The 56,557-nt window shown below is 62.9% G+C and carries 54 protein-coding genes, 1 tRNA gene and 1 pseudogene (1 of these 56 cut by a window edge); 41 read left to right on the forward strand and 15 right to left on the reverse strand.

Annotated elements, in window-relative coordinates:
• The 5 genes and pseudogenes from AC07N6_RS16550 to pssA all read left to right on the forward strand — a co-directional run.
• Positions 1-120 (forward strand): annotated as a pseudogene (locus AC07N6_RS16550) (ketol-acid reductoisomerase); the annotation flags it as partial.
• A gap of 340 nt (positions 121-460) precedes the next feature.
• A complete protein-coding gene (locus AC07N6_RS16555; protein WP_494782721.1) occupies positions 461-1,231 on the forward strand; it encodes an SIMPL domain-containing protein in 771 nt (256 codons plus the stop codon).
• Positions 1,232-1,348: 117 nt separating this feature from the next.
• A complete protein-coding gene (locus AC07N6_RS16560) occupies positions 1,349-1,885 on the forward strand; it encodes a vesicle formation protein (RefSeq protein WP_494782720.1) in 537 nt (178 codons plus the stop codon).
• A gap of 248 nt (positions 1,886-2,133) precedes the next feature.
• Positions 2,134-2,778, forward strand: a complete 645-nt coding sequence (locus tag AC07N6_RS16565) for a phosphatidylserine decarboxylase (RefSeq protein ID WP_494782719.1) — start codon at positions 2,134-2,136, stop codon at positions 2,776-2,778.
• 74 nt (positions 2,779-2,852) lie between these two features.
• Positions 2,853-3,719, forward strand: a complete 867-nt coding sequence (gene pssA / locus AC07N6_RS16570) for a CDP-diacylglycerol--serine O-phosphatidyltransferase (RefSeq protein WP_494782718.1) — start codon at positions 2,853-2,855, stop codon at positions 3,717-3,719.
• A gap of 71 nt (positions 3,720-3,790) precedes the next feature.
• On the opposite strand, the gene AC07N6_RS16575 is transcribed toward pssA, so the two are convergent.
• From AC07N6_RS16575 to AC07N6_RS16585, 3 genes are all read right to left on the reverse strand, one after another.
• The gene (locus AC07N6_RS16575) at positions 3,791-4,516 is read right to left on the reverse strand and encodes an alpha/beta fold hydrolase (RefSeq protein ID WP_494782717.1); all 726 of its coding nucleotides are present in this window, start codon (positions 4,514-4,516) and stop codon (positions 3,791-3,793) included.
• 3 nt (positions 4,517-4,519) lie between these two features.
• Positions 4,520-6,025, reverse strand: a complete 1,506-nt coding sequence (locus AC07N6_RS16580; protein WP_494782716.1) for a sensor domain-containing diguanylate cyclase — start codon at positions 6,023-6,025, stop codon at positions 4,520-4,522.
• Between the two features lie 158 nt (positions 6,026-6,183).
• A complete protein-coding gene (locus AC07N6_RS16585; RefSeq protein WP_494782715.1) occupies positions 6,184-6,552 on the reverse strand; it encodes a hypothetical protein in 369 nt (122 codons plus the stop codon).
• Positions 6,553-6,724: 172 nt separating this feature from the next.
• On the opposite strand from AC07N6_RS16585, the gene AC07N6_RS16590 reads away from it, so the two are divergent.
• The gene (locus AC07N6_RS16590) at positions 6,725-8,251 is read left to right on the forward strand and encodes an aminotransferase-like domain-containing protein (protein WP_494782714.1); all 1,527 of its coding nucleotides are present in this window, start codon (positions 6,725-6,727) and stop codon (positions 8,249-8,251) included.
• A gap of 5 nt (positions 8,252-8,256) precedes the next feature.
• On the opposite strand, the gene AC07N6_RS16595 is transcribed toward AC07N6_RS16590, so the two are convergent.
• On the reverse strand, positions 8,257-8,430 hold the full coding sequence (locus AC07N6_RS16595) for a hypothetical protein (protein ID WP_494782713.1): 174 nt from the start codon (positions 8,428-8,430) through the stop codon (positions 8,257-8,259).
• On the opposite strand from AC07N6_RS16595, the gene AC07N6_RS16600 reads away from it, so the two are divergent.
• Positions 8,424-9,761 (forward strand): tetratricopeptide repeat protein, encoded by a 1,338-nt coding sequence (locus tag AC07N6_RS16600; RefSeq protein ID WP_494782712.1) that lies wholly within the window; start codon positions 8,424-8,426, stop codon positions 9,759-9,761. The two genes, AC07N6_RS16595 and AC07N6_RS16600, sit on opposite strands and share 7 nt — an antisense overlap.
• 310 nt (positions 9,762-10,071) lie before the next feature.
• Here the strand turns inward: AC07N6_RS16600 and AC07N6_RS16605 are convergent, their stop codons facing one another.
• Positions 10,072-10,998, reverse strand: a complete 927-nt coding sequence (locus AC07N6_RS16605) for a sugar kinase (RefSeq protein WP_494782711.1) — start codon at positions 10,996-10,998, stop codon at positions 10,072-10,074.
• A gap of 28 nt (positions 10,999-11,026) precedes the next feature.
• On the reverse strand, positions 11,027-12,319 hold the full coding sequence (locus AC07N6_RS16610; protein ID WP_494782710.1) for an amino acid deaminase: 1,293 nt from the start codon (positions 12,317-12,319) through the stop codon (positions 11,027-11,029).
• 193 nt (positions 12,320-12,512) lie between these two features.
• Here AC07N6_RS16610 and AC07N6_RS16615 point away from each other — a divergent pair, with 193 nt between their 5' ends.
• The 4 genes from AC07N6_RS16615 to AC07N6_RS16630 all read left to right on the forward strand — a co-directional run bounded on the left by AC07N6_RS16615 (position 12,513) and on the right by AC07N6_RS16630 (position 16,863).
• Positions 12,513-13,397 carry a MurR/RpiR family transcriptional regulator gene (locus AC07N6_RS16615; protein WP_494782709.1) on the forward strand — a complete coding sequence of 295 codons (885 nt, stop codon included), beginning with the start codon at positions 12,513-12,515 and terminating at the stop codon, positions 13,395-13,397.
• 1 nt (position 13,398) lies between these two features.
• Positions 13,399-14,922: an N-acyl-D-amino-acid deacylase family protein gene (locus tag AC07N6_RS16620; protein ID WP_494782708.1), complete on the forward strand. Its 1,524-nt coding sequence runs from the start codon at positions 13,399-13,401 to the stop codon at positions 14,920-14,922.
• A gap of 96 nt (positions 14,923-15,018) precedes the next feature.
• A complete protein-coding gene (locus tag AC07N6_RS16625; RefSeq protein WP_050468372.1) occupies positions 15,019-15,402 on the forward strand; it encodes a RidA family protein in 384 nt (127 codons plus the stop codon).
• A gap of 108 nt (positions 15,403-15,510) precedes the next feature.
• Positions 15,511-16,863, forward strand: a complete 1,353-nt coding sequence (locus AC07N6_RS16630) for a GntP family permease (protein WP_494782707.1) — start codon at positions 15,511-15,513, stop codon at positions 16,861-16,863.
• Positions 16,864-16,978: 115 nt separating this feature from the next.
• On the opposite strand, the gene AC07N6_RS16635 is transcribed toward AC07N6_RS16630, so the two are convergent.
• Complete coding sequence (locus AC07N6_RS16635; protein WP_494782706.1) at positions 16,979-17,503, reverse strand: hypothetical protein; 525 nt, start codon at positions 17,501-17,503, stop codon at positions 16,979-16,981.
• A 258-nt stretch (positions 17,504-17,761) separates the two neighbouring features.
• On the opposite strand from AC07N6_RS16635, the gene rpsO reads away from it, so the two are divergent.
• The 3 genes from rpsO to AC07N6_RS16650 all read left to right on the forward strand — a co-directional run bounded on the left by rpsO (position 17,762) and on the right by AC07N6_RS16650 (position 22,137).
• On the forward strand, positions 17,762-18,031 hold the full coding sequence (gene rpsO, locus AC07N6_RS16640; RefSeq protein ID WP_050468369.1) for a 30S ribosomal protein S15: 270 nt from the start codon (positions 17,762-17,764) through the stop codon (positions 18,029-18,031).
• A 335-nt stretch (positions 18,032-18,366) separates the two neighbouring features.
• Positions 18,367-20,505, forward strand: coding sequence for a polyribonucleotide nucleotidyltransferase (gene pnp / locus AC07N6_RS16645; protein ID WP_494782705.1), 2,139 nt, complete (start codon positions 18,367-18,369; stop codon positions 20,503-20,505).
• A 342-nt stretch (positions 20,506-20,847) separates the two neighbouring features.
• Entirely contained in the window at positions 20,848-22,137 is a 1,290-nt protein-coding gene (locus AC07N6_RS16650; RefSeq protein ID WP_494782704.1) for an NAD(P)/FAD-dependent oxidoreductase, read from the forward strand.
• Positions 22,138-22,270: 133 nt separating this feature from the next.
• Here AC07N6_RS16650 and AC07N6_RS16655 read toward each other — a convergent pair whose 3' ends face one another.
• The 7 genes from AC07N6_RS16655 to pxpB all read right to left on the reverse strand — a co-directional run bounded on the left by AC07N6_RS16655 (position 22,271) and on the right by pxpB (position 29,023).
• Positions 22,271-23,218: an EAL domain-containing protein gene (locus tag AC07N6_RS16655; RefSeq protein ID WP_494782703.1), complete on the reverse strand. Its 948-nt coding sequence runs from the start codon at positions 23,216-23,218 to the stop codon at positions 22,271-22,273.
• Positions 23,219-23,536: 318 nt separating this feature from the next.
• A complete protein-coding gene (locus tag AC07N6_RS16660) occupies positions 23,537-24,541 on the reverse strand; it encodes a DUF2891 domain-containing protein (protein ID WP_494782702.1) in 1,005 nt (334 codons plus the stop codon).
• Between the two features lie 73 nt (positions 24,542-24,614).
• A complete protein-coding gene (locus tag AC07N6_RS16665) occupies positions 24,615-25,601 on the reverse strand; it encodes a DUF979 domain-containing protein (RefSeq protein ID WP_494782701.1) in 987 nt (328 codons plus the stop codon).
• The gene (locus tag AC07N6_RS16670; RefSeq protein ID WP_494782700.1) at positions 25,598-26,326 is read right to left on the reverse strand and encodes a DUF969 domain-containing protein; all 729 of its coding nucleotides are present in this window, start codon (positions 26,324-26,326) and stop codon (positions 25,598-25,600) included. Before AC07N6_RS16670 ends, AC07N6_RS16665 begins: the two co-directional genes overlap by 4 nt.
• 262 nt (positions 26,327-26,588) lie before the next feature.
• Positions 26,589-27,329 (reverse strand): 5-oxoprolinase subunit PxpA, encoded by a 741-nt coding sequence (gene pxpA / locus AC07N6_RS16675; protein ID WP_494782699.1) that lies wholly within the window; start codon positions 27,327-27,329, stop codon positions 26,589-26,591.
• 9 nt (positions 27,330-27,338) lie between these two features.
• Entirely contained in the window at positions 27,339-28,373 is a 1,035-nt protein-coding gene (locus AC07N6_RS16680; protein WP_494782698.1) for a 5-oxoprolinase subunit C family protein, read from the reverse strand.
• On the reverse strand, positions 28,370-29,023 hold the full coding sequence (gene pxpB / locus AC07N6_RS16685; RefSeq protein ID WP_494782697.1) for a 5-oxoprolinase subunit PxpB: 654 nt from the start codon (positions 29,021-29,023) through the stop codon (positions 28,370-28,372). Before pxpB ends, AC07N6_RS16680 begins: the two co-directional genes overlap by 4 nt.
• 158 nt (positions 29,024-29,181) lie before the next feature.
• Here pxpB and AC07N6_RS16690 point away from each other — a divergent pair, with 158 nt between their 5' ends.
• The 21 genes from AC07N6_RS16690 to AC07N6_RS16790 all read left to right on the forward strand — a co-directional run bounded on the left by AC07N6_RS16690 (position 29,182) and on the right by AC07N6_RS16790 (position 48,549).
• Entirely contained in the window at positions 29,182-29,745 is a 564-nt protein-coding gene (locus tag AC07N6_RS16690; RefSeq protein WP_494782696.1) for a winged helix DNA-binding protein, read from the forward strand.
• A 27-nt stretch (positions 29,746-29,772) separates the two neighbouring features.
• Positions 29,773-30,750 (forward strand): NAD(P)H-quinone oxidoreductase, encoded by a 978-nt coding sequence (locus AC07N6_RS16695; protein ID WP_494782695.1) that lies wholly within the window; start codon positions 29,773-29,775, stop codon positions 30,748-30,750.
• An 82-nt stretch (positions 30,751-30,832) separates the two neighbouring features.
• Positions 30,833-31,582, forward strand: a complete 750-nt coding sequence (gene tpiA, locus AC07N6_RS16700) for a triose-phosphate isomerase (RefSeq protein WP_494782694.1) — start codon at positions 30,833-30,835, stop codon at positions 31,580-31,582.
• 80 nt (positions 31,583-31,662) lie between these two features.
• Complete coding sequence (gene secG / locus AC07N6_RS16705; protein ID WP_494782693.1) at positions 31,663-32,043, forward strand: preprotein translocase subunit SecG; 381 nt, start codon at positions 31,663-31,665, stop codon at positions 32,041-32,043.
• A 109-nt stretch (positions 32,044-32,152) separates the two neighbouring features.
• Positions 32,153-32,237, forward strand: a tRNA-Leu gene (locus tag AC07N6_RS16710).
• 120 nt (positions 32,238-32,357) lie between these two features.
• Entirely contained in the window at positions 32,358-32,717 is a 360-nt protein-coding gene (locus AC07N6_RS16715) for an NADH-quinone oxidoreductase subunit A (protein WP_494782692.1), read from the forward strand.
• A gap of 3 nt (positions 32,718-32,720) precedes the next feature.
• Positions 32,721-33,197, forward strand: coding sequence for a NuoB/complex I 20 kDa subunit family protein (locus AC07N6_RS16720; protein ID WP_006712940.1), 477 nt, complete (start codon positions 32,721-32,723; stop codon positions 33,195-33,197).
• Between the two features lie 9 nt (positions 33,198-33,206).
• Positions 33,207-33,803: an NADH-quinone oxidoreductase subunit C gene (locus tag AC07N6_RS16725; RefSeq protein ID WP_494782691.1), complete on the forward strand. Its 597-nt coding sequence runs from the start codon at positions 33,207-33,209 to the stop codon at positions 33,801-33,803.
• Positions 33,803-35,056 carry an NADH-quinone oxidoreductase subunit D gene (locus tag AC07N6_RS16730; RefSeq protein WP_494782690.1) on the forward strand — a complete coding sequence of 418 codons (1,254 nt, stop codon included), beginning with the start codon at positions 33,803-33,805 and terminating at the stop codon, positions 35,054-35,056. Before AC07N6_RS16725 ends, AC07N6_RS16730 begins: the two co-directional genes overlap by 1 nt.
• Before the next feature lie 94 nt (positions 35,057-35,150).
• Positions 35,151-35,642: an NADH-quinone oxidoreductase subunit NuoE gene (gene nuoE, locus AC07N6_RS16735; RefSeq protein WP_494782689.1), complete on the forward strand. Its 492-nt coding sequence runs from the start codon at positions 35,151-35,153 to the stop codon at positions 35,640-35,642.
• Positions 35,639-36,934: an NADH-quinone oxidoreductase subunit NuoF gene (gene nuoF, locus AC07N6_RS16740; RefSeq protein ID WP_494782688.1), complete on the forward strand. Its 1,296-nt coding sequence runs from the start codon at positions 35,639-35,641 to the stop codon at positions 36,932-36,934. The genes nuoE and nuoF overlap by 4 nt, the downstream gene beginning before the upstream one ends.
• A 76-nt stretch (positions 36,935-37,010) precedes the next feature.
• A complete protein-coding gene (gene nuoG / locus AC07N6_RS16745) occupies positions 37,011-39,338 on the forward strand; it encodes an NADH-quinone oxidoreductase subunit NuoG (protein WP_494782687.1) in 2,328 nt (775 codons plus the stop codon).
• Entirely contained in the window at positions 39,338-40,408 is a 1,071-nt protein-coding gene (gene nuoH, locus AC07N6_RS16750; RefSeq protein ID WP_494782686.1) for an NADH-quinone oxidoreductase subunit NuoH, read from the forward strand. Before nuoG ends, nuoH begins: the two co-directional genes overlap by 1 nt.
• A 21-nt stretch (positions 40,409-40,429) precedes the next feature.
• A complete protein-coding gene (gene nuoI, locus AC07N6_RS16755) occupies positions 40,430-40,918 on the forward strand; it encodes an NADH-quinone oxidoreductase subunit NuoI (protein ID WP_494782685.1) in 489 nt (162 codons plus the stop codon).
• A gap of 171 nt (positions 40,919-41,089) precedes the next feature.
• Positions 41,090-41,746 (forward strand): NADH-quinone oxidoreductase subunit J, encoded by a 657-nt coding sequence (locus AC07N6_RS16760; RefSeq protein ID WP_494782684.1) that lies wholly within the window; start codon positions 41,090-41,092, stop codon positions 41,744-41,746.
• 18 nt (positions 41,747-41,764) lie between these two features.
• Positions 41,765-42,073, forward strand: coding sequence for an NADH-quinone oxidoreductase subunit NuoK (nuoK, locus tag AC07N6_RS16765; RefSeq protein ID WP_050468348.1), 309 nt, complete (start codon positions 41,765-41,767; stop codon positions 42,071-42,073).
• A 105-nt stretch (positions 42,074-42,178) separates the two neighbouring features.
• Positions 42,179-44,275 carry an NADH-quinone oxidoreductase subunit L gene (gene nuoL, locus AC07N6_RS16770; RefSeq protein ID WP_494782683.1) on the forward strand — a complete coding sequence of 699 codons (2,097 nt, stop codon included), beginning with the start codon at positions 42,179-42,181 and terminating at the stop codon, positions 44,273-44,275.
• Positions 44,276-44,295: 20 nt separating this feature from the next.
• Complete coding sequence (locus AC07N6_RS16775; RefSeq protein ID WP_494782682.1) at positions 44,296-45,786, forward strand: NADH-quinone oxidoreductase subunit M; 1,491 nt, start codon at positions 44,296-44,298, stop codon at positions 45,784-45,786.
• Between the two features lie 220 nt (positions 45,787-46,006).
• On the forward strand, positions 46,007-47,515 hold the full coding sequence (nuoN, locus tag AC07N6_RS16780) for an NADH-quinone oxidoreductase subunit NuoN (RefSeq protein ID WP_494782681.1): 1,509 nt from the start codon (positions 46,007-46,009) through the stop codon (positions 47,513-47,515).
• Between the two features lie 12 nt (positions 47,516-47,527).
• Positions 47,528-47,842: a DUF2818 family protein gene (locus AC07N6_RS16785; protein ID WP_494782680.1), complete on the forward strand. Its 315-nt coding sequence runs from the start codon at positions 47,528-47,530 to the stop codon at positions 47,840-47,842.
• Positions 47,843-47,970: 128 nt separating this feature from the next.
• Complete coding sequence (locus tag AC07N6_RS16790) at positions 47,971-48,549, forward strand: NUDIX domain-containing protein (RefSeq protein ID WP_494782679.1); 579 nt, start codon at positions 47,971-47,973, stop codon at positions 48,547-48,549.
• Between the two features lie 85 nt (positions 48,550-48,634).
• Here AC07N6_RS16790 and AC07N6_RS16795 read toward each other — a convergent pair whose 3' ends face one another.
• Complete coding sequence (locus tag AC07N6_RS16795) at positions 48,635-50,311, reverse strand: electron transfer flavoprotein-ubiquinone oxidoreductase (protein WP_494782678.1); 1,677 nt, start codon at positions 50,309-50,311, stop codon at positions 48,635-48,637.
• Between the two features lie 391 nt (positions 50,312-50,702).
• On the opposite strand from AC07N6_RS16795, the gene AC07N6_RS16800 reads away from it, so the two are divergent.
• The 6 genes from AC07N6_RS16800 to AC07N6_RS16825 form a co-directional block, all read left to right on the forward strand.
• Positions 50,703-51,146 carry an acyl-CoA thioesterase gene (locus tag AC07N6_RS16800; RefSeq protein WP_494782677.1) on the forward strand — a complete coding sequence of 148 codons (444 nt, stop codon included), beginning with the start codon at positions 50,703-50,705 and terminating at the stop codon, positions 51,144-51,146.
• A 140-nt stretch (positions 51,147-51,286) separates the two neighbouring features.
• Positions 51,287-52,438 (forward strand): ABC transporter substrate-binding protein, encoded by a 1,152-nt coding sequence (locus AC07N6_RS16805; RefSeq protein WP_494782676.1) that lies wholly within the window; start codon positions 51,287-51,289, stop codon positions 52,436-52,438.
• Positions 52,439-52,653: 215 nt separating this feature from the next.
• On the forward strand, positions 52,654-53,544 hold the full coding sequence (locus tag AC07N6_RS16810; protein WP_494782675.1) for a branched-chain amino acid ABC transporter permease: 891 nt from the start codon (positions 52,654-52,656) through the stop codon (positions 53,542-53,544).
• Between the two features lie 4 nt (positions 53,545-53,548).
• Positions 53,549-55,525 carry a branched-chain amino acid ABC transporter ATP-binding protein/permease gene (locus AC07N6_RS16815; protein WP_494782674.1) on the forward strand — a complete coding sequence of 659 codons (1,977 nt, stop codon included), beginning with the start codon at positions 53,549-53,551 and terminating at the stop codon, positions 55,523-55,525.
• 2 nt (positions 55,526-55,527) lie between these two features.
• Positions 55,528-56,256, forward strand: coding sequence for an ABC transporter ATP-binding protein (locus AC07N6_RS16820; protein ID WP_494782673.1), 729 nt, complete (start codon positions 55,528-55,530; stop codon positions 56,254-56,256).
• 226 nt (positions 56,257-56,482) lie between these two features.
• A protein-coding gene (locus tag AC07N6_RS16825; protein ID WP_494782672.1) for an alpha/beta fold hydrolase crosses the window boundary here: on the forward strand, positions 56,483-56,557 show its 5' portion. 852 nt of this gene lie beyond the right edge of the window; 75 of the gene's 927 nt are visible here — the first part of the coding sequence; the start codon lies at positions 56,483-56,485; its stop codon lies off the right edge, out of view.

Below are 56,557 nucleotides of genomic sequence, written 5' to 3' on the forward strand. Positions count from 1 at the left end.
ACCTTGCTGTCGCGTCGCCGCATCAATGCCGAGCACCAGATTGAAGTTGTGGGCGAGAAGTTGCGCGCCATGATGCCGTGGATTAAAGCTAACAAATTGGTTGACCAGACCAAGAACTAATACCGGTTCTAGTCGCAGGACAAAAAGAAAGGACGCTTCGGCGTCCTTTCTTTTTTTGCTCGGGTGCGGCTGAAGCGGTATCGGCCTGATATCAACAGATATCAACATATCATCGGATGATGTTGCTCCCGGCAGGTCTTGAGGCAAAATGCCAAGGCGGAGAAGATGTCGTCAGGGCAATAGGGGCTGTTCCGGCAACATCCTTGTATCTGCCGTTACGCCTTGTTGCATACGAAACAAGAACTAAATGCGAAGCGAGATCGTCGAAGTGCCGGGGGTCGATGGTGCCGACGCGCATCATGCGGAACCCGCTCCACCAACAACACCAAGCGAGGACAACATGACAACTACCCGCAAGTTGATGCTCGGCGCCGCACTGGCGACCGCCTGCATCGCCGTACAGGCGCAGACCATCCAGACCACCGGCAGCATGGTGGTGGTGCCGGCCACCGGCGAATTGAGCGTGCCCAATGACCAGGCGCGCGTGACGCTGCAGGTCGAGGAGCAGGACAAGGACAAAACGGTCGCCGCTTCGCGCGTGAACCAGAAGATGAAGCAGGGCATCGATATCCTCAAGCGCCAGGATCCGCAGGCTACGCTCAAGAGCTACGGTTATTACACCTATGCCATCTATGCCGAACCGCAGCCGATGACGCCGCAACCGCCTCGCGCCGTCGCCAAGGCGCGCCCTATCGTCGGCTGGCGCGTCGGCCAGTATCTGGAAGTGGTGACGCAGAATCTGTCCGGCCTGCCCAAGACGGTATCGTCGGCACAGAGCCTGCTGAGCCTGAACGGCCTGCAGTTCGGCCTGAGCCCGGCCGCGACCAAGAAGCTGGATGCGGCGCTGTTTGACGCCACCTACAAGAACCTGGAAGAACGCATCGGTTTCATCGCCGGTTCCATGCATCGCGCGACATCGGATGCGGTGCTGGAGACGCTGGACTTCGAAGGTTCCGGCAACTACGCGGGCAACGACCGGCCGATGCCCAAGGCGGCGATGATGATGCGTTCGGACATGGCGCCGGAGGCGGCATCGGTGGCCGAACCCAGCTTCGAACCGGGCGAGTCCACGGTCAGCATGCGCCTGGTCGGCAAGGTGCGCTTCAAGTAAGCGGGCGCATCATTCGCAATCCGTTGCCTCGGCCATGACATGATGGCCAGGCGCCCACAGGAAGGGAGGCTATAATCGGCCTCTTTTCCGTTTTTAAGGCCTCATCTCATGCGGGTAATGAAAAATCTCTCCGCGTTCCTGGCCAGCGGCCTGTTGTCGATCGGACTGGCGCATGCCGACATCTGCGCGGATATGGGCGCCGCCTATCAGCAGTCGCAATCCCATTTCGACGGCTGGAAAAAGGAAACCTCGGAAACCACGGAAGGCGCGCAAGGCGCCAGGAAGGAATACGCTTCCAACTTCCTGCTGGACGGCGCGCGCAGCTGCGCCATCAGCGGCGACTCCGCCGGTTATTCCTGCATCTGGCGTTTCGCCACGCCGGCCGAACTGGGCCAGGCCTACCAGCGCATGGTGGGGCAGATCAAGGCCTGCCAGCCTTTGTTGAAGCAAGCGCCGGGCATCATCAATGACAAGCCCGAGGAGCGCATCCAGGGCAATCTGCGGCGCAGCATGGAAGTGACCGGTTTCGATTACGGCGATGCGGGCGTGGTCGTGATGGTGGGGCAGATGCAGGTCACCAGTATCCAGTCCGGCACCAATGTGTCGCGCAATGAGTTGAAATTCTCCTTTGTGCGGGCCGCGGCGCGTCCTTGAGCCGTAGCGCTACGGCAGGGCTCCAGGGACATGCTGCATTGCGCGTGCCGGCGGCGCGCGCGAAATGCCGGATGATCGGTTCACGATCATCCGTAGTATCAGGGCCAATCTCACGCAAACAGAAGTAAATCCGGCTGCAAAGCCCGTTCTTTGCGCCTGTGGGAGGCGCATTTCGTTGCATTTGGCAGGAGCTGGACTAGAATAAGCACGCTTTTACTTTTGAAATTTCCGCGATCATTGGAGCAACATTGAACAATAACCACTATCCCCATCCCATTATCGCCCGTGAAGGCTGGCCGTTCCTGACGATCGCCGTCGTGGCTGCATTGCTGACGACCTATTTTTGCGGCGCCTGGTCGCTGCCCTTGTGGATCATCGCGCTGTTCGTATTGCAGTTCTTCCGCGATCCGCCGCGCGTAATCCCGCAGCAGGCCAATGCCGTGCTGTCGCCGGCGGATGGCCGGATCGTGGTGGTGGCCCGCGCCCATGACCCCTATACCGACCGTGAAGCGCTGAAGATCAGCGTGTTCATGAACGTGTTCAACGTCCACTCCAACCGTGCGCCGGTGGACGGCAAGATTGAAACGGTCCAGTATTTCCCCGGCAAGTTCGTCAATGCCGACCTCGACAAGGCCTCGCTGGAAAACGAGCGCAATGCGCTGGCCATCACCACCACCGACGGCCACAGCGTGACCTGCGTGCAGGTCGCCGGCCTGATCGCGCGCCGGATCCTGTGCTACGTGAAAGCCGGCGACGTGCTGGCGCGCGGCCAGCGTTATGGCTTCATCCGCTTCGGTTCGCGGGTGGACGTGTATTTGCCATTGAGCGCCACGCCCAAAGTCACCGTCGGCGAAAAAGTCTCGGCCACGGAAACCATCCTGGCCGAACTCTGACTCTCCCGTTATCGCTCCGCGTGAAGCAAGCCTTGTTTCGCGCGGTTTCCTGCAATACCAAACGATAAACATCCATGGCAACTTTCCGACGACGCAAAGCCAAAGGCGGCATCCCTTTCCCCAAATCCCTGCGCGGGCCCAAGGCCTATGCGTCGCAGTTGGATGATGCGGGGCCGGGTGTGGTGCGCCGCCGGTCGCGCGGCATCTACCTGTTGCCCAATGCGTTTACCACCGCCGCGCTGTTCTGCGGTTTCTACGCCATCGTGATGGCGATGAACCTGAAGTTCGACTATGCCTCCATTGCGATTTTCGTCGCCATGGTGCTGGACAGCCTGGACGGCCGCGTGGCGCGCATGACCAATACCCAGAGCGAGTTCGGCGCGCAATACGACAGCCTGTCCGACATGGTCTCGTTCGGCGCCGCGCCGGCGCTGGTGGTGTATGAGTGGTCCTTGCGCGGCATGGGCAAGCTCGGCTGGCTCGCCGCTTTCGTGTACTGCGCGGGCGGCGCGCTGCGGCTGGCGCGCTTCAACACCAACATCGCCGTGGTCGACAAGCGTTACTTCCAGGGCTTGCCCAGCCCGGCGGCCGCGGCGCTGGTGGCCGGTTTCGTCTGGCTGATGGACGACCTGCGCTTTGCCGGCACCGACCTCAGCTGGGCGGCCTGGGTCATCACCCTCTACGCCGGTATCACCATGGTTACCAATGTGCCGTTCTACAGCTTCAAGGACGTCAACTTCCGCAAGCCGGTGCCGTTCATCGCGGCCTTGCTGGTGGTGGTCTTGCTGGTGGTGATTTCCAGCGATCCGTCCAAGGTGCTGTTCGGCCTGTTCGTGCTGTATGGCCTGTCGGGATATGGGGTGTATGTCTGGCAACGCATCAAGGGCAAGCCGGTCAGTATCGTCCAGACCACGGATGAACATGGAGACGGCAGCCATTAGGCCACGGCATACGACAATCCGGCAGATTTTCCCAGGAACGCCCGCTTTGCCGGGCGTTTTGTTTGCGGCGCTTAGTCCGCGATCAGCGTCGCCAGCAAGGCGCGCAGATCCCCATCCTGGGCGCTGCGTTCGCTGACGCGGTGATCGACGCCGGGCAGGTCGACGATGCGGCATTGTTCCGCCGCATGGGCATTGGCGGCGATCAGTTCGGCGACTTCCTGCGGGATAACCTGGTCATCGCCGGCGCGGATGAGCGTGATGCGGCCGCGATAGCCGCGGATCAGCGCCAGCGAGTCGGCATCGCGCCAGCTATCCGGGCGCCGCAGCGCGGCGCTGAAGCCGGGGCCGAAAGGGAGCTTGAAGGCGGCGCCGTCATAGATGGCGCCGACGATGGTCACCAGATGGGCGATCCGGTTTTCCGGCCGGCAGGCCAGGCGCATGGCGATCTCTCCGCTCATGCTTACGCCGACGACCGTACGCGGCGCCTGGGTGAAGCGCTCCAGCGCAGCCTGGGCTTCATCCACCCGTTTGGCCAGCGAATTGGGGGCCAGCGCAGTGCTGTGGCCATGTCCGGAAAAATCGATGGCGGCGCTGGCGCATCCCCGCAGGGCAAGGGTGTCGCGCACCGGCCACTGGCGTTCCCGGGTGCTTTGCCCGGCGCCATGCAGGAACAGGGTGCGCACGGCGCCGCATCCGTTGGCGGAGATGACATCGCCCGCCAGCGTTTCCACGCCGGCTTGCAACTTGACATCCTCCCTGATGATGCGATGGGCGCCGGCAGTCGGCATGGCATGCATGCTTCAGTCCAGCGGCTGGCGGCGTTCCAGGCCCGGAGCGTCGGCATAGTATTGGCGCTTGGCCTCGTACATCAGCGTGTCCGCACGTTGCACCGCGTGCTCCAGGCGTTCGCCCGACATGGCGGTTACCGCGCCCATGGACAGGCTCAATGTGACGCCGGAATAGAACTGGTTGTTGAGGCCGACCAGCTTCTGGATCTGTTCTATCAGCGCGGCGCAGCTGCGTTCGTCGGTGGCCGGCAGCAAGATGGCGAACTCGTCGCCGCCGGTGCGCGCCACGCTGCCCGGACGTTCCACCGCCTTGCCCAGCACTTCGCCCACGCGGCGCAGCAAGGCATCGCCGGCGGCGTGCCCGAGTTCGTCGTTGACTTCCTTCAAGCCGTTCAGGTCGGCCACGATCACGCTCACCGGGAAGGGGCCCTTGCGCTCCAGCCGGTTCAGCTCGTCGACCATGTAGGCGCGGTTGTACAGCTTGGTCAGTTCATCATGCTTGCCGAGGAATTCCAGATAGGCTTCGGCCTTCTTGCGCGCGGTGATGTCGGTCAGCGCCACCAGCACCAGTCCCCAGCTGTCTTCGTAGCCGGGGAAGACCGAGAATTGCAGATGCACGTACAACTGGTCGCCATTGAGCGAATAGTTCACCACTTCGCGCTGATGGAACAGGTTGCCGTTCCATAGTTCGAGCAACTGCTCGTTGAAATGGTGCTGCATGTCGTCGCGGAAGATGTCGGACAGGCGCGACAGCAGGGTCGCCTTGTCCGGCGCGCCGAACATGGAAAGCGTTTGCAGGTTGACGTCGATGACGCGGATTTCCTGCATGCAGCGTTCGACGAATTCCGGATGCACATCGGTGAAGGTGCGGAAATCGGTGATGCCGATGCGGTGCAGGTCGTCGAACAGGCGCTTGACCTGGCTGAAGTCTTCCACCCACAGCGAGATCGGCGAATACTCGAACAGGCCGCGCGCATAGTTTTCGCTGCGCGAGAGCTTCTTGCGCGCCGTTTCGCGTTCGGTGACATTCTCGATGGCGAGCAGGATGTAATCCCAGCTCTCTTCGCTGCCGGGCATGATGCGCCCGGAGAGCTGGATATCCAGGCGCTTGCCGCCCAGCGTGTAGTTGACCGTGTAGCTCGAGAAGTTCTGCCGGCCTTCCCACAGTTGCACCAGCTCATCGATGAACGTGTCGATCATGTCATCGCGGAACACCTTGTCCAGGTTGGCAACCAGATGTTCCAGGTCGCGCGCCTCATACCACTCCAGCGTGCGGCGATTGACGTCGACCACGCGGATCTGGCGCGCGCAAGCCTGCGCGCGCGTCAGGTCTTCCTGCAGGTAAGCCCGCAGATCGACTACGCCCTGCGCGCGCCATTCGTCGAACAGGCGCTTCATGCCGCTGTAGTCTTCTTTCCAGAGGGAGACTGGGGTCAGGTCGAAAGTTTCCTGCTCGGACAATGCCTGGGCAGGATTGCGTGAAGCCGGTGGGGTATTGGAAGGATGGTCGTTCTGCATAACACTTCATCTTTGAGGGATGATGGAAGTGTAATGGTTTTACGGAAATCTCTGCAGTAACTTCGGATATTGGATCAAAGTATTTGTATAAAAATGTGGCCAGTAGCACGGTGTTTGCGTGACTTAACGACGGGAAATGTTTTCCCGTCGTTCACACATCATTGGCCGGCCGGCGCGGTCCGTTGTCCCCAATGCAGCAATCGCCTGCATGCCGCCCGCAGGCGTTGGGGCCATGGTTGCGGTTGCGGCCGCAGGCACAGGACTTCGCCTCCCTGCGGCGCCGCGATTTCCACCCAGCCGGCGTGTTCGATCGCCATGGCTTGTCCATCGCTCAGGGTGCTGTGCTGTGCGACCAACTGGTCGAACATCCATTGCGGCGCCTGGGTGACCCGTGCCGATGGGGCGTTGTTCACCACCAGGCTGCCGGCGGGCAGCCACACTTGCATGGTCTGGCCGCGCGCCAGCCGGACCGTTTGGCTGGCCAGCGCATAGTCGGCGGGAATGGGAGCTTGCCACGGGCTTTGCATGATGTTCCTTTGTCTGTTGGGTTCTTGAAGTCTAAGGAGGGCGGCAAAAACGCAACAGGCACAGGAAAAAACAGACTGTGCCGTAACAGGCGATGGATTTTGAATCTGTTATCGTTCTTTTTCGAATACTCTGTATCTGTTCTGGTTTTTGCCGCAAGAAGATGATGCTGTTATGGATACCAGCCTGCTTATTCCCGACCCTACCGATACCCGGCCGACACTGGCCAACGCGACGGTTTCGGATGCTCCCGATGCCGCCGCTTCCCGCATACCGCTATACCGCAAGCTGTCCGAGCATTATCAGAGCGCGATACAGGCCGGCACCCTGGTGGCAGGCGACCGCATGCCATCGGTGCGCGACCTGATGCGCCAGCACCAGGTCAGCCTGTCGACTTCCTTGCAGACCTTGCGCCATATGGAAGAGGGCGGCTGGCTGGAAGCGCGGCCCCGTTCCGGCTACTTCGTGCGCCAGCCGCGCCGCTCGGCGATCCGTCCGGTGCAGGAGCCCAAGAGCCTGATGGCGATCGATCCGGCCCAATACGTCGGCATCCACGAAAAGGTCTCCAAGTACATCGCGCTGCGCCAGAAGTGCGCGCCGCGCATCGACCTGTCCGGCATGACTTGCGCGCCCGAGCTCTATGCCGTCGATACCTTGAAGCAGGCCGCCATGCGCGCCCTGCGCGAGCATCCCGAACTGCTCACCAGCGCCATGCCGCACAATGGCAACCAGGGGTTCCGGCAGGCAGTGGCGCGCCGCGCGCTCAACGCCGGCATGCGCATCGACGCCGACGAGGTGGTGGTCACGCACGGCTGCATCGAGGCCCTCAACCTGGCGTTGCGCGCCGTCGCCGGCCCCGGCGACACCATCGCGGTGGAGTCGCCGACCTACTTCGGCCTGTTGCAGGCGCTGGAAAACCTCGGCATGCGCGCGCTGGAGATCCCGACCAGCCCGCTCACGGGAATCTCGGCCGAGGCGCTGGAGCTGGCGGTGCGCACCTACGGCAACATCAAGGCCGTGGTGGTGGTGCCCAACCTGCAGAACCCGCTCGGCTGCATCATGCCCGATGCCAACAAGGACAAGCTGGTGCGCCTGTGCGAGGAATTGCATCTGCCGCTGATCGAGGACGATGCCTACACCGAGCTGGCCGACGGCAACGTGGCGCCCTCGACGCTCAAGAGCCGCGACCGCAGCGGCAATGTGATCTATTGCGTTTCATTGAACAAGGTGCTGGCGCCGGGCATGCGCCTGGGCTGGATGAACGGCGGCCGTTGGCATGAGCGGGTGATGATGCTCAAGTTCACCCATACCCGCGCCAACGAGGAGTGGACCCAGATCACGGCTGCCGATTTCCTGGCCAGCCCGGCTTACGACCGCCATCTGCGCCGTCTGCGCGAATTGCTCAAGGAGCAGCGCGAGCGCATGGCCGAATCGATCGCTGCCTATTTCCCCGAAGGCACGCGCCTGACCGTGCCCAGAGGCGGCGTCGGCATGTGGGTGGAACTGCCCTCGCAGGTGTGTTCGCAGCGCCTGTTCGAGCAGGCGCTGGCACAGGGCGTCGGGGTATCGCCTGGCGCCATCTTTTCCAATTCCAACCGCTACGGGCATTTCCTGCGGATCTGCTGCGGCCATCCTTTCACGCGTGAACTGGATCAGGCCTTGCGCCAGTTGGGCCAGATCGGGCATAGCCTGGCAGCCTGAGCGCGTTACCCCGGCATTTCTCCCAAGCCGCCTTCCATGAGGGCGGCTTTTTTTCGTCCTGCCGCCATGTCTTGAGCCGGGCTGGCACGGAATTTGTCGTTTACATACGTAAAGAAAATGTAAAGAAGCTGTACACTGGAGCAACATTGCCACCACTGTTCAGGGATCTTCAATGCCATCGCCAGAGCCGCTTTCCGACAACCATCCGGCGCCGCCCGTCTCGCTGCAGCAAGCCATCGATGCCCACATGGCGGGGCAAGCGGACGAGGCCGCCGCCATCTATGAGGCGGTGCTGGAGCAGGATCCGATCCATCCGGCCGCGCTGCATTATTTGGGGATTTACCTGCACCAGGTCGGACGGCACGATGAAGCCGTCGAAAAGTTGATGCTGTCCTGCGCCCTGGAGTCGGAGGATGCGGGTTGGCAAAACGACCTCGGCAATGTGCTGTTCGCGCTTGGCCGCTTCGATGAGGCCGAGCAGGCCTACGGCGATGCGCTGGCCATCGCGCCCGAGGACCATACGATCTGGAACAACCTCGGCGCCGCCCAGCTGCAGCAAGGCAAGCCGGAGGACGCCACGCAGTCTTTCCTGCGCGTGCTGGAGATCGATCCCGAATTCGCCCCGGCCCTGCTGCATCTGGGCAACATCTACGACGCCGCCGGCGACCAGATGCGGGCATCCCATTACCAATGCCGCGCCTACGTGCTGCCGCCGCTGGAAGGCAAGTCCAGGCAGATGCTGGGGATTTCCTTCTATTTCCTCGGTCGTCTGCAGGAAGCCGCACAGGCTTACCGCGCCTGGCTGGAGGAAGAGCCGGGCAATCCGATCGCGGCCCACATGCTGGCCGCCTGTTCGCAGCAGGAGGTGCCCGCGCGCGCGTCGGACAGCTATGTCGAATTCCATTTCGACCGCTACGCCGACACCTTCGAATCCAACCTGCTGGAGAGCCTGGGTTACCGCGGCCCTCGTTTGATCGGCGAAGGCCTGGCCCTGGCGGCATCGCCCGCGCGCCAGTTCGAGGCGCTCGACATCGGCTGCGGCACCGGCCTGTGCGGCCCCTATATGGCGCCGTTCGCGCATACGATCACCGGCGTCGACCTGGCCGGCAAGATGCTGGAGAAGGCGCGGGCCGGCGGGCATTATGCCAACCTGGAAAAGGCCGAGATCGGCGATTACCTGAGCCGCCATCCCCTGTCCTGCGACCTGGTGGCGGCAGCCGACACCCTGATCTACTTCGGCGACCTGGGCGCCGTGTTCGGCCCTGTCGCCGGCGCGTTGCGCAAGGACGGTTATTTCATCTTCACGGTGGAGGCGGTCACGCCGCAGGACGTCGCGCCGTCAGGCTTTTGCCTGCACGCCAGCGGACGCTATCGGCACAGCCGCGACCATGTGCGCCAGCATCTGAATAACAACGGCATGGAAGTGGTGCACGAAAGCGAGCAGATCCTGCGCGAAGAGATTCGGCAGTCGGTGGCGGGCATGCTGTTCGTGGCCAAGCGCCTGGGGTAGGCCGGGTTGCCGGCCGCGCCGGCAACCTGCCCAAAGCGCAATGGATATCAGGCGGCCTTTAGGGCCTGTTAACCTTTAATGTGCGAGTGCGAGCGGCCAGCAAGCGTTGTCTGCCTAGGCGTGGCGACGCGTCGTAGCGGTGCTACGGCAAGGAGCCACAACAACGGCAGGCGACGCTTGCTGGCTGCTCCCGAAGGGTTGCTCCCAGAAAGCGTGCTGGCAGCGTTGCACGGTGAGGCTGGTGGGCCCCACCACCAGCCTCATCGCGCGCCTTGCCACCCCGCTTTCTGGGAGCAACGCATCTCGCACATTAAAGGTTAACAGGCCCCAGGGCCGCTTCGACTTTCAGGCGGCTTGGAATCGGCTCGACCGCACCATAGCCGGTGGTCGACAGCGCCGCCGCCACATTGGCATAGCGCGCCGCGCTGAAGGGATCGCGGCCCGCCACCAACTCCGCCACAAAGGCGCCGCCGAAGCAGTCGCCGGCGCCGGTGGCGTCCAGGGCTTGCACCGGATAAGGCGCCACCATGCGGCGCTCGTCAGGCGTGGCGACATAGCAGCCTTGCTCGCCCAGTTTGAACGCCACCAGCTTGATGCCATACGACAGCAATTGGTCGACGATGGCGTCGCGCTCTTCCAGGCCGGTCAGCATGGCAACGTCTTCCCAGCTTGGCAGGCAGATGTCGCACAGCTTGAACGCTTCCACCATCTTCTCGCGGGCGCGTTCCAGCGGCCACAGGCGCAGCCGCAGGTTGGTGTCCAGCGAGGTCAGTACGCCGGATTTGCGCGCATGGGCCATCGCCGCCAGGCCGCTGTCGCAGGCGCTTTCGCTGATGGCCAGGCTGATGCCGGACAGGTGCAGCACACGGGCGCCGGCGATGGCGTCCAGCGGCAATTGCTGCGGCGTGTAGGTGCTGGCGGCCGAACCGGCGCGCAGGTAGTGGAAGTGGTGGCCGGCGCCGTCATGGGTGACGAAGTAGATGCCGGTCGAGGCGCCCGGGATCACGCCGACATGCCCGGTGCCGACCTGTTCGGTCTGCCACAGGTCCAGCAGGTTGCGGCCGAAGTGGTCGTCGCCGACCGCGCTGATGTAGGCGCAATCGGCGCCCTGGCGGGCGGCGGCGATGGCGAAGTTGGAGGTGTCGCCGCCGAAGCCTTCCAGGTAATTGCGCGGCTGGGAAATGCTCTGGTTGAATTCCACCATGGCTTCGCCGTAGGCGAGGATCTTGTTGCTCATGTTCTTGGCTGTGCTGGCTGCGGATGGGTCAGAAGAAGGTCTGGACGATGTCGATCACGTCGAACTTGCCGTCCACCACCGGCAGGTGGCGCCACTTGTCGAAGGTCAGGCAGGGGTGCGAGATGTCGAAGGCGAGCATGTCGCCGACCTTGATGTCGTCGCCGGCGGCGATCTTCAGGTAGGCGTGCTGGTCCATCATGCCGGTCACCTCCCAGTGCGCGGGCGTGGCCGACGGCAGGCTGTCGCTGCCCGGACGGAAACGCGCCACCGGCAGCGGCAATCCGGCGTCGAAGGCGGCGTCGCGCTTGCCCAGCGCAATGATGGCCTTGTCGGCCTCGGGGATCGACTGCACGTAGGCCCACAACTGCAGCGCCGGCTGCAACTGGCTGCGCATGCTGTGCGCCACCGGGTTGCGCACCTGGATCTGCGCCTGCGCGGCGCGGTAGATGCCCACATCGTGCGTCAGGTAGCAGCCGGGGCGCAGCACCACGTCGAGCGGCACGCCGATGTCGGCCTGGGCGAACTCTTCGGCCACCACGTCGTACCAGGCCGAACCGGCGCCGGTCAGCACCGCCGGGCCGCGCGCCACGCGCCTGGCCAGCAGGCCTTGCTGCGCGAGTTCCCTGGCGCAGGCCACGGCGCGTTGCAGAAACTTGCGGATGTCGGCTTCTTCCTTGAGCACGCCTTCATACACTTCCACGCCGGCCAGCGCGATGCTGTCCCAGCGCTTGACGGCTTCCAGCACGGCGGCTTGCTGTGCATCGTTACGCACGCCGGTGCGCCCGCCGGCCGGGCCCAGTTCCAGCAGCACATTCAGGGTTTGGCGGCGTTCGGCGAAGAAACGGCCGAGCTGGTCGACCAGATCGGCCGAGTCGACCAGGCAAAAGAATTCGAAAGAGGGATCGGCCAGCAGCTCCGAGATGATCGCCATGTTGCGCTTGCCCACCAGTTGGTTGGCCATGATCACGCGGCGCACGCCGTGGCGGTAGCCGGCCAGGGTCTGGTGCGCGGTGGCCAGGGTGATGCCCCAGGCGCCGGTGTCGAGCTGGCGCTTGAACAGCTTGGGCGCCATGGTGGTTTTGCCGTGCGGCGCCAGCTTCACCTGGTACTGGCCGACGAAGTCCTGCATCCACTTCAGGTTGTGGGCGAGCTTTTCTTCATAGAGGACGGCGGCCGGCAGGCTGATGTCTTCGTTGAGCAGGTTCCATTTGACCGCACCCGCCTGTTGCGGCGCCAGCGGCTGCTCCAGGGGGCCCAGGCCCTTGTTGACAGGGTCGATGATGCCGCTCTGATAAGCAATTTGGTAGTTTGTATCATTCATCGCAATTATTCCTGTAAAAATTGGATTGACGTAATAATATCCTTGAATTTACTATGTTTTACTCGTGTTAGTAAATAACATAAATTATTTAAAAGAAATTCCCGCGGCACATGCTGCACATGCGGCAAGGTAATACGCGGCAACCCGACGCACAACCTGCATACCTACATACGCAAATCCTCGACCCGATTTCATGGCGCACACTTTCGACATCGTCTCCCGCATCACCGAGCGCAGCAGCACCTTGCGCCTGGCCGAACAGAAAGTGGCCGAAGCCATCCTGGGCGACCTGTCCTCGGCCGCCAGCGCCAGTATCGGCGAATTGGCGTCCAGGGCCGGCGTCTCCGTGGCCAGCGTGACCCGCTTCGCCAAGGCCATGGGCTGCCGCGATGTGCGTGAATTCAAGTTCCTGCTGGCGCAGGCGGTGGCAGTGGGGCAGCGCTTCTTCGACGGCGCCAAGGCCGCGCCTTCGGCGCAGCCGCCGGAACTGGCCGACGTGGTCTATAACGATATCCACGCGGTGCTGGAACTCAATCGCGCCATGCTCAATCCGGACATGCTGATGGCCGCCGCCGGCCTGTTGCGCGATGCCCGCATGATCTACTGTTTCGGCATGGGCGGCGGCTCCACCATGATGTCCGACGAGGCGCGCTATCGCCTGGTGCGCCTGGGACGCCCGGTGGCCACCTATCACGACGCCATACTGCAAAAGATGGTGGCCGCCACGCTGGACAAGAACGATGTGCTGCTGGTGTTTTCCGCCACCGGCAATGTGCCTGAGCTGCTGGCCAATTGCGAGGTGGCGCGCGAATACGGGGTCAAGATGATCGCCATTACCGCACTCGGTTCGCCGCTGGCGAAGATGGTCGACGTGCTGCTGCCGATCAAGACGCTGGAAACCGACCTGATTTTCAAACCGTCCTCATCGCGCTACGCGATGATGGTCACGCTCGACATGCTGGTGCTGGAGCTGGCCCTGCTGCAGAAAGAGAACAGCCAGGAGCGCCTGCGCCGGCTGAAATACGTGCTCGACACGCATCGCGGCGGAGGCGATCGCCACCAGCCGCTGGGAGACTGACATGAGCTTCGCCAATTCCAATTTCGCCTCCGCCGCCGCGGCTGCCGGCCGTTGCGACACGCTGATCCGCAACGCCCTCGTCATCGACGGTTCCGGCGCCGATCCGGTCGCCGCCGATGTCGCCGTGACGGCCGGCCGCATCGCCGCCATCGGCCAACTGTCAGGCTGGCAGGCGGACACCACCATCGACGCCACCGGCCGCGTGCTCTCGCCCGGCTTCATCGACGTGCATACGCATGACGACACCAACGTCATCCGCACCCCCGAGATGTTTCCCAAGCTGTCGCAGGGGGTGACCACCGTGGTGGTCGGCAACTGCGGCATCAGCGCCGCGCCGGTGAGCCTCAAGGGCGATCCGCCCGACCCGATGAACCTGCTGGGCAAGTCCGAGGCCTTCCATTACCCGACCTTCGCCAGTTATGTGGCGGCGGTCGATGCCGCGCAGCCATCGATCAACGTCGCCGCGCTGGTCGGCCACACGGCGCTGCGCAACAACCACATGGACCGCCTCGACCGCGCCGCCAGCGAACCGGAGATCGCCGGCATGCGCGCGCAATTGCGCGAGGCGCTGGAGCATGGCGCGCTGGGCCTGTCCACCGGCCTGGCCTACGGCAACGCCATCAACGCGCCCACCGCCGAAGTGCTGGCGCTGGCCGAGCCGCTGGCCGAGTTCGGCGCCATGTACGCCACCCACCTGCGCAGCGAATTCGCCGACATCCTCGAGGCCATGGATGAGGCCTTCCGCATCGGCAAGCATGCGCGCGTGCCGGTGGTGATCTCGCACCTGAAGTGCGCCGGCGTCGAGAACTGGGGCCGCAGCGGCGAAGTGCTCAAGGCGCTGGAATTGGCCGGCAAGCATCAGCATGTCGGTTGCGACTGTTATCCCTATACCGCCAGCTCGTCGACCCTGGACCTGAAGCAGGTGACCGACGCTTACGATATCCAGGTCACCTGGTCCGAGCCGCATCCGGAGCAGGGCGGCAAGATGTTGAAGCAGATCGCCGCCGAATGGCGGCTCGACCTGCATGCCACGGCCGCGCGCCTGATGCCGGCCGGCGCCGTCTACCACTGCATGGCCGACGATGACGTCAACCGCATCCTGTCCCATCCGGCCACCGTGATCGGTTCCGACGGCCTGCCCAACGACCCGTTGCCGCACCCGCGCCTGTGGGGCGCTTTCCCGCGCGTGCTGGGCTATTACAGCCGCGAACAGAAGCTGTTCTCGCTGGCGGCGGCGGTGCGCAAGATGACCGGCCTGTCGGCGCTGCGTTTCGGCTTGCACGAGCGCGGCTTCGTGCGGGAAGGCTATTGGGCCGACCTGGTGCTGTTCGATGCCGATACCGTGCGCGACGCCGCCAGCTTCACCGACCCGATGCAGCCGGCGCATGGCATCGATGCGGTCTGGGTCAACGGCAAGCTGGCTTATCGCGGCAGCGACAAGAAGGCCACCGGCGAACGCGCCGGGCGCTTCCTGGCGCGCCAGCCGCGCGCGGCGGAGGCCGGACAAGCCTTCGCCCACGATTGAGCGGTGTCAGCAGGAATTCAAACAACAAGAACGTAAAGCCAATCGCAAACCGGATGCCCTGTCGCAGGCGCATTCATTTTTATCAAAGGAGCAGTAATGAGCATTCAACGATTCGGTGTGGAAGGCGGCAGCGGTACCGGCGGCCAGCATCTGCCGTTTGCCCGCGCGGTGGCGGCCGACGGCTGGCTGTATGTATCCGGCCAGGTGGCGATGGAAAATGGCGAAGTGATCGACGGCGGCATCGTCGCGCAGTCGCACAAGGCCATCCAGAACGTACTGGCGATCCTGAAGGAAGCCGGCTACGGTCCGGAACACGTGGTGCGTTGCGGCGTCTGGCTGGACGACCCGCGCGACTTCCAATCCTTCAACAAGGTGTTCAAGGAATACTTCGGCGCCAACCCGCCGGCGCGTGCCTGCGTGGTGTCGAGCATGGTGGTGGACTGCAAGGTCGAGGTCGATTGCGTGGCCTTCAAGCGCTGATCGGCGAGGCGCTTCGTCGCGATGCAGATGCGTTGGCGAATTAAATAAAGAGCCGGCAGGGGAGCTGTATGCCGGCAGGTGTTTTTACCTTCTGAAGAGGAGATCCAGATGGAGGCTGTACAAGGAACCGCGCTGTTGGTGTACGCACTGGTGGCGGTGGTCGCGCTGATCGTGCTGATCGCAAAATTCAAGATGAATCCGTTCATCGTCCTGATCGTCGTCTCGCTGGTGCTGGGCCTGGCCGTGGGCATGCCGATGGGTAATATCGTCAAGGCCTTCGAAACCGGCGTTGGCGGGGCGCTGGGGCACATCGCCCTGGTGGTGGGCCTGGGCACCATGCTGGGCAAGATGATGGCCGAGTCGGGCGGCGCCGAGCGCATCGCCAATACCATGATCAAGGCTTTCGGCGAGAAGAACGTGCACTGGGCGATGATGGTCGTGGCCTTCATCGTCGGCTTGCCGGTGTTCTTCGAAGTCGGTTTCGTGCTGCTGGTGCCGATCGCCTTCAACGTGGCCAAGCGCACCGGCACCAACATGGTGCTGGTGGGCATCCCGATGGTGGCCGGCCTGTCCGTGGTGCACGGCCTGATCCCGCCGCACCCGGCGGCGCTGCTGGCAGTGACCGCCTATAGCGCCGATATCGGCCGCACCATCATGTATGCGCTGATCGTCGGCATTCCGACCGCGATCATCGCCGGCCCGATCTTCGGCAAGCTGATTTCCAAGGTGGTCATCCCCAATCCGGATAATCCGCTGATCGCGCAGTTCGTCGACGAGGGCAAGCAGCAGCGCGAGCTGCCGGGCTTCGGCATCACGCTGTTCACCATCCTGCTGCCGGTGGCGCTGATGCTGATCGGCAGCTGGGCCGACCTGTTCTTTGCGCCCAAGACTTTCGCCAATGACTTCCTGCGCCTGATCGGCAATTCGGTGATCGCGCTGCTGATCGCCACGCTGGTCAGTTTCTGGACTTTCGGTAAGGCGCGCGGTTTCGGCGCCGACCAGATCCTCAAGTTCACCAACGAGTGCCTGGCGCCGATCGCCAGCATCACCCTGGTGGTGGGCGCGGGCGCCGGTTTCGGCCGCATCCTGATGGACGGCGGCGTGTCCAAGGCCATCGTCGGCATCGCCACCGATGCGCACTTGTCGCCGCTGCTGCTGGGCTGGTTCGTGGCCGCGCTGATCCGCGTGGCGACCGGTTCGGCCACCGTGGCGATGACTACCGCCTGCGGCATCGTGGCGCCGATCGTCGCCAGCATCCCGGGCACCCGTCCCGAGCTGATGGTGCTGGCCACCGGCGCCGGTTCGCTGATCCTGTCGCACGTCAACGACGGCGGTTTCTGGCTGGTCAAGGAGTACTTCAACATGACCGTGCCGCAAACCTTCAAGACCTGGACCGTGATGGAAACCATCGTCTCGGTGGTGGCGCTGCTGTTCACGCTGGCGCTGGCGACCGTGATCTGATCTGGCGCAGCATCCTCCTCATCCTGTGGCCGTGATTGGCGCAGTATGACAAAAGCAAAAGGCCGCATTTGCGGCCTTTTGCCTGGGTACGGCGGATGGAATGGCGATGCGGGGGTCAGAAGGGGAAGCGCGAATCGTCGAAACGCGGATCGGGGCCGTTTTCCACTTTCTGCACGATGCCCTGGTCGGTGAAATAGACCGTCATCTGTGAATTCCACACGCCGCTTTCCTTGAAGCCGTAGTTCCATGCTTCATACGGGATGCGCGCGTAGCGGGTGATCTCGGTCGGGCGGCCGACCCGGTGCAGCACGTCTTCTTTCGTATCCTGGCCGACACGGATGGCGCGGAAGTTTTCGATGGTCCAGACTTGCTGGTAGGAAACCAGCCGGCGGTCGGGGCCGATGCGCGCCATGTACTGGTATTGGCCGAAGGCGCCGGCGCCGTATTCGAACAGGCGGGTGTTGCCATCCTGATAAACATTGGTCGGCGGCCCCAGGCGGGCCAGGACTTGCTCTTCAGCCTCGCCGGGCGCGACCGGCGGCTGGAACAGCGATGCACATCCGGTCAGCATCGACGCCGCGGCGAGTACCGCCGCCAGCATCACGCGCGGGCGGCGCGGCAGGGGAAATAGGGTATGCATGGCTTGTCGTCCTGAAGTTTATTGCAATTCCGTCATTGTAGTGCCGCCGGGAAAGTTGTGTACAGGGCTGTTGCCCGCCTGCCGGGTGCGCGCTGGCTCTGCCATGGCATCTATCCGCTTGTCTCTAAGTATTTGAATAAACTGGATTTTGCTATATACTTTCGCGTCTGGTCATTTTGGCCGGAATTCAATTTTTTGTTCACGGTATGCAGGGCCCGGATCGGTTGCTCCGCACACCGCTTGTGAAAGGTAAATAGCATGTCCATCGAAAAAGCAGCCAAGGCTGTCATTATCTCCGATAACGCCCGTGGCACGAACGACACCGGCTCTCCTGAAGTGCAAGTTGCGCTGCTGACCGCGCGCATCAACGACCTGAACGGTCACTTCAAGGAACACAGCAAGGATCACCACTCCCGCCGCGGCCTGATCAAGATGGTTAACCGTCGCAAGAGCCTGCTCTCCTACCTGAAGGGCAAGGACGCCGACCGTTACCGCGCGCTGATCGAAAAACTCGGCCTGCGTAAGTAATTTGACTCCGCGTTTCCATCCGTTTCACGGGTCATAGCCAGAATGCCTGCGTCACTAGCTGACGCGGGCATTTTGTTTTTTACGATTCCATCGTCGCATGCGGAATCGTTCCCGCTTGCAGCATCGGCGGAATTCCCGGATGCAGTGCAGTTGGCAAGTCCGGATCATCGTTTCAGTCTCATCGTGGCGCAGCATGGCCGCGTTCGTCGTAAGCCGCATGCCGATAGGTTGCGGCTGTGGTGAGGTGAACGACAGCGCCTGAAAATCTGTCGGCAAAAGGAACCCGCGCACCGTGGACACAGTCGGGGCCGGCTCCATAAAAGAAAGGAAATACCGTGTTTAATAAAGTTACCAAGACCTTCCAGTATGGTCAGCACCAAGTCACGCTGGAAACCGGCGAAATCGCTCGCCAGGCCTCCGGCGCCGTGCTGGTGTCGGTTGAAGATACCGTCATCCTGGCTACCGTGGTGGCCCGCAAGGAAGCCAAGCCCGGCCAGGACTTCTTCCCGCTGACCGTCGACTACATCGAAAAAACCTATGCGGCCGGCCGTATCCCCGGCGGTTTCTTCAAGCGCGAAGGCAAGCCTTCCGAAAAGGAAACCCTGACCTCGCGCCTGATCGATCGTCCGATCCGCCCGCTGTTCCCGGAAGGCTACCTCAACGAAGTCCAGGTGATCGTGCACGTGCTGTCGGTCAACCCGGAAATCGATCCTGACATCCCGGCGATGATCGGCTCCTCGGCAGCGCTGTCGCTGGCCGGCATCCCCTTCAACGGCCCGGTGGGCGCGGCCCGCGTGGGCTACATCGACGGCCAGTATGTCCTGAACCCGACCACCAGCCAGTTGAAGTCCTCGCAACTGAACCTGGTCGTGGCCGGCACCGAATCGGCCGTGCTGATGGTCGAATCCGAAGCCGAGCAGCTGTCCGAAGAAGTGATGCTGGGCGCGGTCGTGTTCGGCCACGAGCAATCGAAGGCCGTGATCGATGCCATCCATGCGCTGGTGCGCGACGGCGGCAAGCCGGAATCCCAGTGGGTCGCTCCGGCCAAGAATGAAGCGCTGATCTCGCGCGTGTCGCAACTGGCCGAAGGCCCGCTGCGCCAAGCCTATCAGACCAAGGACAAGCAAGCCCGCACCGAGAAGCTCAAGACCGTGTCGGCGCAAGTCAACGAAGCGCTGGTGGCAGAAGCCGTGGCCAACGGCACCGTGGCTGCCGATGCCGCTGAAGTCGGTTCCATCCTGTTCGACCTGGAAGCCAAGATCGTGCGTTCGCAGATCCTGGAAGGCGAACCGCGCATCGACGGCCGCGACACCCGCACCGTGCGTCCGATCTCGATCCGTACCGGCGTACTGCCGCGTACCCACGGCTCGGCCCTGTTCACCCGTGGCGAAACCCAGGCGCTGGTCGTGGCCACGCTGGGCACCGCGCGCGACGAGCAAAAGATCGACGGCCTGCTGGGCGAGTACACCGACCGCTTCATGCTCCACTACAACATGCCTCCGTTCGCCACCGGCGAAACCGGCCGCGTCGGTACCCCGAAGCGCCGTGAAATCGGTCACGGCCGCCTGGCCAAGCGCGCGCTGCTGGCCGCGTTGCCGGCAGCTGACGAGTTCAGCTACTCGGTGCGCCTGGTGTCGGAAATCACCGAATCCAACGGCTCCTCGTCGATGGCTTCCGTCTGCGGCGGCTGCCTGGCGCTGATGGACGCCGGCGTGCCGATGAAGGCGCATGTGGCCGGTATCGCCATGGGCCTGATCAAGGAAGGCAACAAGTTCGCCGTGCTGACCGACATCCTGGGTGACGAAGATCACCTGGGCGACATGGACTTCAAGGTGGCCGGTACTGCCGAAGGCATTACCGCGCTGCAGATGGACATCAAGATCCAGGGCATCACCAAGGAAATCATGCAGGTGGCGCTGGAGCAGGCCAAGGAAGGCCGCCAGCACATCCTGGGCAAGATGCAGGAAGCCGTGCCTGCCGGCCGTGGCGAGCTGTCCGACTTCGCGCCGCGCCTGATCACCATCAAGATCAACCCCGAGAAGATCCGTGACGTGATTGGCAAGGGCGGCGCCGTGATCCGCGCGCTGACCGAAGAAACCGGCACCCAGATCGACATCAGCGACGAAGGCGTAGTCACCATCGCTTCCGTCGACGCGTCGGCTGGCCAGGAAGCCAAGCGCCGCATCGAAGAACTGACCGCTTCGGTCGAAGTGGGCAAGGTCTACGAAGGCACTGTGTTGAAGCTGCTGGACTTCGGCGCGATCGTCCAGGTCCTGCCGGGCAAGGACGGCCTGCTGCACATCAGCCAGATCGCCAACGAGCGCGTCAACGCCGTGGCCGACTATCTGAAGGAAGGCCAGCAAGTGCGCGTGAAGGTCCTGGAGACCGACGACCGTGGCCGCCTGAAGCTGTCGATGAAGGCTGCACAGGCTGAAGAAGCGCCGGAAGCGGCTGCTTCGAACGAAGCCCAGTAAGACCGGCTTGCAGGTGTCCGGCCCTGGCGCCGAACATTTGCGATGCTTGAACATCCCCCGTAGCCGCAAGGCTGCGGGGGATGTTCTTTTGTGGGCCGCTTATTGGAGCCGCTTACCAGGACGGCATGGGGTATGACAAAGTGGCCAAGTGCTTTCGAACCAAATATGTGAGATTCTGTCCGTCTGCATTGAGGAAAATCAAATTTTCTTCGCGGCCGCAATGTCATGGGGGAATCGCGGCCAGGCAACGCAAGCAGATCCGAATAGAGAGTAGGGGACAGCGCCGCCGTGGCCGACAGGCCGGGGTAGCCATAAAAACAATTTACTTTTGAAAGGAAGCCCATGCCCCACGTAGTCATCATCGGCTGTGGTTTCGGCGGACTGGCCGCCGCCCGCGAACTGGCGGGCGCGGATGTGCGCATCACCATGATCGATCGCAGCAACCATCACCTGTTCCAGCCCTTGCTGTACCAGGTGGCCACCGCGGGCCTGTCGGCCCCGGCCATCAGCGCTCCCATCCGCAACATCCTGTCGGAGCAGCGCAATGTCACCACGCTGATGGCCGATGTCATCTCCATCGATGTGCAGGGCAAGTCGGTCTGCCTGGAAGACGGCACGCGCATCGACTACGACCACCTGATCGTGGCCGCCGGTTCCACCCACAGCTATTTCGGACACGATGAATGGGCCGGCCTGGCACCGGGCCTGAAGACGCTGGAAGACGCCTTCGACATCCGCCGCCGCATCCTGATGGCTTTCGAATACGCCGAGCGCGAAACCGATATGCGCCGCCGCCAGGAATGGCTGACCTTCAGCGTCATCGGCGGCGGCGCCACTGGCGTGGAAATGGCCGGCACCCTGGTCGAGATCGCGCGCCATACACTGCGCGGCGAATTCCGCAACATCGACCCGCATTCGGCGCGCGTGGTGCTGATCGAGGGCTCGGACCGCATCCTCGGCGCTTATCCGCCCGACCTCTCCGAGAAAGCGCGCGAGCAACTGCAAAAGCTGGGGGTGGACGTGCGCACCGGCAGCCGCGTGGTGCATATCGACGAGCAATGCGTGCGCTATGCCAATTTTGACGGCGAGCAGACGCTGGCCTCACGCACCGTGATCTGGTCGGCCGGGGTGGCGGCTTCGCCGCTGGGCAAGTCGCTGGGCGTGGAGCTGGACCGCGCCGGTCGCGTGCCGGTGTCGCCTGAGCTGAACATCGCCGGGCACGACGACGTCTATGTGATCGGCGACCTGGCGGCCGCCCAATCGGACGGCAAGCCGGTGCCCGGCGTGTCGCCGGCGGCCAAGCAGATGGGGCGGGTGGCCGCGCGCAATATCAAGAACCGCATCGCCAACCGGCCGCTGCAAGCCTTCAAGTACCAGGACTACGGTTCGCTGGCCACCATCGGCCGCAAGGCGGCCATTGCGATGGTGGGCAAGTTCAAGTTCTCGGGTTTTCCGGCGTGGCTGTTCTGGCTGTTCGTGCACGTGTACTTCCTGATCGGTTTCCGCAACCGCGTGATGGTGATGAGCGACTGGGCCTGGGCTTACCTGACCTTCAAGCGCAGCGCGCGGGTCATTTCCAGCACCATGCATGGGCAACAGGAGAAATCGGACAAGAAGACGCTGCTCGAGTAGGCGCCTGCCCGGCGTCTTGCGTCAGGCATTCTCCTGCGGTAAAGGCAAAGGCCCTCGTGTTCGCATGTGCGACACGAGGGCCTTTGCCTTGCGCTTCCGTTTCATTTTCCTATCCAGCCCCAAAGGGCGTGCATTACGCGTACAACCTTACTTTCCAATCGGCGGCGGCATGCTGGCCGGCGTTCCTGGCGTATGTGTCCTGTATCAACGAGGCCTTGGTGCGCATGTTGGCCTTGACCCGCAGCACATGATCGGACAATCCGTGCCAATGCAGGGACGGACGCGCGATCAGATAGCCTTGCACGCCGGCGGCGCCGGCGCCTAGCGCCGCTTCCAGCTTGGCGGCGGTATCGATGCCTTCCACCACCACGCTCGCGCCGCGATCCTTGCACACGCTCGTCATGTGGCGCAGCAGTTGCAGCGGCAGTTCGCCATCGGCGGACTCTTGCAGCACGGACTTGTCGAACTTGACGATATCGGCGTGCACCTGGTCCAGGATAGCCAGCGAACCGGGCTCCTTGCCGATATCGTCCAGCGCAATGCGCACGCCCAGCAGTTGCAGATGCTGAATCAGCGCCAGCGCGCCGGCCTGCGAGGGGAAGGTGCTGGTTTCCGTGATTTCGATCACCAGCCGTTGCGCCAGGTCGGGACGATCCTCGAGATGCGCCATCAGTTCGCTCCACCAGCCGGTAATCACAAAGGAGCGGGCCGAGACATTGCAACCCAGGCTCAGCGCCTCGCTGTCAGCCAGCGCTCCCAGGGTGGTCCACAGCATGCTGCGGTCGAGGCGGTCCACCAGGTCCAGGCGTTCCAGCGCCTGGATCGCATCCGGCACGCTGTAGTCGCCATGCGCGGCTTTGGGGCCCAGGCGTCGCAGCAGGCATTCGTAGTACATCGACGAGCCGGCCTCGGAGGATCCGTCCGCGGTAACCGGTTGAAAGGCAACCGCCAGCTTGTTCAGGCGGAGATCGTCCAGCAGGCGGTTGGCCAACAGCACATCTTCCCGGAAGGCCTGTTCGGACACGCCGGCCATGAGTTGTCGGGGCGCATCACCGAGGTTGTTGTTGATGTTGTTCCACATGATTGCCGGCTCCTGTTCTCGTTTCAACTCTTGCTGGCCCTTGATGCGGGCCATTCGAATGGCTGTGAAACCGGTTGGCGGCACAGCAACTTCAGTATAGGAGGCCAGGCGGACTTGCCATATATGACAAGAATGAAGAGTTTTTCGGATCTCGTGGGACTAGTACTAAATTGCTTTTCAAGGGCAGCGTTGGAGAGCGCATGCCCGCGTAAAACGGGCGCGCATTGGGGGATTCGAAGGGGGAAGCGGCAGCCCAGGCGCAACGATCCTGGGCCGCCGTTGCCGGTTCAGGCGCGGCAGGAGTTGCCGCGCACGGCGTCAGCCTTCCAGCGCCAGCAGGGCGAAGGTCGCCAGCCAGTGGCCGCCGCTGTAGTGGCTGCCGACCACATGGTCGAGCGAGGCCGCGATATGGCGTTCGGCTGCGGCGCCGATGGCCGCGCGCGCCGGATGGTCGGCGTGCAGGTGGCGCAGGATGTGTTTCATGCACCAGGCGCGCGACAGGTTCAGGCCGTCGAGGTGGGCGATCTTGGGATCGGTGCGGTCGCTCACCGTGGCCGGTTGCATGATCTGCGCGATGTCGGCGATGCGCGGCAGGTAGTTGTCGAACCAGGGCTGGAAGCCGCCGGCCGGCAGCGCCCTGGTCATCAGCAGCGCTTCGGTCAGCGCGCCGGAGATGTATTCGTCGCCGCCCGGTTCGTAGTGCGCGGGGTAGTCGGTGTCGTTGGCGTAATAACGCCTGGCGGCATCGATGATGGCGGTTTCGAGTTCGGCGTCCTGAATATGGCGGGCCTGATCCAGCGCCAGCGCCAGCGCGAAGGCGGTGTTGTAGTGGGTGCCGACGCGGATCGGGTAGGTTAGCTTGGACAGGTAGTCCAGCAGGCGGCGGCGGATTTCGGCGGTCAGCGGCTGCATCGCTTGCCGCCATGCGGCTGCGCGCGGCAGGGCCGACTGCGCCAGCTCCTGGTCCAGCGCCAGGATCCAGCCGAAGCCGTAGGGGCGTTCAAAGGAGGCGCGGCCGCCCGCACGGAAATATTCGGTCTCGCACTCCATCGATGCTGGCGTGAAGTGCTCGTCGAAGATGGCGCTGATGTCGGCCCCGGCCGGCAGTTCCGGGTAGAGGCGCGCGCAGCGCAGCAGCAGCCAGTAGCCGTGCACCGCCGAATGCCAGTCGTAGCAGCCGTAGAACACCGGATGCATGGCGCGCGGCGACAGCACGTCATGCTCGCCGTTGAGCACATGCATGATGTGGTTGGGGTATTCCTGGCGCAGGTAGGCCAGCGGCATGCGGGCGAAGGCTTCGGCCTGTTGGATGTTCAGTTGCATGAAGGGACTCCTTGAAACGACCGCGACCGCCGCAGGGCGGCCACGGTGAGGGACGCTGCCGGAATGTCCGGGATCAGCGGAAAGCGAGGAAGTACATCAGGAAGACGTTGACCACGAGCAGCGTCAGCGCGGTCGGGATCTGCACCTTGATCACCTGGTACTTGTTCTTCAGCTCAAGCAGCGCCGCCGGCACGATGTTGTAGTTGGCCGCCATCGGCGTCATCAGCGTGCCGCAGTAGCCGGAGTACATGCCGATGGCCACCAGCGGCGCCGGATCGGCATGGTGCCCCAGGATCAGGAAGGGCAGGGCGATGCCCGCGCTCATGACCGGGAAGGCGGCGAAGGCGTTGCCCATCACCATGGTGAACAGCGCCATGCCGACGCAGTAGATCACCACCACCAGGAAGCGGTTGTCCGGATTGACGAACAGGCTCACCACCTGCTGCACCGAGTTGCCGGTCTTGGCGGCGACGAACACGCCGCCCAGCATGGCCAGCATCAGCGGCAGGATCGCCGCCCAGCCGATCGAGTCCACCAGCCGGCGCGACTGGCGCACCGCTTGCAGCGGCGTGCCGCCGGTCAATGCCCAGCCGGCGAGCAAGGCGCAGATACAGGCCACGCACAGCGCCGCCAGCGTCAGCTGCTTCTGGTCGAGCAGGAACACCTCGCCAAGCGAGACGCCTTTCAACAGCACGGTACAGGCCACCGTGATCACCGGGATCAGCACGGCCGGGAAGAACAGCCAGTTGCCCAGGCGCTTGGCGGAGGCCACGCGCTCTTCATAGGTAGTGGTGGCGTAAGTGCCCATGGACAGCAGGCCGGTGCCGGCGATCAGTGAAATGATGATCACGGTGGCGCCGATGATGCGATACCCCATGGATTTGCCCAGGTTCTCGACCAGCAGGTCGCCGAACAGGAACACGGCGCCGAACAGGAACCAGAACAGGGCGGTGGTGTAGCGCTTGGGGTTGCCCTTGTCGCGCAGGGTCATGCCGACCAGCAGCATGACGATGAAACCGATCAGGTAATAGATGCGGTTGATGGTGATCAATGTCGTCATGCCGGCACCTTGGATGGGTTGGATTGGGAAGCTTTCCAGGCGTCGACGTCGCGGCGGATGGAGGCGTCGAGGCGGGTCAGGCGGAACAGGTGGATCACCAGTGCCGACAGCGCGGTGGGGATGGCCCACAGGCCGATATGCAGCGGCTCGATGTTGGCGATGCCGTTTTCCTTGAGGAAGGCATCCATCAGCAGCACGGCGCCGAAGGCGATGAAGATGTCTTCGCCGAAGAACACGGCGATGTTGTCGCAGGCCGCCGAGTGGGCCTTGATCTTGTCGCGGATGTGCTGCGGCAGGTCTGCGCCGTAGGCGTTCACGGCGGCGCCTTCGGCCATCGGCGCCAGCAGCGGGCGTACGGTCTGCGCCTGGCCGCCGAGGTAGATCAGGCCCAGCGCCGCGGTGCCTTCGCGCACCACGAAGTACAGCATCAGGATGCGCGCCGAGGTGGCGCTGGCGATGCCGGCGATCCACGCCTGCGCACGCTCCTTCAGGCCGTAATGTTCGAGCAGGCCGATGATCGGCAGGATCAGCAGGAAAGTCGCCAGCGAGCGGCTGTTGACGAACTTCTCGCCGAAGGTCTCCAGCAGCATGCCGAAGTCCATGCCCACCGCAAGCCCGGTGGACAGGCCGGCTACGGTCACCACCAGCAGCGGATTGAAACGTAAGGCAAAGCCGGCCACGACGATCGGTATCCCGATCAGCGGCAGCAGAGTCGTGCTCTCCATGAAAAACTCCCTTGTGTTGAAAGATGAGAAACGTAATGGCGATTGCAAGGCCTGTGCCAATGCCGCATGCCGGACAACGCGCGCGCAGGCGGGGAAACCATGCGCGCACGACCTTGCCTGTGGCATCTCCAAGGCCTCATTCTTTTACTGCCGGGACTGCGGGAACTGCTGTTGCGACTGCTGGAAACGAAATAAAACGTGGGACAACAAATGGGACAACAAGCGGGACAGCAAGCGAAAGCCGGTGTGCCGCCGGGCGTATCTACGCGGCCGCCCGCACGGCGATGCGTTCGCTGTGCAGGCGCGCACGGATTTGGCGCGCGAAGTCCAGCGCATGCGGCCCATCTCCGTGCAGGCACACGGTCTGCGCGTTGACGCTGACGATGCTGCCGTCGATGGCCTTGACCCGCTTGTCCTTGACCAGCGACAGCGTCTGCGCGATCGCCGCTTCATCGTTGTCGATCATGGCGCCGGGCTTGCCGCGGCTGACCAGGCTGCCGTCGGCTTCATAGGCGCGGTCGGCGAAGACTTCTTCCAGCGCGGCCAGGTCGGCGTGGCGGGCGGCGGCGATCAGCTCGCTGCCGGCCAGCCCGACCAGGCTGAGTTCAGGGTTGAAGGTGCGAACGGCGGCGCAGATGGCGTTGGCCAGCACCGCGTCCTTGGCGGCCTGGTTGTACAGCGCGCCATGCGGCTTGACGTGCGTCATGCGGCCGCCTTCGGCGCGCACGATGGCGTCCAGCGCGCCGAGCTGGTACAGCATGCCGCTGAAGATGTCCTCGGGCGGCAGGTGCATGGCGCTGCGGCCGAAATTTTCGCGGTCGGGGAAACTGGGATGGGCGCCGATGGCGACATGGTTCTGCATCGCCCAGCGCACGCTGCGGCGCATGGTCGCCGCATCGCCGGCATGCCAGCCGCAGGCGATGTTGGCGGAGCTGACCAGGGTCAGCAATTGCTCGTCGGTGTCGCAGCCTTCGCCGAGGTCGGCATTGAGATCGATATGCATGGCGTGTCCTTATTTTCGATACAGCGTCGCGCGCGACCAGTCCAGCGCGGCCATCGTGTCGCGGATGGAATCCAGATAGCGTTGCTGCTCTTCACGGGCCGCCAGCGCGCCTTGCATGTCGCACGGTTCCAGGCGCAGGGTGGCGTTGAGCGGCGCTTGCGCCAGCTTCCACAAATCGGCGCCGATCACCACGCCGATTTTCGGATAGCCGCCGGTGGTTTGCGCATCGCCCAGCAGGATGATCGGCTGGCCCGAAGGCGGCACCTGGATCACGCCGGGCACCACGCCGTGCGAGAGCATGTCGCGGCCGTGCTTGCGCTTGAGTTGCGCGCCTTCGAGGCGGCAGCCCATGCGGTTGCTGTTGGGCGTGATGCGCCATGCATGGGCCCACAGCGCCGCTCTAGAGGCCTGGGTGAATTGTTCGAACTCGGGGCCGGGCAAGACGCGCAGCGTCACATGCCGGCTGTTTTCGCCTTCGCGCAAGGCCAGTCCGCTCCAGCGCGGCGAGCGCATGCCGAAGGCGGGGCCGCCGACGGCGGCATTGGCGGGGCCGGCATGGCCGATGGCGAGCCGGTCGCCTTTGCGTAGGGCGCGTCCCAGGTGCCCGCCGAAGCCGGCCTTGAGGTCGGTGCTGCGGGAACCCAGCACCAGCGGGACATCGATGCCGCCGGCCACGGCCAGGTAGGTGCGCATGCTGTGGCGCGGCGCTTGATGGGGGCTCTCGGGGGACGCCGGCGCCAGTTTGAATGTGCTGCCGGCGCGCACCGGAATGCTCCAGCAGGCCGCGACCGGTTTGCCGTCCAAGGTGGCGCCGATGTCGTCGCCGCCGAGGGCGATGCGGGTATCGGCGGCGAAGCGGATCTCGCACGCGCCCATGGTGATTTCGATGCCGGCCGCGCCGCTGGGGTTGCCGACCAGCAGGTTGGCCGTCGACAGCGCCAGCGTATTGAGCGCGCCGCCCGGATGGATGCCGAGCCGGCGGTGGCCATGGCGGCCGAGGTCTTGCACTGAGGCCAGCATGCCGGGGTGGACGATTTCTATCATTGTTCCACGCGCTCCACGGTAAAGCGCACATGGTCGCCGGGGCGCAGCAGCGTCGGCGGATCTTGCGCGGGATCGAACAGGGGGAGGGCGGTGCGGCCCAGCAACTGCCAGCCGCCCGGCGAGGCCATGGGATAGATGCCGGTCTGCTCGCCGCCGATGCCGACCGAGCCGGCCGGGATGGAGAGGCGCGGTTCGGTATGGCGCGGCGTGGCCAGTTCCGGCGCCAGCCCGCCCAGGTAGGCGAAGCCGGGCAGGAAGCCGATGAAATAGACCACGTAGTCGCCGCCGCTGTGGCGCTTGACGACTTCGTCGACGGGCAGGCCGGTGTGGCGCGCTACCGCGGCCAGGTCGGGGCCGTCCGCGCCGCCGTAGACCACCGGGATCTCGACGCTGCGGCCCTGCGCGCCGGCGGCGCCGAGCTTGGGCCAGAGCTGGCCGATGCGTTTGGCGAGCGCATCGAGTGCGATGGCGGGGCGTTTGAGGATCAGCGTCAGGTTGTTCATGCCGGGCACGACTTCGTCGACTTCATCCCAGGCGGCGGCCAGTTCGGCCAGGGCCCAGATGCGTTGCTGTTGCAAAAGCGTCGCCGGCGCGGGCAGGCTGCAGAGCAGCGCGCTGTCGCCCAGCGGATGAATCTGAGGTGCCTGCATGTGTCTCGCCTCGCCTGTTTGTGTTGAGGGGTGCCAATATCCTGAATTTTTTTGTGGATATTACATTTCATACAAAATATAAACAATATGTCGATAAATTATTTATTTGTGCTTGCGATATAGTGTTGCCATTTCGATGCTCCGGTGGGACAACAGCCATGAATAACGAGACGCCAATACCCGGCCAGCTTGCTGCCGGGGAAACTTCCCCGTCGCCCAAGGCGACCAAGATCGTGTCTTCCCAGCACCTGGTTTCCGAGCGCAGCGCCGAACTGTCCGAGCTTGAGTATGCGCTGATCATGGCCAGCAATGCGTTCAACCGCTGGATGGTGCGCTGCATGGCCGCGGCCGGCGCCAAGGACATGACCGCCATCGAGGTTTCCCTGCTGCATCACGTCAACCACCGCGGGCGCAAGAAGAAACTGGCCGATATCTGTTTTGTGCTGAACGTCGAAGACACCCATGTGGTCACCTATGCATTGAAGAAACTGGTGAAGGCCGGTTATGTCAACAGCGAGAAAGCCGGCAAGGAGCTGCTGTTTTTCGCGACCCCGGCGGGGCAGGCGCTGTGCATGAAATACCGCGAGGTGCGCGAGCGTTGCCTGATCGAAGTGCAGGTCGAGAGCGGCATTCCCAACCAGGCCATCGGCGAGGCCGCGCAACTGCTGCGCAATGCCTCCGGCCTGTATGACACGGCGGCGCGCGCGGCGGCATCGCTGTGAGCCGATCCCTATAGAAAAGGATAGAACATGCGAGCGATAGAAATTAAGGAATATGGCGGCCCCGAGGTATTGCAACTGTGCGAGCGCCCGCTGCCGGCGCTCAAGCCGGGGGAAGTGCTGATCAAGGTGCATGCGGCCGGGGTCAACCGCCCGGATGTGTTCCAGCGTACGGGGAATTATCCGGTGCCGCCGGGCGCCTCGGACTTGCCGGGGCTGGAAGTGGCGGGCGAGATCGTCGAGGGCGACCTGGCCGGCAGCGGTTTCAAGAAGGGCGACCTGGTGTGCGCGCTGGTGCAGGGCGGCGGTTATGCCGAGTATTGCGCCGCGCCGCTGGCGCAGTGCCTGCCGGTGCCCCAAGGATTGAGTGCGCTGGAGGCGGCGGCCTTGCCGGAAAACTATTTCACCGTCTGGAGCAATGTGTTCGACCGCGGCGCCCTGGCGGCAGGCGAAACCTTGCTGGTGCAGGGCGGCTCTTCCGGCATCGGCGTGACCGCGATCCAGATCGCGAAGGCGCTCGGGCATCGCGTGTTCGCTACCGCCGGCAGCGCCGAGAAATGCCGCGCCTGCGAGGCGCTGGGCGCCGAGCGCGCGATCAATTACAAGACCGAGGATTTCGAGGCGGTGGTCAAGGAGGCGACCGGCGGCATGGGCGTCAACGTCATCCTGGATATGGTCGGCGGCGACTACCTGCCGCGCGAAATCAAGGCGCTGGCCGACGATGGCCGGCTGGTCTTCATCGCCCAGCTCGGCGGCAGCAAGGGGCAGCTGGACATGGGGCAGGTGATGCGCCGCCGCCTGACCATCACCGGGTCGACGCTGCGCCCGCGCCCGGTGAGCTTCAAGGCGGCCATTGCCGCCAGCCTGCGCGAGCGCGTCTGGCCGCTGATCGAGGCGGGCCGGATCAAGCCGGTCATCCATCACACCTTCCCGCTGGAACAGGCGGCGCAGGCGCACGTCATGATGGAAAGCAGCGCGCATATCGGCAAGATCATGCTGCAACTGTAAGATCGCGCGGTTTGACCGTCTTTACGCCAACCGGCTACAATACGAGGTTATCCAAATTGAATACCAATCTCGTCAGAACACTATGCGGCGCAAACTTGTAGCGGGTAACTGGAAAATGAACGGCAGCCTGGCTGCCAACGCGGCCCTGGTTGCCGGCATCAAGGATGGCCTGCCCGCGCAGGCATGCGACGTGGCCGTTTGCGTTCCCGCGCCGTACCTGGCGCAAGTGCAGGCGGCTGTTGCCGGTTCGGCGCTTGCCCTGGGCGCGCAGGATATTTCCGCGCATGCTGCGGGCGCCTATACCGGTGAAGTCTCGGCGGCCATGCTCAACGAGTTCGGTTGCCAATACGTGATCATCGGCCACTCCGAGCGCCGCGCCTATCATGGCGAGTCCGACGCCGCCGTGGCGGCCAAGACGGTTGCCGCGCTCAAGGCGGGCTTGGTGCCGGTGGTGTGCGTCGGCGAAACGCTGGCGCAGCGCGAGGCCGGCAAGACCAATGAAGTGGTGGGCGGCCAGCTGGATGTGGTGCTGGAAGCGCTGGATGTCGCAGATGTCGCGCGCATCGTGGTGGCTTACGAACCGGTGTGGGCAATCGGCACCGGCAAGACGGCCACGCCGGAGATGGCGCAGGATGTGCACGCCATGCTGCGCGCGCGCCTGGCGGTCAAGAGTGCCGAGGCTGCGGTCAAGGTCCGCATCCTGTACGGCGGCAGCATGAAGCCGGACAATGCGGTGCAATTGCTGGCGATGGCCGATATCGATGGCGGCCTGATCGGCGGCGCGGCATTGAAGGCAGTGGATTTTGTGGCAATCGTTCAGGCTGCGGCCTGAGCTGTAAAGGGTTTGTCAGCCGGAGGCGAGATACTTCCGGCTGCGGGCGAAATATCAAGAGTGAGAGTGGATAGGCTGAAATGAATACTTTGTCTTTGGTTGTGGTTGTGGTTCAAGTGCTGGCGGCGCTGGCGATCATCGGTCTGGTGCTGCTGCAGCATGGCAAGGGCGCGGACATGGGCGCGGCGTTCGGTTCCGGCGCCTCCGGCAGCCTGTTCGGTGCGACCGGTTCGTCGAACTTCCTGTCGAAGTCGACCGCCGTGGCGGCTGCGATCTTCTTCGTCGCGACGCTGGGTCTGGCCTTCATCGGCAACCATCATGTGTCGCAAAGCGGCGGCGTGATGGACAGCCTGCCGGTTCCGGCGGCAGCGCCTGCGGCGTCGCAAGCTGCGCCTGCGGCACCCGCGGCTGCGGCCGATGCATCCAAGCCGGCCGACCAGTCGAATCAGATTCCGAAATAAGCTTTTGCAGATTCTGAAACAATGGGCAAATAAGCATAGAAGAATCGCTGTTTTCAGCTGATTGTGCATTGAACAAGAGTAACAAATGCAGGTACAATAGCAGTCTCAGGCCGACGTGGTGAAATTGGTAGACACGCTATCTTGAGGGGGTAGTGGCGAAAGCTGTACGAGTTCGAGTCTCGTCGTCGGCACCATAGAAATGAATCAAAAGCCAGCAAAGGTCCACGTGCCTGAGCTGGCTTTTTGTCGAGGAAGTTTCTGATTGATATTGAGAATCATTCCCATCGATTAAAACCAACGTAAAACGGCCAATCGTGAACCTCGAAAATTACTTCCCAGTCCTTCTGTTTATCCTCGTCGGCATCGGTGTCGGTGTCGCTCCCCAGCTCTTGGGGCGTCTGCTTGGTCCTCACAAGCCTGACGTGCAAAAAACATCTCCTTACGAGTGCGGTTTCGAAGCGTTTGAAGACGCGCGCATGAAGTTCGACGTGCGCTATTACCTGATCGCCATCCTCTTCATCCTGTTCGATCTGGAAACTGCGTTTTTCTTCCCGTGGGGCGTGTCCGTGCGCGAGCTGGGCTGGGCTGGTTTCATCACGATGATGGTGTTCATCGCTGAATTTGTTGTCGGGTTTTGGTACATCTGGAAAAAGGGTGCCCTGGATTGGGAGTAAACCATGTCTATTGAAGGCGTATTGAATGAGGGGTTTGTTACCACCTCGCTGGATAAGGTAATCAACTGGACCCGTACCGGATCCCTGTGGCCCATGACCTTCGGTCTGGCCTGCTGCGCGGTTGAAATGATGCACGTCGGCGCTTCGCGTTACGACCTCGACCGCTTCGGTGCGGTGTTTCGTCCGTCGCCGCGCCAGTCCGACCTGATGATCGTGGCCGGCACGCTGTGCAACAAGATGGCGCCGGCGCTGCGCAAGGTCTATGACCAGATGCCGGAGCCGCGCTGGGTGATTTCGATGGGCTCGTGCGCCAACGGCGGCGGCTACTATCACTATTCCTATTCGGTGGTGCGCGGCTGCGACCGCATCGTTCCGGTCGACGTTTATGTGCCGGGCTGTCCGCCGACTGCTGAAGCGCTGCTGTATGGCGTGATCCAGCTGCAAAACAAGATCAAGCGCACCAACACCATCGCGCGCTAAGAGGGCAGTATGACAACAAAATTGGAAACTCTCGAAGCAGCTCTGCGCAATGCGCTTGGAGGGTATCTTCAGAACCTGACGGTGGCGCTCGGTGAAGTCACCGTGGTGGTCAAGGCCTCCGACTATCTTTCAGCCATGCGCGTCCTGCGCGATCACGCCGATACCCGTTTCGAACAGTTGCTCGACCTGTGCGGCGTCGATTATTCGACGTACGGCGACGGCGCCTGGGACGGCCCGCGCTTCGCGGCGGTGTCGCACCTGATGTCGATCTCGCACAACTGGCGCGTGCGCGTGCGCGTGTTCGCGCCGGACGACGACCTGCCCATCGTGGCCTCGGTGTCCGGCATCTGGAATTCGGCCGGCTGGTATGAGCGCGAGGCTTTCGACTTCTACGGCATCCTGTTCGAAGGGCATGACGACCTGCGCCGCATCCTGACCGACTACGGCTTCATCGGCCATCCGTTCCGCAAGGACTTCCCGGTGTCGGGCTATGTCGAAATGCGCTACGACGCCGAGCAGCGGCGCGTCATCTATCAACCCGTAACGATTGAGCCGCGCGAAATCACGCCGCGCATCATTCGTGAAGAAAACTACGGGATCAAATAATGGCTGAGATTAAAAACTACACGCTGAACTTCGGTCCGCAGCACCCGGCAGCGCACGGCGTGCTGCGCCTGGTGCTGGAGCTGGACGGCGAAGTCATCCAGCGCGCCGACCCGCACATCGGCCTGCTGCACCGCGCGACCGAAAAGCTGGCCGAGCAGAAGACCTACCTGCAGTCCGTGCCTTACATGGACCGCCTGGACTACGTCTCGATGATGTGCAACGAGCACGGCTATGTGATGGCCATCGAGCGCCTGCTGGGCCTGGAAGTGCCGATGCGCGCCCAGTACATCCGCGTGATGTTCGACGAGATCACCCGCCTGCTGAACCACCTGATGTGGATCGGCGCGCACGCGCTGGACGTGGGCGCGATGGGCGTGCTGCTGTACGCCTTCCGCGAGCGCGAAGACCTGATGGATTGCTACGAAGCCGTCTCCGGCGCGCGCATGCACGCGGCGTACTACCGTCCGGGCGGCGTCTATCGCGACCTGCCGGACACCATGCCGCAATACAAGGCATCGATCGTGCGCAATGACCGCGCCATCCGCGCCCTGAACGAAAACCGCCAGGGCTCGATGCTGGACTTCATCGAAGACTTCACCAACCGTTTCCCGACTTACGTCGACGAATACGAAACCCTGCTGACCGACAACCGCATCTGGAAGCAGCGTCTGGTCGGGGTCGGCGTGGTGTCGCCGGAACGCGCGCTGCAAATGGGCTTTTCCGGCCCGATGCTGCGCGGCTCGGGCGTCGAATGGGATTTGCGCAAGAAGCAGCCGTACGAAGTGTACGACCTGCTGGACTTCGATATCCCGGTCGGCAAGAACGGCGACTGCTACGACCGCTACCTGGTGCGCGTGGCGGAAATGCGCCAGTCGAACCGCATCATCAAGCAGTGCGTGGAATGGCTGCGCAACAACCCGGGCCCGGTGATCACCGACAACCACAAGGTTGCGCCTCCGAAGCGGACTGAAATGAAGTCCAACATGGAAGACCTGATCCACCACTTCAAGCTGTTTACCGAAGGCTTCCGCGTGCCGCCGGGCGAGGCCTATGCCGCCGTCGAGCATCCGAAGGGCGAGTTCGGCATCTACCTGGTGTCGGACGGCGCCAACAAGCCTTACCGCCTGAAGATTCGCGCGCCGGGCTTTGCCCACCTGCAGGCCCTGAACGAAATGGCCAAGGGCCACATGATTGCCGATGCCGTCACGATCATCGGTACGCAAGACATCGTGTTTGGTGAAATCGACCGCTGATGTCGAATTGATGTCGAATACAAGGCGGGCTTCCATAAAGAGCCCGTCCGGTTTGGGGAATATCCAATAAAACCGCGCAAAGTAATGCGCATGGATGGCCAACGCTATGCTGTTAAGTCAAGAAGCTCTCAAGAAAATCGATCGCGAACTCGCGAAGTATCCGGCGGACCAGCGTCAGTCCGCGGTCATGTCCGCGCTGCGCATCGCCCAGGTTGAACACGGCTGGCTGCCCGCCGAGCTGCAGCAGGAAATCGCCGATTACATCGGCATGCCTGCGGTCGCGGTGCAGGAAGTGGCCACCTTCTACAACATGTTCAATACCAGCCCGCTAGGCAAGCACAAGATCACCGTGTGCACCAACCTGCCGTGCCTGCTGTCGGGCGGCGAGCGCGCTGCGCACCACCTGAAGCACAAGCTGGGCGTGGATTACAAGGAAACGACCGCGGACGGCCAGTTCACCGTGATGGAAGGCGAGTGCATGGGCGCCTGTGGCGACGCGCCTGTCATGCTGGTCGACAACCACCGCATGTGCAGCTGGATGTCGGATGAAAAGATCGACGCGCTGCTGGAGGAACTGAAGAAATGACTTGCCTGCACGACCGCCACATCAAACCGCTGATCCTGGCCGACCTGGACGGCAAGAACTGGCACCTCGACGACTACGTCAAGCGCGGCGGCTATGCGTCGTTGAAGCGCATCATCAGCGAGAACATGCCGCCTGAGCAGGTCATCGCCGAGCTCAAGGCTTCCGGCCTGCGCGGCCGCGGCGGCGCGGGTTTCCCGACCGGCCTGAAGTGGAGCTTCATGCCGCGCCAGTTCCCGGGCCAGAAATACCTCGTCTGCAACACCGACGAAGGCGAGCCGGGCACCTTCAAGGACCGCGACATCATCCGCTACAACCCGCACGCGCTGATCGAAGGCATGATCATCGGCGGCTACGCGATGGGCATCACGGTCGGCTACAACTATATCCACGGCGAAATCTTCGATGCGTACCTGATCTTCGAAGAAGCGCTGGAAGAGGCGCGCGCCGCCGGTTTCCTGGGCGACAACATCCTGGGCACCAATTTCAGCTTCCAGCTGCATGCGCACCACGGTTACGGCGCCTACATCTGCGGCGAGGAAACCGCGCTGCTGGAGTCGCTGGAAGGCAAGAAGGGCCAGCCGCGCTTCAAGCCGCCGTTCCCGGCCAGCTTCGGCCTGTACGGCAAGCCGACCACCATCAACAATACCGAGACATTCGCCGCCGTTCCCTTCATTTTCAAGGTGGGCGCGCAGGCTTATGCCGAGATGGGCAAGCCGAACAACGGCGGCACCAAGATCTTCTCGATCTCGGGCGACGTCGAGCGTCCGGGCAACTACGAGATCCCGCTGGGCACGCCGTTCTCCACCTTGCTGGAACTGGCCGGCGGCATGCGCGGCGGCAAGAAGATCAAGGCGGTCATCCCCGGCGGTTCGTCCGCCCCGGTGATCCGCGGCGACGTGATGATGGAAACCACGATGGACTACGATGCCATCGCCAAGGCCGGCTCGATGCTGGGCTCGGGCGCGGTCATCGTGATGGACGAGACGCGCTGCATGGTCAAGTCGCTGCTGCGCCTGTCCTACTTCTACTACGAAGAGTCCTGCGGCCAGTGCACCCCGTGCCGCGAAGGCACCGGCTGGATGTACCGCATGGTGGAGCGCATCGAGAAGGGCCACGGCAAGCTGGAAGACCTGGACGTGCTCAATTCGGTGGCCGACAACATCCAGGGCCGCACCATCTGCGCGCTGGGTGACGCGGCGGCGATGCCGGTGCGCGCATTCATCAAGAATTTCCGCGAAGAGTTCGAATACCACATCGAGCACAAACACTGCCTGGTTCCGGCATACATCTGACGGGCAGGGGATGCCCGGCTGCGGAACAAGCCGCCGGGTGTCATTAGCAAAGAATATTTAGCTTGGGCAAACAGCCATGGTTGAAATCGAAATAGACGGCAAAAAAGTTGAAGTGCAAGAAGGCAGCATGGTCATGGATGCTGCCAACAAGCTTGGCACTTACATTCCTCACTTTTGCTATCACAAGAAACTGTCCATCGCGGCCAACTGCCGCATGTGCCTGGTCGAGGTCGAGAAGGCCCCGAAGCCGCTGCCTGCCTGCGCCACGCCGGTAACCGCCGGCATGATCGTGCGCAGCGCCAGCGAAAAGGCGGTCAAGGCCCAGAAGGGCGTGATGGAATTCCTGCTGATCAACCACCCGCTGGACTGCCCGATCTGCGATCAGGGCGGCGAGTGCCAGCTGCAGGATCTGGCGGTCGGCTATGGCGCTTCGACCTCGCGCTACGAAGAAGAAAAGCGCGTGGTGGAACCGAAGGACGTCGGCCCGCTGATTTCCATGAAGGAAATGAACCGCTGCATCCACTGCACCCGCTGCGTGCGCTTCGGCCAAGAAGTGGCCGGCGTGATGGAACTGGGCATGCTGGGCCGCGGCGAGCATTCCGAGATCACCACCTTCGTCGGCAAGACCGTCGACTCGGAACTGTCGGGCAACATGATCGACCTGTGCCCGGTCGGCGCGCTGACCTCCAAGCCGTTCCGCTACAGCGCCCGTACCTGGGAGCTGTCGCGCCGCAAGTCGGTGAGCCCGCACGACAGCGTCGGCGCCAACCTGATCGTCCAGGTCAAGGGCGGCAAGGTGATGCGCGTGCTGCCGTTCGAGAACGAAGAAGTCAACGAGTGCTGGATTTCCGACAAGGATCGCTTCGCCTATGAAGCGCTGGACAGCGAAGAGCGCCTGACCAAGCCGATGTTGAAGCAAGACGGCAAGTGGCAGGAAGTGGACTGGCAGACCGCGCTGGAATATGTCGCGCACGGCCTGCGCAACATCCGCCACGAACACGGCGCCGATTCCATCGCCGCGCTGGGCACCCCGTACTCCACGCTGGAAGAGCTGAGCCTGCTGCAGAAGCTGGTGCGCGGCATCGGTTCCGACAACGTCGACTTCCGCCTGCGCCAGTCCGACTTCGCGCTGGACGGCCAGATCAAGCCGTGGCTGGGCATGTCCATCGTCGAATTCTCCGAGCTGAACCGCGTGTTCGTGATCGGCTCCTTCCTGCGCAAGGATCATCCGCTGCTGTCTGCCCGCCTGCGCCAGTCGGCCAAGAGCGGCGCCAAGATCAATGTGCTGCATGCCACTGACGACGACCTGCTGATGCCGGTCGCCAACAAGATCGTGGCAGCGCCGTCCGCATGGCTGGCCGCGCTGGGTGAAGTCGCCGTGGCGGTGGCCGAGGCCAAGGGTGTCGCCGCTCCCGCCGCCTTCGCCGGCGCCAAGCCTTCCGACGCAGCCAAGGCAACTGCCGCCAGCCTGCTGTCGGGCGAGTCCAAGGGCGTGTTCCTGGGCAACGCCGCCGTCCAGCATCCGCAAGCGTCGCAACTGCATGCCGCCGCGCAATGGATCGCCGAACAGACCGGCGCCAAGCTGGGTTACCTGACCGAAGGCGGCAACGCCGTCGGCGGTTACCTGGCCAACGCCGTGCCGGCCGCAGGCAAGGGCGCCAACGCGCTGTCCGTGTTCGCACAGCCGCGCAAGGCTTACCTGCTCCTCAACGCCGAGCCGGAACTGGACAGCTACGACCCGCAAGCCGCGCGCGCCGCGCTGAACCAGGCTGAAATGGTCGTGGCGATGTCGGCTTACAAGCATGGCGCCGATTACGCCGACGTGCTGCTGCCGATCGCGCCGTTCACCGAAACCGCCGGCACCTTCGTCAATGCCGAAGGCCGTGCGCAAAGCTTCAACGGCACCGTCAAGCCGGCCGGCGATGCGCGTCCGGGCTGGAAGGTCCTGCGCGTGCTGGGCAACCTGCTGGAACTGGAAAACTTCGAGTACGACACCGCCGAAGCCATCCGCGACGAGTTGCTGGGCAAGGAAACCGACCTCTCGGCGCGCCTGAACAATATCGCTTCGCTGCAGTTGCAAGCCGCTGCCGCCGCTGCCGGTGCGCTGGAACGCGTGGCCGATGTGCCGATCTACTTCGCCGATGCGATCGCCCGCCGTTCGCAGCCGCTGCTGGAGACCACCGACGGCCAGGCGCCCAAGGCATGGCTGTCGGCCGCGCTGGCCGCCAAGCTGGGCATCGCCGCCGGCGACCGTGTCAACGTAAAACAAGGCCAGGGCAGCGCCGTGCTGACCGCGGCCGTCGATAAGAAACTGCCGGAAAACGTGGTGCGCGTCGCAGCGAGCCATGCCTTGACCTCTGCCTTGGGCGGCATGTTCGGCGCAATCGTCGTGGAGAAAGCGTAATGGATCACCTGATCGCCCAAATCAATACCGCCGGTCCGGCCTTGCTGGGGCCGTACCTGTTCACCTTCGTGTGGACGCTGGTCAAGATCCTGGTGGTGATGGTGCCCCTGCTGATCTGCGTGGCCTACATGACCTACTGGGAGCGCAAGCTGATCGGCTGGATGCACGTGCGCCTGGGCCCCAACCGCGTGGGTCCGGCCGGCCTGCTGCAGCCGATCGCCGACGCCGTCAAGCTGATCTTCAAGGAAATCTCGACCCCGGCCAAGGCCAACAAGGTGCTGTTCTACCTGGCCCCGGTGATGACCATCATGCCGGCGCTGGCCGCCTGGGCGGTGGTGCCGTTCTCGCCCGAGCATGTGCTGGCCAACGTCAACGCCGGCCTGCTGTACCTGATGGCGATCACCTCGATGGAAGTCTACGGCGTCATCATCGCCGGCTGGGCCTCCAACTCGAAGTACGCTTTCCTGGGCGCCATGCGCGCCTCGGCGCAGATGGTGTCCTATGAAATCTGCATGGGCTTCTGCCTGGTGGTGGTGCTGATGGTGTCGGGCAGCCTGAACATGACCGAGATCGTGCTGGGCCAGACCCGCGGCCACTTCGCCGACATGGGCCTGAACTTCCTGTCGTGGAACTGGTTGCCGCTGCTGCCGATCTTCGTGATCTACCTGGTGTCGGGCATCGCCGAAACCAACCGCCACCCGTTCGACGTGGTCGAAGGCGAATCCGAAATCGTGGCCGGCCACATGATCGAATACTCGGGCATGTCGTTCGCGATGTTCTTCCTGGCCGAATACGCCAGCATGATCCTGATCTCGATCCTGACCGCCTTGCTGTTCTTCGGCGGCTGGTCGTCGCCGATCTCCGCGCTGGACTTCATCCCGGGCTGGATCTGGCTGGGCATCAAGACATTCTTCTTCCTCTCGGTGTACGTCTGGGTGCGCGCTTCGTTCCCGCGCTACCGCTATGACCAGATCATGCGCCTGGGCTGGAAGGTATTCATTCCGCTGACGCTGGTCTGGCTGGTCGTGGTGGCCATCTGGATGCAGACACCGTGGAATATCTGGAAATAAGATTGAAGGCTGAGGCTAAAAATGGAAGCGATTAAGGATTTTTTCGGCAGCCTGATGCTTCGGGAGCTGCTCAAGGGCCTGGCCCTGACCGGGCGCTACCTGTTCAAGCGCAAGATCACGGTGCAGTTCCCTGAGGAAAAGACGCCGCAGTCGCCGCGTTTTCGCGGCTTGCACGCGTTGCGCCGCTATCCGAACGGCGAAGAACGCTGCATCGCCTGCAAGCTGTGCGAAGCGGTGTGCCCGGCGATGGCCATCACCATCGAGTCGGAGCAGCGCGCCGACGGTTCGCGCCGCACCACCCGTTACGATATCGACCTGACCAAGTGCATCTTCTGCGGTTTCTGCGAAGAGTCCTGCCCGGTCGATTCGATCGTCGAGACGCACATCCTGGAATACCACGGCGAAAAGCGGGGCGACCTGTACTACACCAAGGAAATGCTGCTGGCGGTGGGCGACCGTTACGAAAACGAAATCGCCGCAGCCCGCACCGCGGACGCGGCGTATCGCTGATCCGCATCCCCGTCGCCGGCGTTGGCCGGACAGCGGGGAAGGGTGGCAAAGGCCTCCGGAAACGGGCGCCGATGCGGCAAGAATCGAATGCGTGCATGGGTAATAGATGTATTGCGATGGAATCCGGCCCCGCCGTGGTCCCGTGCTGACTGAACCAACTTCTGGTTGATTATGGAATTTAAAACTGTCTTGTTCTACGTGTTCTCGGTGATCCTCGTGATCGCCGCGGTGCGCGTCATCACGGCCCGCAATCCGGTGCATGCGGCCTTGTTCCTGGTGCTGTCGTTCTTCTCGGCAGCCGGCATCTGGATGCTGCTCAAGGCCGAATTCCTGGCCATCGTGCTGGTGCTGGTCTACGTCGGGGCGGTGATGGTGCTGTTCCTGTTCGTGGTGATGATGCTGGACATCAACCTGGACAAGATGCGAGAGGGCTTCTGGGGCTATTTCCCGCTGGCCGCCACCATCGGCGTGATCATCGTGCTGGAAATGGCCGCCGTGCTGCTGCGCAGCTTCTGGACTTCCGATTCGCAGGTGCCGGCCATCTCCGACACCATCGGCCAGACCAAGCCGCTGGGCATCCTGATCTACACCGAATACGTCTACGCGTTTGAAATCGCGGCCGTGATCCTGCTGGTGGCCATCGTCGCCGCCGTCGCCCTGACCCTGCGCAAGCGCAAGGACACCAAGTACTTCGACCCGGCCAAGGCCGTCAAGGTCAAGGCCTCGGACCGCGTGCGCCTGGTCAGCATGAAGTCGGAATCGACCCGCAACAACGGCACCGAAGCCGGCGCCGGCGACGGTACCCCGACTCCCGGACAACCATCTTAAAAAGGGCGAGAAGACAACATGGCAATTACGCTCTCTCACTACCTGATCCTCGGCGCGATCCTGTTCGCGACCTCGATCGTCGGTATTTTCCTGAACCGCAAGAACATCATCGTGCTGCTGATGGCCATCGAACTGATGCTGCTCGCGGTCAACATGAACTTCATTGCTTTCTCGCATTACCTCGGTGATGCGGCCGGACAGGTTTTCGTGTTCTTCATCCTGACCGTGGCGGCGGCCGAGTCCGCGATCGGTCTGGCGATTCTGGTGGTGCTGTTCCGTAACCTGGATACCATCAACGTCGAAGATCTGGACAGCCTCAAGGGCTGACGGATCGGGTGTGGGTCGCAGTCCGAGGCTCGATTTAAATTTCATTTAAAGATGGGAGGCCCCGCGGCAACAGAGCGGGGCAGCCAATAAGCGATAAGGTTCATCATGGCGGGGCAACTTAACCCACATCTTCTTCTTGCCGTACCCCTGGCGCCGTTGGCGGGTTCCGCCATCGCGGGCTTCATGGGTACCAAATTCTTCGGCAATGTGGTCGGCCGCAAGGTGTCGCATAGCGCGACCATCCTGGGCGTGCTGATCGCGGCCATCATCTCGTTCCAGACGCTGCTGGCGGTGCTGGACGGCGCCACCTACAACGGTACGCTGTATACCTGGATGACGGTGGCCGGCCTGAAGCTGGAAGTCGGTTTCATGGTCGACAGCCTGACCGCCATGATGATGTGCGTGGTGACCTTCGTCTCGCTGATGGTCCACATCTACACCATCGGCTACATGAAGGATGACGACGGCTACAACCGCTTCTTCTCCTACATCTCCCTGTTCACCTTCTCGATGCTCATGCTGGTCATGAGCAACAACTTCCTGCAGCTGTTCTTCGGCTGGGAAGCGGTGGGCCTGGTGTCCTACCTGCTGATCGGTTTCTGGTACACCCGCCCGACCGCGATCAAGGCCAACATGAAGGCCTTCCTGGTCAACCGCGTCGGCGACTTCGGCTTCATCCTGGGCATCGGCCTGCTGCTGGCCTACGCCGGCTCGATGAACTACAACGAAGTGTTCGACAAGCGCGCCGAGCTGGCCCAACTGACCCTGCCGGGCACCGACTGGATGCTGCTGACGGTGGCATGTATCTGCCTGTTCGTCGGCGCCATGGGCAAGTCGGCCCAGTTCCCGCTGCACGTCTGGCTGCCTGACTCGATGGAAGGCCCGACCCCGATCTCGGCGCTGATCCACGCCGCGACCATGGTGACCGCCGGCATCTTCATGGTGACCCGCATGTCGCCGCTGTTCGAACTGTCCGACACCGCGCTGTCGGTGATCCTGGTGGTCGGCGCCATTACCGCGCTGTTCATGGGTTTCCTTGGCACCATGCAAAACGACATCAAGCGCGTGGTCGCGTACTCGACGCTGTCGCAGCTGGGTTACATGACCGTCGCGCTGGGCGCCTCGGCCTACTCGGTGGCGGTGTTCCACCTGATGACCCACGCCTTCTTCAAGGCGCTGCTGTTCCTCGGCGCCGGCTCGGTCATCATCGGCATGCACCACGACCAGGACATGCGCAACATGGGCGGCCTGCGCAAGTACATGCCGATTACCTGGATCACCTCGCTCTTGGGTTCGCTGGCGCTGATCGGCACGCCGTTCTTCTCCGGTTTCTACTCCAAGGATTCGATCATCGAAGCCGCCGCCGAGTCGCACCTGGCAGGCTCCGGTTTCGCCTACTTCGCCGTGCTGGCCAGCGTGTTCGTGACCGCTTTCTACTCGTTCCGCATGTACTTCATGGTGTTCCATGGCGAGGAGCGTTTCGGCAAGGCGCATGACCACGGCCATGACGACCACCATGCGCCGGTTGTTGCCCACGCGGCCCACGCGGCGCACGACGACCATGGCCATGACGACCACAGCCACGACGAGCATCACCACGGCCTGGCCCCGGGCCAGAAGCCGCACGAGTCGCCGCTGGTGGTGACCCTGCCGCTGATCCTGCTGGCCATCCCCTCGGTCATCGTCGGCTTCTTCGCGATCTCGCCGATGCTGTATGGCGACTTCTTCAAGGGCGTGATCTTCTTCGGCGAAAACCACAAGGTCATGGAAGAACTGGCGCATGAGTTCCACGGCCCGGTCGCCATGGTGACCCATGCCTTCACCAGCGCGCCGCTGTGGCTGGCGATCGCCGGCGTGGCCGTGGCCTACTACTGCTACATGATCAACCCGCGCGTGCCGGCCTGGTTCAAGCAAAAGTTCAGCCTGGTCTACACGATCCTGGACAACAAGTACTACATGGACAAGTTCAACGACGTCGTCTTCGCCGGCGGCGCGCGCCTGCTGGGCAGCGGCCTGTCGACCGTGGGCGACCGCGGCATCATCGACGGCCTGTTCGTCAACGGCAGCGCCAAGGTGGTCGGCTGGTTCTCGAAATTCACGCGTCTCTGGCAGTCCGGCTACATCTATCACTATGCGTTCGTGATGATCATCGGCGTGCTGGGCTTCCTGGTGTGGTTCATGCCGTTCCCGTTTGGCAAATAAGCTGTAAGAAGATAACAACCATGATGCAGTCAACTTTTCCCATCCTGAGCCTTGCGATCTGGGTACCGATCGCATTCGGCATCCTCGTTCTGGCCGTCGGCCGCGACAGTAATCCGGGCCTGGCCCGCTGGCTGGCGCTGTTCGGCTCGCTGGTCGGACTGGTCGTTACTTTCCCCCTGATCCGGCATTTCGACGCGGCCGCGCACGGTTACCAGTTCGTCGAGAAGACGCCCTGGATCGATCGCTTCAACATCTCCTACTTCCTCGGCCTGGACGGCATCTCGCTGTGGTTCGTGCCGCTGACCGCCTTCATCACGGTGATCGTGGTGCTGGCCGGCTGGAAGGTGATCGAAAAGCGCGTCGGCCAGTACATGGGCGCCTTCCTGATCCTCTCGGGCGTCATGATCGGCGTGTTCTCGTCGCTGGACGCGATGCTGTTCTACGTCTTCTTCGAAGCGACCCTGATCCCGATGTTCATCATCGTCGGCGTGTGGGGCGGCGACAACCGCGTGTACGCGGCCTTCAAGCTGTTCCTGTACACGCTGCTGGGCTCGCTCTTGATGCTGGTCGCGCTGATCTACCTGTACTTCGTCTCGGGCGGCAGCTTCGACATCCCGACCTGGCACCAGCTGCCGCTGTCGATGCTGGAGCAGAAGATCCTGTTCTTCGCCTTCCTGGCCGCCTTCGCGGTGAAGGTGCCGATGTGGCCGGTGCACACCTGGCTGCCGGATGCCCACGTGCAGGCGCCGACCGGCGGCTCCATCGTGCTGGCCGCGATCATGCTGAAGCTGGGCGCCTACGGTTTCCTGCGTTTCTCGCTGCCGATCCTGCCTGACGCCAGCCATGCGCTGTCGGGCTTCATGATCTTCCTGTCGCTGGTGGCCGTGATCTACATCGGCCTGGTGGCGCTGGTGCAGCAGGACATGAAGAAACTGGTCGCGTACTCGTCGATCGCCCACATGGGCTTCGTCACCCTGGGCTTCTTCATGTTCAACGACATGGCGGTGCAGGGCGGCATCGTGCAGATGATCTCGCACGGCTTCGTCTCCGGCGCGATGTTCATGTGCATCGGCGTGCTGTACGACCAGATGCATACCCGCGAGATCGCCCAGTACGGCGGCGTGGTCAACAAGATGCCGCGCTTCGCCTTCTTCTTCATCCTGTTCTCGCTGGCCAACTGCGGCCTGCCGGCCACTTCCGGTTTCGTCGGCGAGTTCATGGTGATCCTGGGCGCCGTCAAGTTCAACTTCTGGATCGGCTTGCTGGCGGCCACCGCCCTGATCCTGGGCGCGGCCTACTCGCTGTGGCTGGCCAAGCGCGTGATCTTCGGCGCCGTCGCCAACCACCATGTGGAAGCGCTGGTCGACCTCAATTCGCGCGAATTCCTGATCCTCGGCCTGCTGGCGATCGCCACCATGGTCATGGGCCTGTATCCGGCGATCATCACCGACAGCATCCAGACCTCGGTGACCGACCTGTTGCAGCACGTTGCGGTATCCAAGATCAATTGATCTTGACGGTTGGAAGGTGGGGCGCCGATACGGGCCCTGCCGGTTGAGTAGGTAACAGACAAGCCGGCGCAGCATGCCGGCCAAGCGAAGCGATAGTCCGGCTGCGTTTCACGGTGAGCAGGAGCCTCGAAGGAAGCCAAAGGCGACCGGCGAGGGCAGCACCGTAGCTAGCGGGCCGATACGCCGACGAAACGAGCGGACGAACACAAGCGGTAACTAAATGAACAACATTAATCTGATCCCTGTCTATCCGGAAATATTTCTGCTGATCGCCACTTCGGTGATCCTGCTGATCGATATGTTCTTGCCGGAAGCCAAGCGCGTCATCACCTATCTGCTGTCGCTGGCGGCGCTGTTGGTTTGCGCGGTGCTGACCACCGGCGACCTTAACGGCGGTGCGACGGTCTACACCTTCAACAACATGTTCGTCTCCGACCCGCTGTCGAACCTGCTCAAGCTGTTCACCTACCTGGGCGTCGGCGTTACCCTGGTCTACTCGCGCCAATACAATAGCGCGCGCGGCATCACCGGCGGCCACCTGGGCGGCGAATACTACGCGCTGGCGCTGTTCGCCCTGCTGGGCCAGATGATCATGATTTCCGGCAACAGCTTCCTGTCCATCTACCTGGGCCTGGAACTGATGTCGCTGTCGCTGTACGCGCTGGTCGCCCTGCGCCGCGACAACGCCGCTTCGACCGAAGCCGCCATGAAGTATTTCATCCTGGGCGCGCTGGCGTCGGGCTTCCTGCTGTATGGCATGTCGATGCTGTACGGCGCCAGCGGCGGCTCGCTGGAACTCAATGAGGTGTTCCGCGCCATCGTCTCGGGCACCGTCGACCGCACCGTGCTGGTGTTCGGCATCGTGTTCCTGGTGGCCGGCCTGGCCTTCAAGCTGGGCACCGTGCCGTTCCACATGTGGGTGCCGGACGTCTACCAAGGCTCGCCGACCCCGGTGACGCTGCTGCTGGGCGCCGCGCCCAAGCTGGCCACGTTCGCGATCACTTTCCGCCTGCTGGTCGAAGGCATGCTGCCGCTGGCGGTGGACTGGCAGCAGATGCTGATGGTCATGGCCGTGCTGTCGATCATCCTGGGTAACGTCACCGCCATCGCGCAAAGCAACATCAAGCGCATGCTGGCCTATTCGACCATCTCGCACATGGGCTTCATGCTGTTGGGCATGATGTCGGGCGTGGTGGACGGCAACCTGTTCTCGGCCGTCAACGCCTACAGCTCCTCGATGTTCTACGCGGTCACCTATGTGATCACCACGCTGGGCACCTTCGGCGTCATCATCCTGCTCTCGCGCGCCGGCTTCGAAGCCGACAAGATCGACGACTTCAAGGGCCTGAACCAGCGCAGCCCGTGGTTCGCCGCGGTCATGATGATCCTGATGTTCTCGCTGGCGGGCATTCCGCCGCTGGTCGGCTTCTATGCCAAGCTGTCGGTGCTGCAGGCCGTGCTGGGCACCGGCCAGATCTGGCTGGCCGTGCTGGCCGTGCTGTTCTCGCTGGTTGGCGCGTTCTACTACATCCGCGTGGTCAAGGTCATGTACTTCGACGATCCGGTCGACAACGCCAAGATCGTCGCCACGCCCGACATGCGCCTGGTGCTGAGCCTCAACGGCATCGCCGCACTGGCCATCGGCCTGTGGCCGGGCCACCTGATGGATGCCTGCACCAATGCCATCGTCACCACGCTGGCGACCTTCCTCAGCAAGGTCGTCGCGTAAGGGACGGGGGGCGTGAACGTTTCCCTCTTCAGCTGGCTGGTGATCCTGTTGGCCGCTTTCGCGGCCAATTTGCCTTTCTTCAACCAGCAGCTGTTCGCGCTGGTGCCGCTGCGCAAGGACGACGGCTGGGTCAAGCCGATCTGGGTGCGCCTGCTCGAACTGCTGGCGCTTTACTTTGCCGTGGGCATCGTCGCCCACTTCCTGGAAGCCGGCATCGGCAACGTCTTTTCCCAGGGCTGGGAATTTTATGCGATCACCGGCTGTCTGTTCCTGGTGCTTGCCTATCCCGGCTACGTGCTGCGCTACCTGCGCAAGAGGCACGGCTGACTTCGAGCACGGCTGACTTCGAGTACGGCTCACTTCGGCAGCGCACCCCGACACCCGGTTCTCCCGGCCGCCACGGGCCGGAAAGAGCCGCGCCGTTTCCCACTCACCTTCGATCTCGCGAGCCCAACATGGATGCACACCTGAGAGAAACGAAAAAAGACAGCCAACAGGTCTATGACGGCCACTTCCTGAAGGTGCAGTGCGATACGGTGACTTTGCCCGACGGCAAGGAAGCCGTGCGCGAATACATCAAGCACCCCGGCGCGGTGACCATCCTGCCGCTGTTCGACGACGGCAGCGTGCTGATGGAAAGGCAGTTCCGCTATCCCTTGAATCGCGTCTTCATCGAATTCCCGGCCGGGAAGATCGATCCGGGCGAAGACGAGCTGGCCTGCGCCAAGCGCGAGTTGCTGGAAGAAACCGGCTACACCGCCACCGACTGGCAGCACATCTGCACCATCCATAACGCCATCGCCTATGCCGACGAGCGGCTCGAACTGTATGTCGCGCGCGGCTTGCAGGAAGGGGAGCGCAAACTGGATGAGGGCGAGTTCCTCGATATCTACAAGGCGCCCTTGTCCGAGCTGCTGGAACAGGTGCGCAGCGGCCGGATCACCGACGTCAAGACCGTGATCGGCACCTTCTGGCTGGAAAAGATCGTCAACGGCCAATGGACGCCAGCGGCATCTTCGTCTCCTGCCGCATGATGGAACGCTGAGGCATCATCGTTCGTGAGCGCCCATGAAAAAGCCGCATCGGAGATGCGGCTTTTGTCCGTGTGGAAGCGAGCGCTTACATCCCCGAATAATTCGGCCCGCCGCCGCCCTCCGGCGTCACCCACACGATGTTCTGGGTCGGATCCTTGATATCGCAGGTCTTGCAGTGCACGCAGTTCTGCGCATTGATCTGCAGGCGCTCGCTGTTGTCTTCATTCTTGACGAACTCATACACCCCGGCCGGGCAATAGCGCGACTCGGGGCCGGCGTACTGCGCCAGGTTGATCTGCACCGGCACGTTCGGATCCTTCAAGGTCAAATGCGCCGGCTGGTCTTCGCCGTGGTTGGTGTTGGAGATGAACACCGACGACAGGCGGTCGAAGCTCAGCTTGCCGTCCGGCTTCGGATAGGCGATCGGCGCGTAGTTGGCCGCCGGTTTCAGGCATTCATGGTCGGCATGCGTGTGGCGCAGGGTCCACGGCGCCTTGCCGCCGAACAGCACCTGGTCGATGCCCACCAGCAGCGTTCCGGTCACCAGCCCCTTGCTCATCGACGGCTTGAAGTTGCGCGCACGATGCAACTCGTCCTTCAGCCACGATTGCTCGAAGGTGGCCGGGTAGGCCGCCAACTCGTCGCCCTGGCGCTGTTCGCCGAGGGCGTTGAATGCGGCCTCCGCGGCCAGCATGCCGCTCTTGATCGCGGCGTGGCTGCCCTTGATGCGCGAGGCGTTGAGGAAACCGGCCTCGCAGCCGATCAGCGCGCCGCCCGGGAACACCAGCTTGGGCAGCGACTGGATGCCGCCGGCCGTGATGGCGCGCGCGCCATACGAGATGCGCTTGCCGCCCTCGAAGAACTTGCGAATCTCGGGATGGGTTTTATAGCGCTGGAATTCCTCGAACGGCGACAGGTACGGGTTCTGGTACGCCAGGCCCACCACATAGCCCACCGCCACCTGGTTGTTTTCCAGGTGATACAGGAAGGAGCCGCCATAGGTATCGTTCTCCAGCGGCCAGCCGGCGGTGTGCACCACCAGGCCCGGCTGGTGCAGCTCGGGCTTGATCTCCCACAGCTCCTTGATGCCGATGGCATAGGTTTGCGGATCGCGGCCGGCATCGAGCTGGTACTTGGCAATCAACTGCTTGCCCAGATGGCCGCGCGCGCCCTCGGCGAAGAAGGTGTACTTCGCATGCAGTTCCATGCCCAGCTGGAATTCGGCGGTCGGTTCGCCTTCCTTGTTGATGCCCAGGTTGCCGGTGGCCACGCCCTTGACCGAGCCGTCCTCGTGGTAGAGCACTTCGGCCGCCGGGAAGCCGGCGAACACTTCCACCCCCAGGGCTTCGGCCTGCTGGCCCAGCCAGCGGGTGACGTTGGACAGCGAGATGACGTAGTTGCCGTGGTTCTGGAAACAGGCTGGCAGCAGCCAAGACGGTGTCTTATAGGCTTTGCTGGCGGAGAGAAAAAGGAAACGGTCTTCGGTGACCGGGGTAGTGAGCGGCGCGCCTTGCTCTTTCCAGTCGGGGATCAGTTCGCTCAATGCGCGCGGGTCCATCACCGCGCCGGACAGGATATGGGCGCCGACTTCACTGCCTTTTTCCAGCACGCACACCGACACCTCGCGGCTGTGCTGCGCGGCCAGCTGTTTCAGGCGGATCGCCGCCGACAGCCCGGCCGGGCCGCCGCCGACGATCACCACGTCGTATTCCATCGCTTCGCGTGGGCCGTATTGTTCAAGCAAGTCTTGAGATGAAGTCATGAGTGTCCCGTCATTATATGAACCGCATATTTTCGAACGATCGTGCTATTGTTCAGTATTTTTCGCCGGAACGCTAGTAGACAATCGGGTTTTTATGCGTTCCGCGAATGAAATTTCTAGCCTCGGCAGCGGTTTCGGAAGCCGCGCCGGATGTGTTTTTCGGCAATGCCGCGTATTTTATTGGATTTTGCATCCGCCGCTCATACAGATATGGCGTGAGTTGATAACAGAATGTTATGCAATGCCGCCCGCGCGCGAAACGGCGGCGTTGTGAGTGATCCGCAAGATGGTTTTTCGGGGATGCTCCAGGGAAACATTGCGCCGCATCCGGCGCTGCCAGGATGAAAAGAATTTCACTGATTGATGAATCGAACGACAGAAAGGACCATGCATGAGCAGCCACGCAAACGCCGCCACCGCCAGACCGGACGCCGGGAAACTGCTGTACACCTCGAAACAGGACATCCGCTGGGGCGACATGGATGCCCTTGGCCACGTCAACAACACCGTCTACTTCCGCTTCATGGAGCAGTGCCGCATCGAGTGGCTGGATACGGTCGGCGGCGCCATGGCGGTCGCCGGCCAGGGCCCGGTGATCGTCAATGCGCACTGCAACTTCCGGCGCCAGATGAAGTATCCGGCCAGCATCGCGGTGCAGATGCATGCGGGGCAGATGGGGCGCACGAGTGTGGAAACTACGTATGTCATCCGCGACGCCGGCAAGCCCGAGATCATTTATGCTGATGGCGCTGCAAAAATAGTTTGGGTCGATTTCGGAAAAGAAAAATCAACCGCGCTTCCCGACGCGCTGCGACAGCTCCTGACAGGGTTGTAAGCTTCGAGAAAGGAAACTGCGACAGAATCGGCCCGACACTCCCGAGCGAGCCGCCAGAAGAGCGGGGGAGTGGTGGGTTCCAAAAGCGCTTAGCCCGCCAAAAGATGTGCTAGCCGACAATTAAATTCCTGGAGGAAGACATGACATACAAGACCCAAGCCTTGGTAGCTGCCGCATTGATGACGTTCGCGATGTCGTCGCAGGCAGCCGACCCCATCAAGATCGGCGTATCCGGTCCGTACACCGGCGGTTCCGCCCCCATGGGCGCTTCCATGCGCGACGGCGTCAAGCTGGCCGTGGCCGAAATCAACGCCCAGGGCGGCCTGCTGGGACGCCAGGTGCAACTGATCGAGCGCGACGATGAAGCCAAGAACGAACGCGGCGTGCAGATCGCGCAGGAACTGATCAACAAGGAAAAGGTGGTCGCCACCGTCGGCTTCATCAACACCGGCGTGGCGCTGGCATCGCAGCGCTTCTACCAGGAAGCCAAGATCCCGGTCATCAACAACGTCGCCACCGGCAGCGTGATCACCAAGCAGTTCGAGAAGGACAAGGACAACTACGTCTTCCGCACCTCGGCCTCCGACCAGATCCAGGCCAAGATGATCGCCGATGAAGCGATCGACAAGCAGAAGTACACCAAGGTCGCGATCCTGGCCGACTCCACCAACTACGGCCAGCTCGGCCGCGAAGACCTGGAAAAGGCGCTGACGTCCAAGAAGATCACCCCGGTCGCCATCGAGAAGTACAACATCAAGGACGTCGACATGACCGCCCAGTTGCTGAAGTCGAAGCAGGGCGGCGCGCAAGTCGTGCTGACCTACGGCATCGGCCCGGAACTGGCGCAGATCGCCAACGGCATGGAAAAGCTGAACTGGCACGTGCCTATCATCGGCAGCTGGCCGCTGTCGATGGGCAACTTCATCGACAACTCCGGCAAGAACGGCAACGGCGCACGCATGCCGCAGACCTTCATCCAGGACGGCAATACCCCCAAGCGCAAGGCGTTCATCGAGGCTTACCAAAAGGCCTACAAGGTTGACCGCATGCCGTCGGCCGTGTCGGCCGCCCAGGGCTACGACTCCATCCTGCTGCTGGCCGCCGCCATCAAGCAAGCCAACAGCACCGACGGCGAGAAGGTCCGCGCCGCGCTGGAAAACCTCAACACCAAGGTTGAAGGCGTGGTCACCACCTATGACAAGCCATTCACCCATGACGACCACGAAGCCATCAAGCCGGCTACCGTCGTGATGGGCGAGGTCAAGAACGGCCGCGTCGTCCTCGGCAAATAAGACGCGACTGACGTTTTGCCTGCAGCGTTTTAAGTTTGAGGGCCAGTCCTTGCGATCCGGGGACTGGCCTTTTTCACACGATCTGTTGATGGATTTGCAATGGCGCGGCGGCGCATGCGCCATTTCAGCCGTATCGGCCGCATCATCGGCGCTACCCGCATAGTCCACACAGGTCAACGCCGCCATCCGGCGGCAGCCGCTTCTTGGGAAACACAATGGATATCCTGCTACAGCTGGTTTTTTCCGGCATCGCACTAGGCATGATCTACGCGGTGATCGCATTCGGTTACCAACTGACCTTCGCCACCTCCGGCACGCTTAACTTCGGCCAGGGCGAAGCCCTGATGCTGGGCGCGCTGGTCGGCCTCTCCGTGGTCGGCAACATCCACGGCGGGCCTTATCTCAACTACTGGCTGATGATCCCCATCGTCCTCATCTTCGGCGGCCTGCAAGGCATGTTCGTCGAATGGATAGGGGTGCGCCCGGCCATCAAGATCAAGTCCGAATTCGGCTGGATCATGTCCACCATCGCGCTGGCCATCATCTTCAAGAACGTCGCCGAAAACATCTGGGGCAAGGACGACCTGCCGTTCCCGTCGCCGATCTCCGGCACGCCGTTCCAGGTGCTCGGCGCCAATGTGCAGCCGATGCAAGTGCTGGTGGTGGTCGGCGCGCTGCTGATCATGGCCGCGGTCGAACTGTTCAACCGCAAGTCCATCTACGGCAAGGCCGTGGTCGCCACCTCCAACGACCGCGATGCGGCAGGCCTCATGGGCATCAACACCCGCATGGTGATCACCTTTTCGTATGCACTGTCGTCGGCCACGGCGGCGTTCGCCGGCGTGCTGGTGGCGCCGCTCACGCTCACCGGCGCCACCATGGGCGCGGCACTGGGCTTGAAGGCCTTTGCCGTCGCCATCATCGGCGGCCTGACCTCGGGCATGGGCGCCATCGTCGGCGGCCTGATCCTGGGCATCGCCGAGACCGTCACCGGTTTCTACATCTCCACCGGCTACAAGGAAGTGCCGGGGCTGCTGTTGCTGCTCCTGGTGCTGGCCGTCAAACCTGCAGGCCTGTTCGGCAAAACTGCGATCAAGAAGGTCTGAAGCGATGAACAAGAAAATCCTGCTGCTCTCGATACTCGGTATCGTCGCCCTGGCCGGCATTCCCCTGGTGGTGCACAACCCGTATTACCTGCACCTGATCGAAACCATCCTCATCTACGCCATCCTGCTGTTCGGGCTGGATATCGTGGTCGGCTACACCGGCCAGGTCTCGCTGGGCCACGCCGGCCTGTTCGGCATCGGCTCGTACACCGCCGGCGTGCTGTTCTTCAAGCTCGGCCTGCCGATCGTGCTGACGATCCCGGCCGCCATCGCGGTCACCGCCGTGTTCGGCGCCATCCTCGCGCTGCCCGCGCTGCGCGTGACGGGGCCGTACCTGGCGATGGTCACGCTGGCTTTCGGCACCATCATCCAGATCCTGATCAATGAGATGACCTTCCTCACCGAAGGCCCGCTCGGCATCAAGGTCGCCAAGCCCTTCATCGGCGGCGAGAAGATGAGCGAAGTGCAATTCTTCTACCTGGTCGCCATCCTCACCGTAGTGGCCATGGGCGTGGTGCACCGCATCCTCAAGTCCAACCTCGGGCGTGCTTTCCAGGCGCTGCGCGACAGCCCGATCGCCTCGGACTGCATGGGCGTGTCGGTATACCGCTACAAGGTCTACGCCTTCATCATCAGCGCCGCGCTGGCCGGCCTGTCGGGAGCGCTGTACGCGTATTCGGAAGAGTACATCTCGCCCAATACCTACAACTTCGAACTGACCATCCTGTTCCTGCTGGCGGTGATCATGGGCGGGCGCAAGTCGCGCATCGGTTCGCTGATCGGCGCGCTGATCGTGGTCATGCTGCCCAGCCTGCTGTCGGACATCGAGTTGTTCCGCCAGATCGCCACGGTACTGGCCGTGGTAGTGGTGGCGGGCTCGGCCGTGTCGGTCGCGAAGAAGGCCAAGTCGCTGCGCGCGGTGGCCGTGCCGGTGGTCGCCACCGTCATCATGGCCGCCTTCTCCTACAAGCTGGAGAACATCACCGACTGGCGCCTGACCATCTTCGGCCTGATGACGCTGTTCGTCGTCTACTACCTGCAGGATGGCATCGTCGGCTTTTGCCGCAGCCTGTTCGGCCGCATGCTGATCAAGCCGGTGCCGCTGGCGCAGCAGATCAGCGGCGACAAGGAGCATGCCGTCATCACCACCGACTCGGTCAAGGATGAGGGCGCCACGCTGTTGAAGGTCAGCCAGATCCTGATGCAGTTCGGCGGCCTGAAAGCCCTGAACCTGGTCGACCTGGACGTGAAGAAAGGCACCGTGCACGGCCTGATCGGCCCCAACGGTTCCGGCAAGAGCACCATGATGAACGTGCTCACCGGCATCTACCGTCCCACCGACGGCAGCGCCGAATACGACGGCCGCCAGATCTCCGGCAGCACGCCCTCGGCCATCGCCCTGGGCGGCGTGGCGCGCACCTTCCAGAACGTGCAGCTGTTCGGTGAAATGACCGCCACCGAAAACGTGCTGGTGGGCCTGCATCACACCTTCAACAGCAATGTGGTCGACGTCATGGTCAATACCCCGCGCTATGCGCGCGAGGAACGCCGGGCGCGCGAGCGCGCCGCCGCCATCCTCGAGTTCGTCGGCCTGGCCGACCTCGCCAACGAGGAGGCGCGCAACCTGCCTTACGGCAAGCAGCGCCTGCTGGAGATCGGCCGCGCGCTGGGCCTGAACCCCAGCCTGTTGCTGCTGGACGAGCCGGCCGCCGGCCTGACCGCGCCCGACATCAAGGACCTGATCGCCATCATCCGCAAGATCCGCGAAGCCGGCATCACCATCATCCTGATCGAACACCATATGGATGTGGTCATGTCGATCTGCGACACCGTCACCGTGCTCGACTTCGGCCAGAAGATCGCCGAAGGCAAGCCGGCGCAAGTGCAGGCGGATCCGAAGGTGATCGAAGCCTATCTCGGCGGCGGCGCGGGCGATGCGTCCGACGGCCCCGACCACAAACCGACACCCGCAGGAGCCTGAACATGCTGACCATTTCCAACCTGCACGCCGCCTACGGCAAGGTCGAAGTGCTGCACGGCATTTCGCTCGACGTCCCCAAGGGCAAGGTGGTGACCCTGATCGGTTCCAACGGCGCCGGCAAGACCACCACCATGCGCGCCATCTCCGGCATGATCAAACCGAAGGACGGCGAAGTCACGCTCGGCGGCAAGAACATCACCGGCCTGGACTCGCACAGGATCGCCCGCTTCGGCCTGGCGCACTCGCCCGAAGGCCGGCGCGTGTTCGCCACCATGAGCGTGACCGACAACCTGCTGTTGGGCGCCTTCCCGCGCTTCACCCGCTCGCGTCCCAAGGGCGACATCGCCCACGACCTGGAGCGTGCGCTGGAGCTGTTCCCGCGCCTTAAGGAACGCCAGACGCAATTGGCCGGCACGCTCTCCGGCGGCGAACAGCAGATGCTGGCCATGGCGCGCGCCGTGATGCTGAACCCCGAAGTGATTTTGCTCGATGAACCGTCGATGGGCCTGGCGCCGATCCTGGTGGAAGAAGTCTTTCGTATCATCTCGCGCCTGAAGGAAGAGGGCGTGACGATGTTGCTGGTTGAGCAATTCGCCGCTGCCGCACTGAATGTTGCGGATTACGGCTATGTGTTGGAGAATGGCAAGATCTCCGTACACGGACCCGCCGACAAGCTGCAAAACGACCCGGCGGTGCAAGCCGCCTACCTGGGCGGCGGCGCGCATCACTGATAGCTCAATGCCATTGCGCATCGGCAGATGCGCTTTTCAGGATACACCGGCTCGCACGTCGCTTAAGCGGATAGCGTGTCGGGTATATTAAGGGGGAGACATACCTCTTGAATGCTGATTAAGGCGCACCTTCGGGTGCGCCTTTTCTTTGGTCGCCCGTCTTGATCCCGCCTTGATCCCGACTCCCGGCCCAATGGCCAGATGGCCAGATGGCGTTGTCGTTGCAATGACAGCGACGAAGTGCGTTCAAGGGCACAATCCGGATTCACATCATGCGCAGGAGCCGCAAATGGCAATTCAA

It is taken from the genome of Herbaspirillum sp. GW821-FHT09A12 (assembly GCF_059418325.1).

Bases quoted from the DNA above. Each gene is read 5' to 3' on its own strand.
- AC07N6_RS16625 (WP_050468372.1), top strand. From the start codon at position 15,019: ATGAGCATTCAACGATTCGGTGTGGAAGGCGGCAGCGGTACCGGCGGC.
- AC07N6_RS16810 (WP_494782675.1), top strand. From the start codon at position 52,654: ATGGATATCCTGCTACAGCTGGTTTTTTCCGGCATCGCACTAGGCATG.
- AC07N6_RS16650 (WP_494782704.1), top strand. From the start codon at position 20,848: ATGCCCCACGTAGTCATCATCGGCTGTGGTTTCGGCGGACTGGCCGCC.
- AC07N6_RS16605 (WP_494782711.1), bottom strand. From the start codon at position 10,998: ATGAGCAACAAGATCCTCGCCTACGGCGAAGCCATGGTGGAATTCAAC.
- nuoL (WP_494782683.1), top strand. From the start codon at position 42,179: ATGGCGGGGCAACTTAACCCACATCTTCTTCTTGCCGTACCCCTGGCG.
- pssA (WP_494782718.1), top strand. From the start codon at position 2,853: ATGGCAACTTTCCGACGACGCAAAGCCAAAGGCGGCATCCCTTTCCCC.
- AC07N6_RS16790 (WP_494782679.1), top strand. From the start codon at position 47,971: ATGGATGCACACCTGAGAGAAACGAAAAAAGACAGCCAACAGGTCTAT.
- nuoF (WP_494782688.1), top strand. From the start codon at position 35,639: ATGACTTGCCTGCACGACCGCCACATCAAACCGCTGATCCTGGCCGAC.
- nuoN (WP_494782681.1), top strand. From the start codon at position 46,007: ATGAACAACATTAATCTGATCCCTGTCTATCCGGAAATATTTCTGCTG.
- AC07N6_RS16800 (WP_494782677.1), top strand. From the start codon at position 50,703: ATGAGCAGCCACGCAAACGCCGCCACCGCCAGACCGGACGCCGGGAAA.
- nuoI (WP_494782685.1), top strand. From the start codon at position 40,430: ATGGAAGCGATTAAGGATTTTTTCGGCAGCCTGATGCTTCGGGAGCTG.
- AC07N6_RS16820 (WP_494782673.1), top strand. From the start codon at position 55,528: ATGCTGACCATTTCCAACCTGCACGCCGCCTACGGCAAGGTCGAAGTG.
- secG (WP_494782693.1), top strand. From the start codon at position 31,663: ATGAATACTTTGTCTTTGGTTGTGGTTGTGGTTCAAGTGCTGGCGGCG.
- AC07N6_RS16670 (WP_494782700.1), bottom strand. From the start codon at position 26,326: ATGGAGAGCACGACTCTGCTGCCGCTGATCGGGATACCGATCGTCGTG.
- rpsO (WP_050468369.1), top strand. From the start codon at position 17,762: ATGTCCATCGAAAAAGCAGCCAAGGCTGTCATTATCTCCGATAACGCC.
- AC07N6_RS16600 (WP_494782712.1), top strand. From the start codon at position 8,424: ATGCCATCGCCAGAGCCGCTTTCCGACAACCATCCGGCGCCGCCCGTC.
- AC07N6_RS16805 (WP_494782676.1), top strand. From the start codon at position 51,287: ATGACATACAAGACCCAAGCCTTGGTAGCTGCCGCATTGATGACGTTC.
- AC07N6_RS16630 (WP_494782707.1), top strand. From the start codon at position 15,511: ATGGAGGCTGTACAAGGAACCGCGCTGTTGGTGTACGCACTGGTGGCG.
- AC07N6_RS16590 (WP_494782714.1), top strand. From the start codon at position 6,725: ATGGATACCAGCCTGCTTATTCCCGACCCTACCGATACCCGGCCGACA.
- nuoK (WP_050468348.1), top strand. From the start codon at position 41,765: ATGGCAATTACGCTCTCTCACTACCTGATCCTCGGCGCGATCCTGTTC.
- AC07N6_RS16815 (WP_494782674.1), top strand. From the start codon at position 53,549: ATGAACAAGAAAATCCTGCTGCTCTCGATACTCGGTATCGTCGCCCTG.
- AC07N6_RS16695 (WP_494782695.1), top strand. From the start codon at position 29,773: ATGCGAGCGATAGAAATTAAGGAATATGGCGGCCCCGAGGTATTGCAA.
- nuoG (WP_494782687.1), top strand. From the start codon at position 37,011: ATGGTTGAAATCGAAATAGACGGCAAAAAAGTTGAAGTGCAAGAAGGC.
- AC07N6_RS16575 (WP_494782717.1), bottom strand. From the start codon at position 4,516: ATGCATGCCATGCCGACTGCCGGCGCCCATCGCATCATCAGGGAGGAT.
- AC07N6_RS16665 (WP_494782701.1), bottom strand. From the start codon at position 25,601: ATGACGACATTGATCACCATCAACCGCATCTATTACCTGATCGGTTTC.
- AC07N6_RS16635 (WP_494782706.1), bottom strand. From the start codon at position 17,503: ATGCATACCCTATTTCCCCTGCCGCGCCGCCCGCGCGTGATGCTGGCG.
- AC07N6_RS16660 (WP_494782702.1), bottom strand. From the start codon at position 24,541: ATGCAACTGAACATCCAACAGGCCGAAGCCTTCGCCCGCATGCCGCTG.
- AC07N6_RS16610 (WP_494782710.1), bottom strand. From the start codon at position 12,319: ATGAATGATACAAACTACCAAATTGCTTATCAGAGCGGCATCATCGAC.
- pxpB (WP_494782697.1), bottom strand. From the start codon at position 29,023: ATGCAGGCACCTCAGATTCATCCGCTGGGCGACAGCGCGCTGCTCTGC.
- AC07N6_RS16725 (WP_494782691.1), top strand. From the start codon at position 33,207: ATGACAACAAAATTGGAAACTCTCGAAGCAGCTCTGCGCAATGCGCTT.
- AC07N6_RS16595 (WP_494782713.1), bottom strand. From the start codon at position 8,430: ATGGCATTGAAGATCCCTGAACAGTGGTGGCAATGTTGCTCCAGTGTA.
- AC07N6_RS16620 (WP_494782708.1), top strand. From the start codon at position 13,399: ATGAGCTTCGCCAATTCCAATTTCGCCTCCGCCGCCGCGGCTGCCGGC.
- AC07N6_RS16585 (WP_494782715.1), bottom strand. From the start codon at position 6,552: ATGCAAAGCCCGTGGCAAGCTCCCATTCCCGCCGACTATGCGCTGGCC.
- AC07N6_RS16655 (WP_494782703.1), bottom strand. From the start codon at position 23,218: ATGTGGAACAACATCAACAACAACCTCGGTGATGCGCCCCGACAACTC.
- AC07N6_RS16720 (WP_006712940.1), top strand. From the start codon at position 32,721: ATGTCTATTGAAGGCGTATTGAATGAGGGGTTTGTTACCACCTCGCTG.
- tpiA (WP_494782694.1), top strand. From the start codon at position 30,833: ATGCGGCGCAAACTTGTAGCGGGTAACTGGAAAATGAACGGCAGCCTG.
- AC07N6_RS16690 (WP_494782696.1), top strand. From the start codon at position 29,182: ATGAATAACGAGACGCCAATACCCGGCCAGCTTGCTGCCGGGGAAACT.
- AC07N6_RS16775 (WP_494782682.1), top strand. From the start codon at position 44,296: ATGATGCAGTCAACTTTTCCCATCCTGAGCCTTGCGATCTGGGTACCG.
- AC07N6_RS16795 (WP_494782678.1), bottom strand. From the start codon at position 50,311: ATGACTTCATCTCAAGACTTGCTTGAACAATACGGCCCACGCGAAGCG.
- AC07N6_RS16730 (WP_494782690.1), top strand. From the start codon at position 33,803: ATGGCTGAGATTAAAAACTACACGCTGAACTTCGGTCCGCAGCACCCG.
- pxpA (WP_494782699.1), bottom strand. From the start codon at position 27,329: ATGCATATCGATCTCAATGCCGACCTCGGCGAAGGCTGCGACACCGAC.
- AC07N6_RS16580 (WP_494782716.1), bottom strand. From the start codon at position 6,025: ATGCAGAACGACCATCCTTCCAATACCCCACCGGCTTCACGCAATCCT.
- AC07N6_RS16555 (WP_494782721.1), top strand. From the start codon at position 461: ATGACAACTACCCGCAAGTTGATGCTCGGCGCCGCACTGGCGACCGCC.
- AC07N6_RS16560 (WP_494782720.1), top strand. From the start codon at position 1,349: ATGAAAAATCTCTCCGCGTTCCTGGCCAGCGGCCTGTTGTCGATCGGA.
- nuoE (WP_494782689.1), top strand. From the start codon at position 35,151: ATGGCCAACGCTATGCTGTTAAGTCAAGAAGCTCTCAAGAAAATCGAT.
- AC07N6_RS16615 (WP_494782709.1), top strand. From the start codon at position 12,513: ATGGCGCACACTTTCGACATCGTCTCCCGCATCACCGAGCGCAGCAGC.
- nuoH (WP_494782686.1), top strand. From the start codon at position 39,338: ATGGATCACCTGATCGCCCAAATCAATACCGCCGGTCCGGCCTTGCTG.
- AC07N6_RS16760 (WP_494782684.1), top strand. From the start codon at position 41,090: ATGGAATTTAAAACTGTCTTGTTCTACGTGTTCTCGGTGATCCTCGTG.
- AC07N6_RS16680 (WP_494782698.1), bottom strand. From the start codon at position 28,373: ATGATAGAAATCGTCCACCCCGGCATGCTGGCCTCAGTGCAAGACCTC.